A 55,233-nucleotide genomic window follows, 5' to 3' on the forward strand; every position below is an offset into this window, starting at 1 on the left:
CGGCGCGAGGAAATGCTCGGTATTCGTCAGCACGGTGGCCTCGCCGCCTTCCCGCGACGTGCCGAGTCGGAATTCGACACCTTCGGTGTTGGCCATTCCAGCACTTCGATATCGGCGGCGCTGGGGATGGCGCTTGCCGCTCGCGCCCAGGGCGAAGATCGCCGGGTCTGCGCGGTGATCGGCGATGGTGCCCTGACCGCCGGCATGGCCTTCGAGGCCCTGGCGCATGCCGGGCATGTCGACGCCAACCTGCTGGTGGTGCTCAACGACAACGAGATGTCGATTTCCGAGAACGTCGGCGGCATGGCCAGCTACCTGGCCAAGATCCTCACCAGCAAGCCCTACACGATGATGCGCGAGAACTCCAAGCGCGTGCTCTCGCATCTACCCGGGGCGCTGGAGCTTGCGCGGCGCACCGAAGAGCACATGAAGGGCATGGTGAGCCCGGCGACGCTGTTCGAGGAGATGGGGTTCAATTACATCGGCCCCATCGATGGCCATGATCTGCCGCAGTTGATCCAGACGCTGCATGGCATGCGTGACCTGGATGGCCCGCAGTTCCTGCATGTCAAGACGCGCAAGGGGCGTGGCTTCGAGCCCGCAGAGGCTGACCCGATCGGCTATCACGCCATCACCAAACTCGAGAAGCCCAGCGTGACACCTGCGGCAGCGCCGCCGCCGCTTAACGATGACCCCGAGCGCCCGAAACCACGCAAGTATTGCAATGTCTTCGGCGACTGGCTATGCGACATGGCCGCCGCCGACGAGCGGCTGCTGGGCATCACGCCGGCGATGCGTGAAGGCTCGGATCTGGTGCGCTTCTCCAAGGAATACCCCGAGCGCTACTTCGATGTGGCGATCGCGGAGCAGCATGCGGTGACACTGTCGGCGGGTATGGCCTGCGAGGGCAGCAAGCCGGTGTTGGCGATCTACTCGACCTTCCTGCAACGCGGCTATGATCAGCTGATTCACGATGTCGCCGTTCAGGAACTGGACGTGACCTTTGCCATCGATCGCGCTGGCCTGGTGGGGGAGGACGGCCCGACGCATCATGGCGCCATGGACCTGTCCTTCCTGCGCTGTGTGCCGGGCATGGTGATCCTGGCCCCCTCTAATGAAGCCGAGTGTCGTGCCATGCTCTCGGCGGCTTATCATCACCCCGGCCCGGCGGCAGTGCGCTATCCCCGCGGCACTGGCCCGGGCGTGGAGATTCCAGCGCACCTCAAGCCCATGGAAATCGGCAAGGCGGAGATGCGCCGTCAGGGGCACGGCATCGCCATTCTGGCCTTTGGCAGTCTCAACGGCGCCGCCGCCGCGGTCTCGGATCGCCTTGATGCGACCCACTTCAACATGCGCTCGGTGAAACCACTGGATCGTGAGGCGGTGCTGGCCGCGGCGCGCTACCACGATCTGTTGGTGACGCTCGAAGAAAATGTGGTGGCGGGTGGCGCCGGTAGTGCCGTCAATGAATTGCTCGCCGAGGCTGGTGAGTCGGTGGCGGTACTCAACCTGGGGCTGCCCGACGCCTTCGTCGAGCATGGCACGCCTGCCGAGTTGCTCACCGACTGTGGCCTAGATGTGGCGGGTATCGAAGCCTCTATCCTGGCCCGCTTGGGCTAGCGTCGCATCGAACGCTTTCAGCGAAACGGTGTTGTTTGATAGCTCCTGCTTGTTTCCCTGCGAGAATGTGCCGGCCAAACCCTTGCTCACGCCGCCCTTACGGGCGGCGTTTTTGTTGAAGCCCCTGGCGACCACGGCGATAGGCAATGCATATCGAGGGTATTGCGACAAGCTTTTAGCCAACTAATTAACTGACTAATAGTATTCTCCCTATAGCAATACAGCGCAAAGGAGATTACCTTGATGAAACGCCAACTGACCCTCGCCGCTCTGATCGCCGCCGTTCTGCCGATGGCCGCTCAAGCCAGCGTCGCTACCGAGAAGGCGCAAGATGTCAATCAGTCTGCCCCTGAGCAGGTTCAGTTCAGCAGCGCTGATCAACAGGTGGCTGACTATCGCCTGAGCAATGACAGTGCCGGCCTGGCTGAAGCACGCCAGTCGCTGCTCGCGCAGAGCGAGCGCCACACCGATTTTTCCGCCAAGGCGCAGGTAGAGGCGCTGAGCCACGCTAAAGCGGCGGCTCATTAAGGCTTCCACATCCCGCTAGCGTCTGTCCTTCGCTAGGCAGTGACTTTTTTATCCCTTGCTTTCGCCCCCACTCCGGTGGGGGTTTTTTTGTCTGTTTGATCATCATGTGACGTTGGAGCGTGTCGCCGAGTCGCTGTCGAGTGGCTTTCACTTGCCAAGAATGTGACGAGGGGGCTAAAGGCTCTGGTTTGCGTTGGCGCCGGTAGGCGCGGCATCGATCATGCGGGAGGCAGCGATAGGCAGAGTGGATCAATAGTATTGCGACAAACTTTTAGCATGTTAATTAACGTGCTAATATAATTCTTATCACAGCAATACAGCTCAACGGAGATTCGCTCTATGAAACGCCAACTCACCCTCGCCGCTCTCGTCGCCTTCATTCTGCCGATGGCCGCTCAAGCCAATGTCGCCAACGAGAAAGCTCTGGAGGTCAATCAGGCTGCGCCTGAGCAGGTGCAGTCCAGCGCCGCCAACCAGCCGGTTGCCGACTTCCGTGTCAACGACGCCAGTGCCAGCCTTGCCAAGGCAAGCCATTCGCTGATCGCTCAGCAGGAGCGCCACACTGATTTTTCTGCCAAGGCACAGGCCGAGTCGCTAGAGCATGCACAGGCTGCAGCCCACTAAACCCTGTAAGGCCTCGATCAACGGCATGTCTTGCCCCTTGCCTGACCCCACTTCGGTGGGGTTTTTTTTGCGATGAATAACGCTGTTAGGGTCTGCGCTTCCAGGCGACTTGCCTGTGGAATCGATGGGTGAAGGGCCGCTAATGTGCAACGGTTGCGGCCTCTTGGCATGGCCGCGATGAAAGGGGGTCTCTCGTGGCCGCGCCCTTCGCACTGATAGACTGGCTGTACGGCATGCCTTGGCAAGCCGACCACTTAACCTTGCTGTATCCACCCACGCCGGCGCGAGGCACCGGCCCTAGGACGAGAGAATCATGGTAATAGCGATAGTGATTGGTGCACTGCTGGGCTATCTGATCGGCGACCTGGTCGGTCTGCTCATCGGTGGCGGGCTTGGTTACTGGCTGATCCGGCGACTCAGGAAGGCCGTAATCGGCAAGCTGGCCGGCGCGCAGTCGCAGTTCCTCGAATCGACCTTTGCGGTGATGGGCTGCATGTGCAAGGCCGATGGTCAGGTCACCGAAGATGAGCTCGAGGCGTCGCGGCAATTGTGGGAGCGGTTGCGGTTGACCGAAGCCCAGCGGGCCAAGGCGCGTGAAGACTTCACCCGCGGCAAGCGCGATGACTTTGATCTGGAAGCCGAGCTTGCCAAGGTGCGCGGCGTGGTGGGCAGTCAGCGTGCTCTCATGCAGGTGTTTATGCAGGTTCAGCTGGCGGCCATCGCGGCCGATGGCACCTTGCACCCTGCCGAGCATGACATGCTGCTGCGTGTAGCCCGTGGGCTTGGGTGCTCGGAAGCCGAGATCGAACAGATCGAGGCCATGCTGCGCGGTGGTGGTGCAGGTGCTGACGGTGCACCGGAAGGGCTCTCTCTCGAAGACGCCTATCGCGTGCTGGGCGTCGAAGAAGACGCTAGCGACGCCGAGATCAAGAAGGCCTATCGCCGCCTGATGAGCCAGAACCATCCCGATAAGCTGGCGGGCAAGGGGCTTCCCGAGAGCATGCGTGAGATGGCCAAAGAGCGCACAAGCGAGATCAGCAACGCCTATGAGCGCATCAAGAAGGCGCGCGACGCGGCGGCCTGACCTCGCCCGGCAAAATGCCCAATGATGTAAGCTGGCGCCATTTGTGGATCAATAAATGATTCGCAAATGGCGCTTTTTTTGTCTGTCGGTTACGCCCTGGTCTTGTCGGCAATGAGCGATCTTTCTGCTTTCGATTTGAGGTTATTAAAACTTAAAGATCATTGGGTTATCTCACCACGAGAAGAGGTTGGGGTGGTTTGGTGATGGAAAGATGGTCAGTGACGTTATTTGTTTCTTATTTCATATCAATAAATGATTCATAATATGGAAAAGTGCGCCTCTTGTTGAGCGTTCGACCTTAAAAATCTCAAGGAGAATAAGGTGTTATGTGGATATGGCAGCAGCCGGAGTGGCCTCGAGGCCGTCTCGATACAAGACCGCTGATGGGGACGCTGAACGCGACCCTGGCAACGGTGGCGCCATTGGTAAGCCAGGGCGGTGGCCTGAAGACCGATCAGCGGCTGCGGTTGGAGGCGACATTGCTTGGCGAAGAGATTGGGGCCAGTGCTCGGCTTTCCGGCATCAGTCTTGAGCGTGGGGCGATTCGCACCGCCCTGCATCAGGCGCTGGGACTTGCCGACGAGGGGGAAGTGCGGCCGGTGCCGCCGGTGGTGGAAACCTTCGTCGATGTGACGCTGGAGGCGGTCCGTACTGCCTTCCTGCCCCTCGGTGAGGCGCAACTGCTGGAATGGCATCGACGCCTGGCACCCCAGCTGCCGCGAAGCGCTGGCCTGGTGGTCGGCGAGTGGCGCGATGCCCCTTTCGAGGAAGTCAGCGGCCGTTATGGTCTCAAGCGCCTGCGCTACAGGGCGCCTGGGGATGATCGCGCTGCCGTGTCAGCCGAACTCGAGACGTTCTTTGCGCGTCTCGAGGAGGAGGAGCCGGGGCTCGATGGGGTCGGTCATCTGCAGGCGCTGAAGCTGCATGCGCACTGGTTGGCGCTGTCACCCCTGGCGCTGGGTAATGGCCTGATCGGTCGGCTGCTGCTCGCACGCTGGCTGACGCGTGCCGAGGGCATCATGGCGTTGCAGGCCGAAGGTGAGCTCTCCGCACTGCCCGACCTCGAGATGCTTGAGGCTTATGCCTGGCGCCGTCAGGCACTGGCGCCGGTGCTGGTCGATGCACAGGGGGAATGGCAGGCGTTGCGTGAGACCTGCTTTGGTCGTCCCGCTGCGCCGCGCTCGTCTCTGGATGCTGGCCTGCCGAGCAGGGAGCCCGAGGTGCCCCCCGGTGATCTGGCGCCCTGGATGCGCTGGTGGTTGCTTCGGCTGCGCGAGGGCGCGCGTCTCGGCCAGGCTCACTTCTCTCGGGTGCGCCGGGCCGAGCGGCTGTGGCTCGAGCACGCCCGTACGCCCCTCAATGCACGCCAGCGTGAGCTGGTACTGACCCTGCTCGAGCGCGACGACGACGCCGGCGTGGCACGCTCGGACTACCGCGACTTGGTGGCGACCTCTGACCCGACAGCGGCCCGCGATCTGGCGGATCTGACGGCCAAGGGAGTGCTTAAGAGTACCGGCGTGGGGCGTGGTACACGCTACCGGCTGGCGGCGCTGGGTGGCTCTGGGCTGGGTGGCTCTGGGCTGGGTGGCTCTGGATAGCACCAGTCCGCCAGACGGCCCGCCCAAGAGTAATAAGACCGTTTGTGAAGCGAGGCTAGACGGCAGCGAAAGGCAGTACGCCGGTATAGACAGCAGCGTAATGGCAGCCGCTGCCGGCCAGCACGAAGCCATGCCAGATGGCGTGATTGTAGGGAATGGCCTCGATCACGAAGACGATCACGCCGAGGGAGTAAATCACCCCGCCACTGATCAGCAGCACGAGGCTGGTCGGCGAGAGCGTGGCGACGAACTCGCCGGCTGCCAGTGCGGCGAGCCAGCCCATGGCCAGGTACATGATCACCCGCAGCGCAGAGAAGCGCTGAGGCCAGAGGATTTTCAGGGCGATGCCGCTAAGGGCCAGGGTCCAGACCGCGGCCAGCATCGGCCAGCCTGGTCCGTCACGCAGGTTGACCAGCAGGAAGGGCGTATAGGTGCCGGCGATCAGCGCATAGATGGCACAGTGATCGGCAATCTGCAGCGCCTGCTTGAGCCTTGGGTGGCGGCTGCCGTGATAGAGCGTCGAGGCGGTATAGAGGCCGACCAGGGTGATGCCGTAGAGGCTGACACCGACCAGTTTCCATGGGTCGACGTCCTGAGCGATGCTCGCGGCAACGATCAGGGCGGTCATCCCGGCGACGCTGAGCACGGCACCGATGCCGTGGCTCACGCTGTGCAGGATTTCCTCAAGCAGGGTATAGCCTTGGGTGCATTCGCGTGGGGGTGAAGAAGGGGGTATCGCTACCATACTGTCTCTCCCGCGGTGACGGTTGAGCCTGAGAGGGTCGCTTTGCTTGACGGGGCATGGGGGCTATCTAGCTCATTGGCTCCCTCAGGACTTGCGTTCGATGTCCACGTCGTCCGCTTGGGTAAAGTCGCCCAGTGCCATCATGTGTCCCAGCTTGCCGGCCTTGGTGGACAGGTATTGCTCATTATGCGGGTTTAGACCTGTCGTGATCGGTAAGCGTTCACTTACCTCGACGCCATCGCGGGTCAAGGCCTCGACCTTGCGCGGATTATTGGTCATCAGCCTGAGCGAGGCGACACCCAAGTGATCGAGCATCGGCACGCACAGGCCGTAGCGGCGCATGTCGGCGCCGAAGCCCAGGCGTTCGTTGGCCTCTACGGTATCGGCGCCTTCGTCCTGCAGGTGATAGGCACGGATCTTGTTGAGTAGGCCAATACCGCGGCCTTCCTGGCGCAGATAGAGCAGCACCCCGCGACCCTCGGCGGCGATCCGCTTGAGCGCTTCCTGCAGCTGATAGCCGCAGTCGCAGCGCATTGAGAACAGCGCATCGCCGGTCAGACATTCGGAGTGCACGCGGCCGAGCACCGGCGTGCCGTCGGCGATGTCGCCGAGCGTCAGGGCGATATGATCCTTGCCGGTAGCTTCGTCTTCGAAGCCATGCATGGTGAAGGTGGCCCAGGGGGTAGGCAGCCGGGAGGCGGCGATGAATCGAATCGTCACGAAAAAAACCTCGATAAAACTGGGCGGCGCTAGGCACGCGATGACTCAAGTCTACCAGCATCGCCGCGCACGCTCACGGGTCGCACGCGCACACATAATATGATGTCGCTGTGAGCTGATCGCTACGCTCCCTGGGCCGGCGTGGCCGTAAATCGAGGCATCACGTCGCAGGGCTGGCCCCTCAGGGCTCGGCATCCGTTACAATGTCGGCAAATTTCCCTTTGGATGACGTCGCATGCAACTCGAGAACGATCGTATCCTGCGCGCCCTGGCGCGTGAGCCCGTGGACCGCACCCCCGTATGGATGATGCGTCAGGCCGGCCGCTACCTGCCGGAATATCGCGAGCTGCGTGGCCAGGCGGGCAGCTTCATGGACCTGTGCCGGGACACCGACCGGGCCTGCGAGGTAACGCTGCAGCCGCTGGAGCGCTTCCCGTTGGATGCCGCCATCCTGTTCTCGGACATCCTGACTATTCCCGATGCCATGGGGCTGGGGCTGTACTTCGAGACCGGCGAAGGCCCGAAGTTCAGAAAGCCAGTACGCACACCGGCTGAGGTTGCCGCCCTCGAGGCGCCGGACGCCGAGCGGGATCTTGATTACGTGATGAACGCGGTAAGCGCCATTCGCCGCGAGCTTAACGGCCGCGTGCCGCTGATCGGCTTCTCGGGTAGCCCCTGGACTCTCGCCACCTATATGGTCGAGGGTTCCTCGAGCAAGGACTTCCGCCATGTGAAGACCATGCTCTATGACACACCGGATACCATGCATCAGCTACTCGACGTGCTGGCACGCTCGGTCACCGACTACCTCAATGCCCAGATCCGTGCCGGTGCCCAGGTAGTGCAGATCTTCGATACCTGGGGCGGCAGCCTGTCGACGCCGGCCTATCTCGAGTTCTCGCTGCGCTACATGGAGCAGATCGTGGCTGGCCTGATTCGCAGCCACGAAGGCCGCCGGGTGCCGGTGATCCTATTCACCAAGAACGGCGGCCAGTGGCTCGAGCACATCGCCGCCAGCGGCGCCGATGCGCTGGGTCTCGACTGGAGCACCGAGCTTTCCGATGCGCGCAGCCGGGTCGGTCATCGGGTCGCCCTGCAGGGCAACCTGGATCCTAACGTGCTGTTCGCCAAGCCCAGCGCGATCCGCGCCGAAGTGGCGCGGGTGCTCGACAGCTACGGCAGTGGCCCGGGGCATATCTTCAACCTCGGCCACGGCATCAGCCAGTTCACCGACCCTGATCACGTCAGCGCCTTCATGGAGGCCCTGCACGAACTGAGCCCGGCCTATCACTCGGCGCCCTGATGTCATGCGTTGGTTGATTCGCCTGCAGGAGTGCCGGCGCCTCTGGGCGGGAGTCGCCGTGCTCGCGGCGCTGGCGATTGCCCTGGGCAGCCTGGCCCCGAGTGCCGAGATGCCCGACAGCCTTCCCTGGGACAAGGCGAATCACTTCATCGGCTATGGCGGCCTGGCGGCCCTGGTAGGGCTTGCCGGGATGGCCGGTGGGGCTGCCTTCATCGCGGTGGTGGCCTACGGGGTCGCCATCGAGTTGGCACAGCTGGCGGTGCCGGGGCGCATGGGCGGTGACCCCTTCGACATGCTGGCCAATACCCTGGGCGCGTTGTTCGGCCTGGCCGTGCTGGCGCTTGTGCGTCGGTTGATGCGACGCGACAGCGCCTGATGCGTCATCGCCAAGGCGCCTCCATTTCACGCTGTTTACTTTTCCGTTCCGTGAGAATCCATGATGACCCAATCACTCGACACTAGCTGGTTCACCGAAGTCTTCGATAGCCAGGGCAGTGCCTTCTCGCTGAAGGTCAGCGAGAAGCTCCTGGATGTCACCAGTGCTTACCAGCACCTTGAGGTCTATGCCACCGAGACCTACGGCAACCTGATGGTGCTCGATGGCTGCGTGATGCTCAGCGAGCGTGACAACTTCCTCTACCACGAGATGATCGCGCACCCGGCGTTATTTGCGCACGCCGCGCCCAAGCGTGTGGTGATCATCGGCGGTGGCGATTGTGGCACCCTGCGTGAGGTGCTCAAGCACCCCGGGGTCGAGCATGTCACTCAGATCGATATCGATGAGGAAGTGACCCGGGCCGCCGAGCGTTTCTTCCCGGCGCTGACCGCATCCAATGGCGACCCCCGCGCCGAGCTCAAGTTCGCGGACGGCGTCAAATGGGTCGATGAGGCCGATGACGCCAGTGTCGATGTGGTGATCATCGACTCCACCGATCCGGTGGGCCCGGCCGAAGGACTGTTCAAGGTCGATTTCCTGGCGCGCTGTCATCGCCTGCTCGCCGAGGGCGGCGTGATGGTTCAGCAGAGCGAGTCGCCGCTCTATCACAGCGGCAGCATCATTCGTGAGCTGCGCCGTGACATGCGCGCCGCCGGTTTCGAGAGCGTGGCGACGCTGCCGTTCCCGCAGCCGGTCTATCCCTCGGGCTGGTGGAGCGTGACCCTGGCCGGCAAGGGCACGGACGTGGGCCGTTTTCGCGAGGACGATGCGGCCACCGGCGACATGGCCTGCGACTACTACACCGCCGATGCCCATCGTGGGGCTCTAGTGCTGCCGCCCTTCATGCGTCGCGCCTTCGAAGACTAAGCAACATTTCTCCCCGGCACTCGCCTTAAGCGGTGCCGGGGTCTCGTCCTTCCCGGCATCGCCCGTGCGTCGCCTGACGGTCAAGCGATGCCTCTTTCCCCGAGCCTGGGTCGTCGTTCTAGTGCCCCAATCGCTCGCGACCCTTTGTCGTTGCCGTCATCTCGATTCTGGTAACCGGTCCGCCTTCGCACTTTTTCTCTTTCTCGGCCTTTGCTGAAGCGTCTTTTGGAGTGCTTGCGGCGCTTGTCGAGCTCGCTTCAAGGCCTCCTCCAATGCTCGCGAGAAGCCGTATTGAGACACTTTTTGTCACTGGGCGATGCTTTCATCGGCAGGAATACTGAGCCTTTTGCAAGGCAATAAAAATGCCCCTATAAATCTAAACGCCTGTTTTAAATCTGCTATTACGCTTGGCGTTGCTTTCGCTGTGAAGAGTCGCGGGCAGTTGCGTTGAAGTAAGGTTGTCTCCCGTTTAACGGCCTTGAAAGCGGCTTTGCTAATGTCGAGCGACGTGCCACGAGCACGATAACAACAACTCACCCAATCCAAGGGATTACGATATGTTGCACAACAACAAAAAGACCCTGCTGTGTTCCGCGACCGCCCTGGTCGCCACCCTGTTGGCGGCGGGCTCTGCCCAGGCCGGCGAGACGATGGACGCCGTCAAAGAGCGCGGTCAGGTGGTCTGCGGTGTCAGCACCGGCCTGCCGGGGTTCTCTTCACCCGACGACCAGGGCAATTGGGAAGGTATCGACGTGGATGTCTGCCATGGCGTGGCGGCGGCAGTATTCGGCGATGCATCCAAGGTGCAGTTCGTGCCGTTGAACGCCAAGGAGCGCTTCACTGCACTGCAGTCTGGCGAGATCGACGTGCTGTCGCGTAACACCACCTGGACCGCGACCCGCGATACCACCCTGGGCCTCAACTTCACCGGCGTTAGCTTCTATGACGGTCAGGGCTTCCTGGTCAAGGAATCGCTGGGTGTCGACAGCGCCATGCAGCTTGATGGTGCGGCCTTCTGCGTACAGTCCGGTACCACCACCGAGCTCAACCTGGCTGACTACTTCCAGGCCAACGACATGAGCTTCGAGCCAGTGGTCTTCGATACCTCCGACCAGACCGTTGGCGGTTTCGAGGCGGGGCGCTGTGATGTGCTGACGTCTGATACCTCTCAGCTCAACGCCCTGCGCATCAAGCTGTCTGACCCTGATGGTGCCAAGGTACTGCCGCAAGTGATCTCCAAGGAGCCGCTGGGTCCCGTCGTTCGCCAGGGTGATGATCAGTGGTTCAACGCCGTGAAGTGGACACTGTTCGCCATGATCAACGCCGAAGAAATGGGCATCACCAGCGAAAATGCCGATGAGATGAAGGAATCCGATAAGCCCGGCATCAAGCGCTTCATGGGTGACGAAGGCAACTTCGGCGAGGCCATGGGCCTGCCAGCCGACTGGGCCTATAACATCGTCAGCCAGGTGGGTAACTACGGTGAGGTCTTCGATCGCAACGTTGGGGCGGGCTCTCCGCTGAACATCGAGCGTGGTATCAACGCACTGTGGACCGACGGCGGTGTTCAGTACGCACCGCCGATTCGCTAAGACTCTCCACAGAACCCCGCCCCTTCAGGGGTGGGGTTCGTTGTTGTGATATTGCTAGTGGAGAGGATCTTCCATGACGACTCCTTCCTCGCCCCCTCCGCGTGGGAAGACGCCTTTCTGGCGTGATCCCGCCAAGCGGGCGCTGATGTTTCAGGCGTTGATGCTGGCCGCTCTGTTCGCGGCGATCGGCTTCATCGTCAGTAATACCCTCGATAACCTGGATGCTCGCGGAATCACCACCGGTTTCGGCTTCCTCGATGACACGGCCGGCTTCGGCATCGTCCAGAGCCTGATCGACTACTCGCCTCAGAGCACTTACGGTCGTACCTTTCTCGTTGGGTTGATGAACACCTTGCTGGTGTCGGCCCTGGGTGTCCTCGCGGCCACGGTGATCGGCTTCCTGATGGGCATCGCGCGGTTATCGCCCAACTGGCTGATCGCACGACTGGCCGGTGCCTATGTCGAAATATTCCGCAATATTCCGCTGCTGCTGCAGATATTCTTCTGGTACTTCGCCGTGCTGCGTACCTTGCCGTCTCCTCGGCAGAGCATGAGCCTCGGTGAAGCCGTATTCCTCAATATTCGCGGTTTGGTCGTCCCAGCGCCGGTGAGCGAATCGGGCCTCGTCTGGACACTGGTGGCGCTGGTCGTTGCCGTCATTGCGGCCATCGTGCTGGTGCGCTGGAACCGTCGCCGCCAGGAAGCGACGGGCGATCGGTTGCCCGCAGGCTGGATCAGCGCCGGGATGATCGTGGGCATGCCGCTGCTGGTGTTCGTCGCCAGCGGCATGCCGCTGACCTGGGATATCCCCAAGCTTGGGGGCTTCAACTTCTCGGGCGGCATCACCGTGCTGCCGGAACTGCTGGCGTTGTGGCTAGCGCTGTCGATCTACACCGGTTCCTTCATCGCTGAAATCGTGCGCTCAGGCATTCAGGCGGTCTCCAGCGGTCAGACCGAGGCTGCTCGGGCCCTGTCGTTATCCGGGGGCATGACCCTGCGGCTAGTAGTAATTCCTCAGGCAATGCGCGTGATCATTCCACCGCTGACCAGTCAGTATCTCAACCTGATCAAGAACTCCTCGCTTGCCACTGCTATCGGCTATCCGGACCTGGTGTCCGTCTTCGCCGGCACCACACTCAATCAGACCGGGCAGGCCATCGAGGTGATCATGATGACCATGGCGGTCTATTTGATCCTGAGTCTTTTGGTGTCGATGTTCATGAACTGGTTCAACGCGCGCATGGCGCTGGTGGAGCGATAAGTGGACAAATTGACCGTAAACACGACACCGGTGGATGCTCGCCCGGCGCCCAAACGCAGCGTGGGCCCGGTTGCCTGGCTGCGCAGCAATCTTTTTCAAGGACCTATCAACAGCGTGCTCTCACTGCTGGCGATCTGGGCGCTGATTGCAGGGCTTACCCCAGTGATTCAGTGGGCCATTATCGATGCTGACTGGATCGGCACCAGTCGCGAAGCCTGCGGTTCTGGTGGCGCTTGCTGGGTATTCATCTCGGCCCGCTTCGAGCAGTTCATCTATGGCTTCTACCCAAGCGAGCTTCGCTGGCGAGTCAACGTCACCTTCGTGCTGTTTGCGGTGATGATTGCCTGGCTGGCGCTGCCGCGTCTACCGGCCAAGAAGCTGGCGGCGGTGATGACGCTGGTGGTCTTCCCGATCGTTGCTTTTTACCTGCTGCACGGCGGGTCTTTTGGCATGCCGGCGGTACCGACTCATCGCTGGGGCGGCTTGATGCTGACCCTGGTGCTGGCGGTCGTCGGTATCGTCGCGGCATTGCCGATCGGTGTCGTGCTGGCGCTGGGGCGGCAGTCGAAGATGCCGATCGTGAAGAGCATCTCGGTGGTGTTCATCGAGTTCTGGCGCGGCGTGCCCTTGATCACCGTGCTTTTCATGGCCTCGGTAATGCTGCCGCTGTTCGTGCCCACCGAGGTGGATATGGACAAGCTGGTACGGGCACTGATCGGTATCACCTTTTTCCAGAGTGCCTACATGGCAGAGGTGGTGCGCGGTGGCCTGCAGGCGATTCCCAAGGGGCAGGAAGAAGCCGCTGCGGCGCTGGGCATGGGCTACTGGAAGCGCATGGGGCTGATCGTGTTGCCCCAGGCGTTGAAGATGATGATTCCCGGGATCGTTAACACCTTCATCGCCCTGTTCAAGGACACCTCACTGGTGCTGATCATTGGTCTGTTCGACCTGCTGGCAATCGTGCAGGCGGCGCTTTCCGATTCGGATTGGCTGGGTTTCTCGATCGAGGGCTATGTCTTTGTGGCGCTGGTGTTCTGGGTATTCTGCTTCAGCATGTCTCGCTACAGCCAGCACCTGGAGCGCAAGCTGCACACAGGCCACTAGGCGCGCGAAGGCGCTGCCGGCGGTCGCTCGCCAGACGGGCGGCCGCTTACAAGAACAAGGACATCGGTATGACACTACAAACGGCCAAGACCAACGATACCCCCATGGTCGAGATGCACGGTCTGAACAAGTGGTACGGCGACTTCCATGTGCTGCGTGACATCGACTTTACCGTCCAGCGAGGGGAGCGCATCGTCATTTGCGGGCCCTCGGGCTCCGGCAAGTCGACCCTGATCCGTTGCATCAATCATCTGGAGGAACACCAGCAGGGAGAGATCGTCGTCAACGGCATCCCCATGACGCAGGACATCAAGCGCATCGAGCAGATTCGTCACCACGTCGGGATGGTGTTTCAGCACTTTAATCTGTTCCCGCATCTTACGGTGCTTGAGAATTGCAGCCTGGCGCCGATCTGGGTGCAGAAGAAACCGCGCCGTGAAGCCGAAGCGCTGGCCATGCAGTATCTTGAACGGGTGCGAATTGCCGAGCAGGCACATAAGTTTCCGGGTCAGCTCTCCGGCGGTCAGCAGCAGCGTGTGGCAATCGCCCGTTCGTTGTGCATGCATCCGGAGGTGATGCTTTTTGATGAGCCGACCTCTGCACTGGATCCCGAGATGATCAAGGAAGTGCTCGACGTGATGGTCGAACTCGCCGAGGAAGGCATGACCATGCTCTGCGTGACTCACGAGATGGGCTTCGCCAAGACCGTTGCTGACCGGGTGATCTTCATGGATCAGGGCCAGATCATCGAGGAGAACGCCCCAGAGCCATTCTTCAATAATCCGCAGTCAGAGCGGACCCAGCTGTTCCTGAGTCAGATTCTCGGCCACTAGGCTGGGGCAAGAGACAATGGCCATGACCAAGACGCCCCCGCCGGGATGCCGGCGGGGGCGTCTGCGTAGGAGCCATCGGGAATGACCGGTGCGCTCAGAAGCGCGGCTCACCTCGCGGCGCCTCCTCTCCGGCTGGGGAGGTCGCGGCCAGGTCCAGCTGCGGCTCGCGGGGCATCGACCAGGCTGGCGCGGCGGCCTGCGGCGGTGCAGCAGCGAGCGGGTGCTCGGCGGGCGCCACTGTCGTGGGGTTGGCGTGCTCAGGGGCAGCGGGATCGACCTTGCGCGCCTCGCCCACCCAGCTGTCGTCTTCATCGTGGATCGCTGGTCGCCGCCGGGTAGAGCGAGTGAAAGGCAACTGTTGCTGTTTGATCATGGACTGCATGTGGTGGGGCATCATCAGCAGTTCGAACAGCATTCGTACCAGCAGGCAGCCGGAAAGGGTCACGCCGACGCCCAGCAAAAGCGTCGGCCACTGGCCTGACAATGACGTGAGGGCGAGTGGCGCCAGCGCCTCCCGCGTCCAGAGTCCTCCGCCCACCAGCATCCCAAGCTGAACCAAGAGGTGAAGCGAGACCAGCAGAGTACGGGGCAAGGGGCGGCGCATCAGCAACAGGTTGCGCATCGAGAACGTCTCCAATGACGAGTTGAGGCAGGTCGTCGTCTTGATGTCCGGACTGCCTTCCTGAGGGGGCGGCGATTCTAGCATAGCGCCAAGCGCGCGCATCCTGTCTCCACTGGGCGACGACATGCAGTTGACGCCCCCAAGCGCACTTGCCAACCTCAATAGGACGTTTGTGCTGTGGGATTCGTTTCATTCTAGTGAGGAATTGCGATGACAACTTATATTCTGGTGGCCGACGCTGCACGCGCGCGTATCTTCACCCGGGATGCCTTGAGGCTGGTCGAGCATGACAGCCTCTTGCATGCCGAGGGGCGCCTCCACGAGGGGGACCTGGTCACTGACAATGGTGGAGAGGTGCATGAGTCATCGACGATGGCCACGAGGTCCTCAGGTGGCGAGAATGTGGCCACCCAGCACGAAACGGAGCGTTTCGCCAAGGAAGTGGCCGAGCGCCTTTACCGCTCTCGGGTCGAGAATGACCTTGAGAAGCTGATTCTGGTGGCACCGCCGCGCTTTCTCGGTCAGCTGCGCGACAAGCTCGATGGCCCGACAGCCAACTTGGTGATTCATAGTCTGGCCAAGGACTTATCGAAGGCCAGCCTTGAGACCATTCAGCAAGCGGTTAGCGATTTGCGCTAAGCGATACCGGTAATTCAGGGCAATGCACTATCGGCGGCTCAAGAAGTGGGCGCCCACGCCGATAGATAGCCGATGTAACTATTCGCTATTTCAGGTGTTTGCAATCAAATAACACCATGTATTGCTACTTTAAGGGCGCCCCTCCATGTTTTCTTCGTTGCGCAAGCGCATCCTGATCATCACCCTGGCGATCATCGCCATGGCCTTGGTGATCAATGCGGCCGTCAGCTATCTGACCGTCAAGTCCCACGATCAAGAGCAGGTCGCCAATCAACTGGCCTCCATTGCCAGTGGTAACGCCCTGGCGATCGAGGAGTGGATTGCCGCGCGCACCAGCATGGTCGAGGCGGCTCGTGAGCCGGTAAAGGGCGATGATCCGGTACCGGCGTTGATTCAGCTCGCCAAGTCCGGCGGCTTCCTATCGACCTATCTCGGCAAGCCGGATGGCTCTCTGATCAGTTCGGATGGCTGGGTGCCTCCGGATGATTACGATCCGCGGCAGCGTGACTGGTACCGCTCGGCGACCGAGCAGGACAAGACCATCGTTTCCTTGCCCTACGTGGACGCCAGCAGCGGTCGTATGGTGGTGAGCTTCGCCACTCCGGTCGAACGTGGCGGACGTCTCCATGGCGTGATCGGTGGTGATGTGGTGATCGACAAGCTGATCACTCAGGTCAACGATATCCAGCCGACGCCGTCCAGCTTCGCCTTCCTCAGTACGGGCGGCGAAACACTGATCGCCCACCCCAACGCCGAGTTGACCCTCAAGCCGCTGACCCGTCTCAGCGAGGAGCTGACGCCGTCTGCTATCTCGCGCCTTGGCAGTACCAAAGACGGCTGGGAGACGATTGCCATCGGTGATGCCGGCAAGCGGCTGTCAGTGACCCCTATCCCCGGCAGTGACTGGGAACTGGGAGTGGCGATGGACGAATACGAGGCGACCGCCGGCCTGCGTGCCATCCTCGAGTCCTCCTTGATCACCCTGGTGAGCATTATCGTCATCACGGCCCTGCTGCTGGGTCTGTGGCTCAAACGCACCCTGGCAGGTCTCGAGCGGGCGCGGGATGCCCTGGAGGATATCGCCAGCGGCGAGGGCGACCTGACCCGGCGCCTGCCTGAGCAGGGCCGAGACGAGGTGGCGCAGATGGCCGCCGCCTTCAATCGTTTCGTCGGCAAGATGGAGGCGGTGATGGTCACGATCCGCCAAAGCAGCGAATCGGTGCGTATCGCCGCGACGGAGATTTCCACAGGTGGTCAGGACCTGTCTCGCCGCACCGAGAATGCTGCCTCGAGCCTGCAAGAGACCTCGGCTTCGGTGGAGCAGATCACCAGTACCGTCGCACATACTGCCGAGTCCTCTCGTCAGGCGAGCGGCCTTGCCGAGTCTGCCTCCGAGGTCGCCCGCCGTGGCGGAGAGGCGGTTGGCCAGGTGGTCGATACGATGCAGGGTATTCGCGATTCGTCGGCGCAGATCAATGAGATCGTCAATGTGATGGACGGCATCTCTTTCCAGACCAATCTGCTGGCACTGAACGCCTCGGTGGAGGCGGCACGGGCCGGTGAACAGGGGCGTGGCTTTGCGGTCGTGGCCGGGGAGGTGCGCCAGCTGGCGAGCCGCTCGGCAGAGGCCGCCAAGCAGATCAAGGGCCTGATCGAGACCTCCAGTGCTCGCACCGAAGAGGGCGCGGCCCAGGTGCGCGCCGCCGGCGAGACCATGGAAGAGATCGTACAGAGTGTCACCCGAGTCACCGACGTGCTGGGTGAAATCACCGCCGCGACCGGTGAGCAGAGCGAGGGTATCGGTCAGGTCAATGTGGCCGTGTCCGAGCTGGACCGCATGACCCAGCAGAACGCTGCCCTGGTCGAGGAGTCGACCACTGCCGCCGAGCAACTGAAGGATCAGGCGGACCGGCTCACCGAGGCGGTGGCTGGCTTCACGCTGAGCGAGTCTGCCCTTGACGCCGGGCGAGGCGCGTTGCCGCCACTCGGCGATGCCGGGATGGACGCCAAGCGTCGTCCCAGCCTCGAATTCGCCTGACCCTCTAGTGCGAGTCCTTCCCTCTAAGATGGGAAGTCGCGCACTCGTTTCATGAAAAGCCCCGCCGCTCCGGCCCACCATGGTCGGGGCGGTGGGGCTTTCTGGTTCGCTACGTTGCTGGCGTGCTCAGCCGAGTCGGCTCCTTTTCCGTGTGGGCCGAATGTCGACGATGCCTCAAGTCGTGTTCCTCGACGCCGATAACCTATCCATGGAAGCCACGGCCAGGTGTACCTAGCTCCTCGTCGCCTTTGGTTAGCGAGTCGTGCTTCGTGTTGTTACGACGGTCATTACTTCAGTCATAACAACAATCGTTACTACGGCTGCGTAGCCTGGTGGTGCCTCGGCATCTTTTATCAACGCCCTGGACAGCTACCTGAGCGTCGCACCCTGTTACCCATTCCCCTGAAGAGAATAATATCAATGCGTTTCAAGTCCTTACGCTCCTTCGTCACCTTATTGGTGGGGGGCTGTATCCTAATCGTGGTCGCCGCGCTGGTGAGCTATGCGATGATCGCCAACTCCCGTTCCCAGGCCCTCGTCGAGGACCGCACCAGCGAACTACTACGCGATAACGCTCGCGAGCGGCTGATGGCATTGGCCGAGGCCCAGAGTCAGGATATCCAGCGCCGGCTTGAACGGGCCCTGCTGCTGGCCGAACAGCTTGCTGATACCAATGCCCTGATGGGCCAGCGCGACGCAGAGGGTCAGGCGAAATTGGTGCTTGGGCGTCATGAGCTGTCCAATCTGACTCGCGACCTGGTGGCCCAGAATCCCGATCTGCTGGATGCCTTCATCGGCTGGGAGCCCAATGCGTTTGGTTCTGATGCGGTATTCGAAGGCAAGACCGACGAGGGCTACGACGGCAGTGGCCGTTTCATGCCCTGGTGGTATCGCAGTGGCGAGGGCCAGATCGAGGTATTGCCGCTGGGCGGTAGCATGGAGAGTGAGGAGCGCAACGCCGAGGGCATTCGTGCGGGTGAGTATTATCTTTGCCCGAAGGAAACCAAACGTGCCTGTATCATCGACCCGCATTACTACGACTATGGCGACGAGCGCTACCTGGTAACCTCCTTTAACGCGCCTATCCTCGTTGACGGCGATTATCGCGGTGTTGCCGGTGTCGATCTCGACGTGGAGTTCCTTCAGGGCCTGCTGGACGAGGCCAATGCCGGACTTTACTCAGGTGCCGGTGAGATGACCTTGGTGGGATCCCGTGGGGTGTTGGCAGGTGCCACGGCCAACGCCAAGACCGATGGGCTGGGCAAGCTTGCCGATGAGGTGCTCGGTGATGACATGAACCAGCGGCTCGAGGCGGCCCGCGAGGCCGGCGAGGCGATCTTCGCTTTTGATGAGGTGCAAGAGCGCTTCGAGGTGACCTGGCCCTTCACTATCGGTGGCACCGATGAAACCTGGGTGTTGTCGATGCGTCTTCCCGAGCAGGCGGTCATGGCGGGACTCATCGACCTGCGTGGCCAGCTTGCCGATCAACGCGAAGCGGACCTGCTCGGCATGCTCCTGATGGGCCTGGTCATTGCCGTGCTCGGTCTACTGGCAAGCTACCTGGTCGGGGGGAGCATCGCTCGACCGCTTCGCCAGCTCGCCGAGCGCATGGGTGACATCGCCTCCGGCGAAGGTGACCTGACCGCCCGCCTGCCGGTCCGGGGGCGCAACGAGACGGCCGAATTGGCGACCCAGTTCAATGCGTTTGTCGAAAAGATGAACAATGTGCTGCTCGACGTGCGGGACAGCAGCGAGTCGGTGCGCATTGCCGCCACCGAGATCGCCGATGGCGGTCAGGATCTCTCACGGCGGACCGAGAACGCCGCCTCTAGCCTGCAAGAAACCTCGGCCTCGATGGAAGAGATCACCAGCACGGTTGCGCATACCGCCGAGTCCTCACGGCAGGCCAATACGTTAGCCGCATCGGCATCTGATGTCGCGCGCCGCGGCGGTCAGGCGGTCGGCCAGGTGGTCGACACCATGCAGGGCATTCGCGATTCGTCGGCGCAGATCAGCGAGATCGTCAATGTCATGGATGGCATCGCCTTCCAGACCAATCTGTTGGCGCTGAACGCCTCGGTGGAGGCGGCGCGGGCCGGGGAGCAGGGTCGTGGCTTCGCCGTAGTGGCCGGTGAGGTGCGCCAGCTGGCCTCGCGCAGTGCCGAGGCCGCCAAGCAGATCAAGGGCCTGATCGAGACCTCCAGCGCCCGCACCGAAGAGGGCGCGGCCCAGGTGCGCGCCGCCGGCGAGACCATGGAAGAGATCGTGCAGAGTGTTACCCGGGTTACCGACGTGCTGGGCGAGATCACTGCTGCTACCGGCGAGCAGAGCGATGGCATTGGCCAGGTCAATGTGGCCGTGTCCGAACTGGATCGCATGACGCAGCAGAACGCCGCCCTGGTTGAGGAATCGACGACCGCTGCCGAGCAGCTGAAGGATCAGGCGGATCGGTTGAGCGAAGTAGTGGCCGGCTTCACCTTGCGTGATAACAGCGAGCGGCCGGCGTTGGCATCGACGCCAGCTCCGGCTCCGGCGTCGCCCAGGCGCCTGGAGCACGCCTGATCGGCGTCTGCTTCAGGGCGTGAGCGGCAGGGGAATCTCATCGCTACGCTGGATGCCGGCGGTCATCTGCCGGCATAGCTTGAGGTATTCCCGTATGCCGGTCGTCAGGTACTTGTGCCGGTGCCAGATGAAGGAGAACTGACGGCGCAGGTCCAGGTCCGGGGTGGCCAGTGGCACGAGGCTACCCCGGCGGAAGGCGTCGCGCACGGCCAGGCGCGATACGCAGCCGATGCCTAGGCCGGATTCGACCGCCCGCTTGATGCCCTCGGTGTGCTCCAGTTCCAGCAGAATGTTGAAGCGCCCGCGTCGATGACGGGCGGCGTGTTCAAGCGTCAGGCGAGTACCCGACCCCGGTTCCCGCATGATCCAGTCTTCGCGCAGCAGGCGGCTCATGTCCAGCGCGCTGCTTCCCGCCAGATGATGATGGGGCGCGCAGAACACCACCAGTTCGTCCTCTACCCAGGGCTGCATGACCAGCGACTCGTGCTGGCAGTCGCCCTCGATCAACCCCAGATCCAGCTCATGATGGGCCACCCGCTCGGTGATACTGCGGGTGTTGCCCACCTGTAAGCGTACCCGGCTATCAGGATGTGCCTTGAGGAAGTCGCTGATCAAGAGGGTGGCCAGATAGTTGCCGATGGTAAGCGTCGCGCCGACATCCAGCGAACCGATGCCGCGCTGGCCGCGTAGCAGCTCCTCGATCTCTTCACCGCGGTCGAGCAGCGCCACCGCCTTGGGCAGCAGCTGGAAGCCCAGAGCGTTGAGTTTCAGCCGCTTGCCGACCCGGTCCAGCAGCTGACAGTCGAATTGGCGCTCGAGCTCTGAAAGGGCGGTGCTGGCCGCCGATTGCGACAGCGCCAGCTCCCGAGCGGCCTGGGAGACACTCTCATGCTGAGCGACGGCGACGAAGACTTCTAGCTGGCGCAGGGTATAGCGCATGATCACACTCCGAAGGTTTGTATCGATATTATAGATAAGTGTTATCCATACAAACCATTTAACAGATAGATCGTCGGTGCTTAGAATCCACCTATTGATCTTATCGGCGACGTTATTTCTTTCGGGAATATGCGCCTTGAACAGTTAAGGAGTCGGTCGTGAGCAAGTTTGCCCTGGAAGAAGTCTTAAGCGTCCATCACTGGAACGATACCCTGTTCAGCTTCAAGACCACCCGCGAACGCAGCCTGCGCTTCAAGAACGGCCAATTCGTAATGATCGGTCTCGAAGTAGAAGGCAAGCCGCTGATGCGTGCCTACTCGATCGCCAGCCCCAACTACGAGGATCACCTCGAGTTCTTCAGCATCAAGGTGCCCGACGGCCCGCTGACATCGCGCCTGCAGCACCTTGAGGTCGGCGATCAGATCATGGTCAGCCGTAAGCCCACCGGCACCCTGGTCACCGACGACCTGCTGCCGGGCCGCAATCTCTATCTGCTCTCCACCGGCACCGGCCTTGCGCCCTTCATGAGCCTGATTCAGGACCCGGAGGCCTACGAGCGCTTCGAGAAGATCGTGCTGATCCACGGTGTGCGCTCTGTCAGCGAACTGGCCTACGCCGACTTCATCACCAAGGAACTGCCGGCGCACGAATATCTGGGTGAGGAAATCGCCGAGAAACTGGTCTATTACCCGACAGTGACCCGCGAGGAGTTCCACACTCAAGGGCGCCTGACCGACCATATTCGTAGCGGCAAGCTCGCCGAGGATACTGGCCTGCCACCGCTCGACCCCAAGCAGGATCGCGCCATGATCTGCGGCAGCCCGGCGATGCTTGATGAGTCCAGCGCCCTGCTCGACGATCTGGGCTTCAAGATCTCGCCGCGCCTGGGCGAGCCCGGCGACTACGTGATCGAGCGCGCCTTCGTCGAGAAATAAGCCTTAGCAACAAGGCCGATAAGACGTGGGCAGTGCGTAACTCGCAAGAAGCCCGCTAGGCTCGAAGCCCCATTGGCGTCTCGAGCCTAGATCGTAAAAAACCCCGTCCGGTCAGCCCGGCGGGGTTTTTGCTGTCAGGACGACAAGGCCGAAGCCTATTGCGTTAGACGGCGTCCTTGTCGGTTTCGCCGGTGCGGATGCGACGGTGCGGCGTTCCGCTTACCTGCTCCAGCGGGGAGACGAAGATCTTGCCATCGCCGATCTTGCTGCCTGTATGAGCGCGACCTGGGCTTGAGCCGCCGGTAACTCTTCCCGCGTTAGACGGCGTCCTTGTCGGTTTCGCCGGTGCGGATGCGAATTACCTGCTCTAGCGGGGAGACGAAGATCTTGCCATCGCCGATCTTGCCGGTGTTGGCGACCTGAGTAATGGAATCAATCACCTGCTCGGCCATGGCGTCTTCCACTGCCACTTCGAGTTTCACCTTGGGCAGGAAGTCGACCACATACTCGGCGCCACGGTAGAGCTCGGTATGCCCCTTCTGGCGGCCGAAGCCCTTCACCTCGGTGACGGTGATGCCCTGCACGCCAATCTCGGAAAGCGATTCCCGTACGTCGTCGAGCTTGAACGGCTTGATGATGGCGGTCACCAGCTTCATGGTCATTCTCCTTGTGTTCGTTGGTCGGGGCGACGCGATTCCTGGACCGGAGTGACGCGACATCATATCCCGCAAGTATTCCCCTAAGCATACACCGCACCGAGCGGGAATAAAAAAGGCCCCCGTTAGGGGGCCAGGGGAGCACGCCAGCTCACTCGGTATATCGCCTCATTTTTTGGCGACGTTGAATTCGGGGTAGGCTTCCAGGCCACACTCTGCAAGGTCGACGCCTTCGTATTCTTCTTCTTCGCTGACCCGCACGCCCATGATGGCCTTGAGGATCAGCCACACCACCAGGCTTGCCAGGAAGACCCAGGCGAAGATGCCGGCGATGCCGATGATCTGAGCGTCAAAGGAAGCACCGTCATTGGAGAGCGGCACGGCCAGGACGCCCCAGATGCCGACTACACCATGCACCGAGATGGCACCGACCGGGTCATCGAGCTTCAGCTTGTCGAGGCTGACGATGGCCAGCACCACGATCAGGCCACCGATGGCGCCGATGAGAGTAGCGCCCAGTGCCGAGGGAGACAGGGGATCGGCCGTGATGGCGACCAGCCCAGCCAGTGCACCGTTCAGCGCCATGGTCAGGTCCGCCTTGCGGAACCACAGCTTGGCCAGGATCAGTGCGGCGATCACGCCGCCGGCCGCCGCAGCGTTGGTGTTGACGAACACCTGAGCCACATTGTTGGCCGACGTGGCGTCAGACAGTTTCAGTTCCGAGCCACCGTTGAAGCCGAACCAGCCCATCCACAGGATGAAGGTACCCAGGGTAGCCAGCGGCATGTTGGCGCCGGGGATGGCGTAGATGCTGCCATCCTTGCCGTACTTGCCCTTACGCGGGCCCAGCACGAGCACTCCCGCGAGTGCTGCGGCTGCACCGGCCAGGTGCACGATGCCGGAACCGGCATAGTCGGAATAACCGACCTCGGCAAGCCAGCCACCACCCCAGGTCCAGTAGCCGGACACCGGGTAGATAAAGCCGGTCATGACCACCGCAAAGGCCAGGAAGGCCCACAGTTTCATGCGCTCGGCCACGGCACCGGAGACGATGGACATGGCCGTTGCCACGAACACGACCTGGAAGAAGAAGTCAGAACGCATCGAGTAGTAGGGCGCGTCGTCACCGCCGCCGGTGATGGCGTCCATGGTGTTTTCGCCGCCGATCAGGAAACCCAGGTTCGGCAGGATGCCGCCACCGTTGCCGGAATACATGATGTAGTAACCGATCACCAAGTACATGGTGCAGGCAATCGCAAACAGCGCGACGTTCTTGGTCAGGATCTCGGCGGTGTTCTTGGAACGGACCAGGCCAGCTTCAAGCATCGCAAAGCCAGCGGCCATCCACATCACCAGCACGCCGCAGATGAGGAAGTAGAAGGTATCGAGCGCGTAAGTCAGCTCTGAAAGTTCGGTCATGGGGTACTCTCCTGGGCCAGCGTGCCCTAGTGTCATTGTTACGCTGACGGTGGTACTCGCGTTATGGGTTAGTTTGTTGCAAGGAGCCCTGCGTCGGGTTCTGGACGAATCAGACGGCGTCGGCACCGCGTTCGCCGGTACGGATGCGGATGACATCCTCCAGCGGGGTGACAAACAGCTTGCCGTCTCCGATCTTGCCGCTGTTGGCCGCGTTGCGGATGGCCTCGAGAACGCTTTCGAGCCGTGAATCGTCGACGGCGATCTCGACTTTCACCTTGGGCAGGAAGTCGACCACATACTCCGCGCCGCGATAGAGCTCGGTGTGGCCCTTCTGGCGGCCGAAGCCTTTGACTTCGGTAACCGTGATGCCCTGAACGCCGTTGTCGGCCAGCGCCTCACGAACATCGTCTAGCTTGAACGGCTTGATGATGGCAGTGATGAGTTTCATTCCGTGTCTCCCACTGAAAGGGGTTGTCGGTGGCGTGCTTGTTTTGGTGGTGCTTGAGGATTGTTAAGCGCATAGCATGCCAATGAATATAAAATCCCTTTAAATCATAAGGATGTTGAGGGTTTTTCTGGCCTTTGCAAGATGGTTTTGCAGCGCAGCATGGATTGCTGCACTAATCTGGTGCTTACGCATCGCGACGATGCGCCGAGAGGGTGCGCTGAGAGATGATGCTTACAGAGACGCACAGGGCATGCGCGATTGCCATGCCTTGCGTATCCTGTAACCAGTGATCGATATTGACCGTAAGGAGTGCGACCCATGGTGACGAACGACCGTATCAGCCGTCTGGCCCAGCAGCTCGGTGAGCGCCTGCAGGGTGCCTCCCACGCGCCCGAGGAGCTGCAGCGCAACGTGCAGCAGGTGGTCAAAGGGGCTTTCGACCGCATGGAGCTGGTGACCCGCGAGGACTTCGACATCCTAATGGACGTGCTGCAACGCACCCGTTCGCGCGTCGAGTCGCTGGAGAAGCAGGTCGCGGCCCTTGAAGCCGCCATCGATCAAGATGCCCCAGCGTCTGTCGAAACGCCTTTAGCCGCCGAAGCCGCGGACGTTGCTCCGCAAGCGCTGGATGAGTCGCCGGCGGACGAAGAAACCTCGAGTGTCGATCAAGCGGCTGAGCCCTCCGCCGATAAGAAGGCACCTGGTCAGCACTGAATTAGCGCTGCCTTTGCACGTGTCAGCGACAGGGGACCGTGTCCTGCGCTAGTGTCTAGGTGACGACACTGAGCTACGCAAGGAACGCGTATGACACTGGCGATCATCTCGAGCCGAGCAAGCCTCGGCCTCGAAGCCCCGGAAGTGCAGGTTGAAGTGCATCTGGCCAACGGCCTGCCGGGCCTGACCCTGGTGGGCCTGCCGGAGACCGCGGTCAAGGAAAGCCGTGAACGGGTGCGCAGCGCCCTGGTCAATTCCAACCTCGAATTTCCCAACACCCGCCGCATCACCCTGAATCTGGCTCCTGCCGACCTGCCCAAGGAAGGCGGGCGCTTCGATTTGCCGATTGCGCTGGGCATCCTGGTGGCCTCGGGCCAGGTGCCCGCCGAGTCCCTCAACGATCTGGAATGTGTTGGCGAGTTGGCTCTGGATGGCCGACTGCGCCCGGTGCCCGGTGTGTTGCCGGTGGCTTCTGCCGGCGGGCATAACCTCCTAATGTCATGCTTGTGGGGTCCAACCGCATCGTTATTTGCTATTAGGGACTGTCATTCGGCTATGTGAGTGCTACCTTATTTGATATGATTTAAACTTTATGAAAAATATTTCTTATTGTCAGGGGCGCTGATGAGCAACTATAAGTCTGGCGGGCGGAGTGTTGCTGCATGGTGTAAGCTACGGGAGAGTAGTAATAATAATCATGGAAGCAAGATGCAGCTTCACTTTAATTATTGGAGAGTTGGGTCTTCAATCCCACAGCACCCAGATGAAAGAGGTATAGGATATGATTTAAAGAGATATGCCTCTGCAGCCTACAAGAAAATTAGGCCTAAGCGCCATGCGGAAAAGTCAGACTTTCTTGATATTGGGGTTATGGTAACCCCCTTTGATGACTTAAAAGATGTAGAAGGTATATGCATATATCTTCCGGTGCCTCTCGACGCTGAGGATATTAAAGACCTTGGGCCTCTTTTTAAAAATACCAATGTCGCTACGGGTATCTTTAATGAACGGCTAGAAGTTCGCCAAGAATCGAGTAGGCGAGTTGAGCTTGGTAACCAAGAAGGCCAGTTCTGCAGAGTTCATAATTTTTCAACTTCTAATAATGGTTGTATTGATGATCAATATCTAAAAGTTGAGCCTTACAAAGGTGGCACAAAGCTCACCATTACCAGTGCGGCAATTCAAGCAGCTCATCGAGAAATAAATAAACAGAAGTGGATTTATTTCAGGTTTCGTGTCTTTATAAATAATTCTGGAAGGAATAGTTTTGTAAAAACCATTAGGCCAGAAGATAAGTTTATTCTTAGCGGATTTCATGCAACAGAGTATGTTGATTTTCGGCTTAACGAGGCAAGGAATCTTCCACCTGAAGTAGAAGAGCTTATGGAAGATGCTGAAGAAACGGGGGTTGTGCCTATTGTTCGGATTGACTTTCTCTTGGTTCTCCGTGTCGGTGCGGATCTAGATGGAGGGCATACAAACTATCATAAGTCTCGACTTCTTGAGCGGGAATTGTGGCTAGACTATGTGCCCGATGGTGGAAGTGATGCACTTCAAGAAGGTATGGTCATATATCATTGGCGAGAAAAGAAAGATAGTGGAAGTGAGGTCGGCTTTCAACCATCAAAGCCTAAGCGGCCCTTGCGAAAATCGCGAAGAAGTAGTCCCGAAGATAGCACTGCGCAAGAAGTGCTATCGAAAAGAGATGCCGGGATTAAAGAGTTTAATGCTTTTGTTAAGCTAAATATACGTGTGAGCAACTGGAAGACGGTTGCGCTATCTTTGTCGATAATTGTCATTTTAGGTGCTGCCGGTAGCTATTTTGGAAGCTTGATAACCAGTTATTTAAGCAGTTCTGTCGACCACCAGGATGTTTACTTATTTACTATAATGCCTAAGTAAGGTGGAAGTAAAGTATCTCTCGACAAGGGTTGGCTTATGTGGTATAATAAGATATGTTTATAGTCTAATTTATATCCCTTTGAGGCGTTAAGTTAACAAATGAAATTTAGTAGTCTATTGATTGAAAGAACTTAATATTGAGTACATGGAACACAAGCCTAGGAGTAGAGTCTTGTCCAACCAGTAAGACCATAGGAGTCTGGATGGTTGGCAGTACAGGGGGGAGAAGGCATGGAAAATATATTAATGGCATGTGAGCAAAATGAATGGAATAAAGCGGGAATCGTAGGTTATCCGTTTGATCTTCAGTCTAAAGAGGTTGAAGTTCTTAGCTTTATTTTGCCTCTTTCTCATGACTATCCTTGTATTGAGTCATGGTATATAGAGAAAGTAGTTCCTGGTTTACGAAACGGGACAAGAAAGATTGAAAGAGTTGAGCGAAATGGGAAGTTGGTAGCGCTTGGTATTGCTAAGCATGAGGAGGGAGAGAAAAAGATTTGTACCGTACGTGTGTTGCCCGAGTATTTTGGGCGAGGCATGGGCGTGCGAGTTTTTGAATCTTTGATGTCTTGGCTTGGCACAGACTTACCGCACGCCACCGTCAGTGAAGATAAGCTGCCGGCTTTTGATAAGTTGTTCACAAAAATGGGGTACAATCTGACGTCTACAGAAAGCGGATTGTACCGGGAAGGGAAAGTTGAGTATAAATTTAATGAGACGATAAGTTTTCCCCCTAGGCTTTCATGACCCCTCTCCTTTCAGTGTGGGGTCATAAAGTCCAGAGCCTCTGAGAGGCTCCTAGATGAAGCCTCTTCAATTACTTGAAGGGGCTTATTTCTTTCGGTTGAGATTTTTTTAGCATATTCTACGACGCTATTTTGTTCTTCCGCTATCTCCACAGGACTGGAGACAGACCTTTTTCGGCTATTGTCGTTAATTTTTCTAAAGTAAATTTTTTCGGGGTTGTCAGTAACAATAATAATTCCGTCTGGAGACAATATGTTTATTGCCTCCTCTGGTATTTTTTTTCCGCCAATTATTAAGTGTCCATCAAGAAGAAAAACCTCTTTTCTGCTTTTTATAAATTCTTCCCGGATTTTTTTCGCAAGTCCTGCTTGGTCTTGATCTTCTCCGTCAACTAGTTCGGCAAACTTGCTGGCTTGTACATGCGAGGTAGAGTTGTTGTTCTTTGCATATTTACTGCAAAGAGTTGACTTTCCTACACCTGAAACGCCTGCGACTAGAATTAATTTTTTTCTCATTCCGCTTCCTCCAGTAAAGGAGTCTCTTTTTCTTTTATCCATCGCCAAGATACTGGTGGTGTGAAATTGTACTTATCTCTTAAATAATCTAGTTTTAGCGGTTGTGTTCGTTGCGGGGAAGACATGAAGATGGCGTTTCCAGATTTTTTATTTGAAAAGTATTCGGAAAAATCATTCTTTGAAACGAAGGAGAGCTCCATGGTCTCATTCCAAAGATTTGTGATATTATCATGTTTAACCTTTTCAATCTTTACCTTTCCGATGATGGCGCTCTTGGGGGAAGAAGCATATATCAATGCAGTTTCTATATCACTGTGTTGGGGTGTGAAGGATTTTCTCAGTTCTACGGTCTTATCGCCACCTAGGATCTTTTCAGCCCAACGTGGTTTTATGCTAATAATGATGGATTTTTTATGTGACATTTTTATCTCAGCCGCTTGGGTGATGCCAAGCCTAAGCTTACGGGGTAAGCGGTGAATAGGCAATGGTAAGGGCAGTCCTGATGTGTGGTATCCGCGCAGCTCAATCGGCCATGATGCCCGATGTAGAGCCATCTACAGGGTGTTGGTTTGTTCTTGGTGGCAGGTGAGCGTTGGGGAGTGAATATGCGCATGGTAAGTCTTTTATAACATCAGCTGTTTTTAATATCGATTGGTTTACTATCGATATTGATGATATCAAATATATTTTTTTACCTGCCGTCTTTTGAAGCCCTCCTTCGAGTTAGTGTCAATTACTGCCCCTTTAGGGAAGTAGAGGGCGCATCAGACATTTCCACTCTCTTAGAGGGGGGCCAAGCCCACCCACGGAGAAGAGTACCTTAAGTTGATTGCGTCCATGCAGGGCTCCCTACTAACCGATGACTCGTAGGAGCCTCTATGCATCGAGCTAGTGGTCAGCACATGCCGTCACCATCCATGACATCACACACCACACACCACCTATCCAATCACGCATCAATGGAACTACTCACCGGCCAACTGTCGGGCTTTGCTTTTTGTGTGCCCGGTTGGAAGCACCATGGTAATGGGCTGGTGTGAGGCTCAGCCGGTTGAATGATCCCACTTATGAGGAAAAAACGGTCACGTATAACGCCATCGTAACTGTCCGCTACAATAACGGAATAGCCTGTTCGACCCAAAGCATCTTCATCCCAGAGGAAGGTGAAGTGGTTGATGTAGATATTAGCACTGGTGAGGTCCTCTACAAGCGCCTAGTGCCTCTTGAGGATCACACTCCATACCGTCAACGTCATCTCTACGAGTGCCGCCCGCGCCTAGGCGCCTTGTTGGCCTTGAGGGACTGTAAACGATGGATGAACCGCCGGTGGACGAAGACGCCCCGAGTGCCGACAAAGCGGCTGAGCCTTCCGCCGATAAGAAGGCACCTGGTCAGCACTGAATTAGCGCTGCCTTTGCACGTGTCAGCGACAGGGGGCCGTGTCCTGCGCTAGTGTCTAGGTGACGACACTGAGCTACGCAAGGAACGCGTATGACACTGGCGATCATCTCGAGCCGAGCAAGCCTCGGCCTCGAAGCCCCGGAAGTGCAGGTTGAAGTGCATCTGGCCAACGGCCTGCCGGGCCTGACCCTGGTGGGCCTGCCGGAGACCGCGGTCAAGGAAAGCCGTGAACGGGTGCGCAGTGCCTTGGTCAATTCCAACCTCGAGTTTCCCAACACCCGCCGCATCACCCTGAATCTGGCGCCCGCCGACCTGCCCAAGGAGGGCGGGCGCTTCGATTTGCCGATTGCGCTGGGCATCCTGGTGGCCTCCGGCCAGGTGCCCGCCGAGTCCCTCCACGATCTGGAATGTGTGGGCGAGCTGGCTCTGGACGGTCGCCTGCGCCCGGTGCCCGGTGTGCTACCGGTGGCGCTGGCCACCCGGGCTCGAGGCCGTAAACTCATTGTGCCGAGCGCCAACGCCGACGAGGCGGCACTTGCCGGCGGTCTTGAAGTACTGCCCGCCGATCATCTGCTCGAGGTGGTGGCGCATCTGGTGAAGCAGACAGCGCTGACGCCTCATCGCCTGTCGACGCCCCTGCCGCCGGCGGTGATTAGCGCCGACCTCTCCGAGGTGCGTGGCCAGCACCAGGCGCGCCGTGCTCTCGAGGTGGCTGCTGCCGGCGGGCATAATCTCCTGTTCGCTGGGCCTCCCGGCACTGGCAAGACGATGCTTGCCAGCCGGCTGCCGGGCATCCTGCCGGCGCTTTCCGAGGATGAGGCACTGGAAGTGGCGTCGATCCGCTCGGTATGTGGCCTTGGCCTTCGCGATCAGTGGGGGCAGCGGCCCTTTCGCGCGCCTCATCACACGGCAAGTGCCGTGGCGCTGGTGGGGGGTGGTTCCCGGCCGCGTCCCGGTGAGATTTCGCTTGCCCATCACGGTGTCTTGTTTCTGGATGAGCTGCCGGAATTTTCCCGCCATGTGCTCGAGGTGATGCGCGAGCCGATGGAATCCGGGCAGATTCATATCGCCAGGGCCAGCCAGCAGCGTACCTACCCGGCGGGATTCCAGCTGGTGGCGGCCATGAACCCGTGCCCCTGTGGCTACCTCGGTGACCCGCGCCGGGCTTGTCACTGTACTGCCACGCAGATTCAGCGCTATCAGGGGCGACTGTCCGGCCCGCTACTCGATCGTATCGACCTACAGGTCGAGGTCCCGGCGCTGGCCCCGGAGCAGCTGACCTCACAGGAGACCGGTGAGGATTCGGCCACGGTACGAGAGCGGGTGATGGCTGCCCGCGCCCGCCAGGCCGAGCGGGGCGCGCTCAATACCCATCTGCCGGGTCGCGAGCTTGAGGCCGCCTGCGCCCTTGAGGCCGCCGATCGGGCCTGGCTTGCGACCGTGCTCGAGCGGCTGTCGCTCTCGGCGCGGGCCTATCACCGGGTGCTACGGGTGGCACTGACGCTCGCCGATCTGGCCGGCGAGCCCCGCCCCGGCCGCGCCGAACTGATGGAGGCGATCGGCTTTCGCCAACTCGACCGGTTGTTGAAACGGGGGTAACGCATGGCGGAGCTCCGGGCCCAAGCCCCGTGGCGCATGGCGTCTCAGGCTTGGGCCAGCGCTTTTTCCAGTGCGGCCAGGCGGCCGGGCAGCAGGGCATCCTCGACGGCACTGATGCGCAGGATATGACCAAGGGCCGGATGCGGCGGGCGATGAATCAGACTGCCGGCGGCCAGCAGATCACCATGTGCCTTTGCGGCAAGCTCGGCGTCGGGCAGGCGCACGGCGATGAAGTTGGTGGCGCTGGGTAGCACGTCGGCGCCGAGTCCGCGCAGATGGGTGGCCAGGCGTTCACGCCGGCCAATCACCGCCTCGATATGCTCGCGTGTCTCGTCCGGGTGGTCGAGCAGCGTCTCGGCGGCGGCTTCGGCAAGCGACGACACCGCATAGTGGATGCGTACCTTCATCAGCATCTCATGAGATTCAGTATCGACCAGGGCATAGCCAATGCGCAGCCCGGCGAGGCCGTGAGCCTTGGAGAAGGTGCGCACGCGAATCACACCGGGCAGCACGGCATGGCTCGGCGCATCGGGGCGGAAGTCGTGATAGGCCTCGTCGAGCAGCAGGGTGCAGCTATCAGGCAAGGCGTCACGCAGCGCGGCGATCGCTGCGTCGTTGTGCACATGCCCGCCCGGGTTGTCGGGGTTGGCCAGATAGACTAACCGTGCCTCTTCGCGATTGGCGGCCTCGGCCAGGGCCCCAAGATCCGGGGCCAGCAGCCCCGGTGCTTGCTGGTAGTGGGTCTCGACGATTCGGCAGCCCTGACCGGCGGCGAAGTAGCTAAACGTCGGGTAGCTGCCGGCGCTGGTTACCACCGTGGTGCCGGCGGGGGCCACGGCGCGCAGCGAAAGGGCCAGCAGGCTATCGGCACCGGCATCCACCAGCAGATGCTCAAGCTCAACATTGAGCGCCGCGGCGAGTCGCGTGCGCACGCCCATGGCTTCGGCGTCGCCATAGCCGCGAGCGAGATCGCTGAGTGCCGCGCCGAAGCGCGCCTCAAGCGCCCGGTGGGGCATGTCCAGGCCCTCGTTGGACCCCAGGCGGTGGGGAATCTCGCGGCCCAGGCGGCGCTCCAGCGCCTTGATGCCAGGGAAGGGGTTGTCGGGGCCATCGCGGTAAAGGTGATCGGCAAAGCGTGGCATGGGGGCTCTCCTTGCAAGCGATAGGACGATTGTCGCGCCCGGCGATGGATCGACTCAACTGTGATGCGCAGCAAGCCAGCACCGTGGGGGAGTCGTGTTTGGCGGCTGCGCCTAGAGGGCGTCGGTGTCGAAGGCGCCGCTCACCACTCGCTGCCACAGGATCTCTTCATTGCCGGGGCGACGCAGCGACAGGGTCAGTCGGTAGGGCAGCAGGTCGCGATCCGACAGGGTCAACATGGCACCATCGGTTTCGAGCCGGCTCTTCATCAGCCAGAGATTGCCGTTGTCGGGGGAGCGCGAGGCCATCTCCGGCACCCAGTCGAGTACCTGCGGGCCCTGTGGAGACGCCAGTAGCGCCCGCGTCAGGCTCTCGCCGAAGCGCTCCGGGGTAATGCCGAGATTGTCATCGACCTGCGGTTTTTCCAGCAGCATCACGATGTCCTGCTCAGCGCTGGTGGTGGTCTGGGACCAGGCCGGCTGGTTCAGTACCAGGGCAGCGGCGCGATCACTCAGCCCCAGCAGCGCCTGGCGCAAGGTGTCGGGGGCTTCAGGGGTGCTGGCGCAGCCGGCAAGCATCACAAGCATGATTAACAGCGCCAGGCATGTCGGATGCGAGGCGACGGCGAGGTGCCCACTTCGGCAGTTTTTGGGCTGCTGGCGGCATGTCGCATCGTTCATGATAAGGGTTCCTGCGTCACGGCAGGGCGCGTTTCAAACTGGGCCAGGAAACGCTCGAGTTCGGCAAACATGCTCTCTCGGATGGCTTCGGCTTCGTTGACCAGATGGTGACGGGCCTCGGGGTGACGATGGACGATGGCGCGCGGAAACTTGCCGCGCAGGACCTCGAGATTCCACTGCCAGTCGACGGTCAGGTCCTGCTCGCCCTGCAGGATCAGCACCGGTAGCTCACTCGGGGGCAGTGCCAGCAGGCGAGGCATCCAGCGGCGCATGGCATTGATCCAGCTTACCGGCAGTCGACTGGGCTGCAGCGGGTCGCTTTCCTTGAGGAAGGTCGTGAAGTCGCTGTCGGTGGAGTTGGGATTGAAGCGCCGCGGCAGGCTGCGCAGGAAAGGGCCGGCGAGCAAGTGTAGCCAGCTCGATTGTGACCAGCCGAAGGGGCGGACCAGCGGCGCCAGAAGGGCGAGGCCTGCCCAGGGGCTTTCCGGTCCCTGACGCAGCGCATCGGTGGCAAGAATGGCCGCGCCGGTGCTCTGGCCAATGCCCACCCAGGGGCCAGGCGCCAGGCCGCGTAGGTGAAGGTGATCCTGCAGCGCGCGCAGGCAGTGACCGTAATCGTCGAAGTCCTCGATGGTCGCTCGCGGGCCACTCGACAGGCCATGACCGGGCAGGTCCCAGAGCACGACCCGCCAGCCGCGCTCAAGCAGCAGCGCCAGCAGGTGGCGGTAAAGGCCGAGATGATCGAAATAGCCGTGAACGACGAAGGCCGTGCCCTTAGGCTCAGGAGGGCTCCAGACCTGCGCCCAGAGACGGAAGTTGCCGGCTTCGATAAAGCCCACATGCAGGCCGACCCTGTCGGCAAGCAGCGGTGATAGCTGATAATGCTCGAGATAACGGCCGAGAGTCCCGGCATGGGGGCCGCCGGAGTGCTCCATCGGCCCTAGCGCCTGCAGTGATGCAAAGTCGGTCATCAGTCTCTCCCTAGTGCTCACATGCTAGCGCTCACGAAGGGGACAAGCCATATTTGTAAACGATGGTTCTCATCATTTGGTCGAGGAATTGACGACGCCTGGTGCAAGATGGGATAGAATCGAGCCATAAGCATTATGGAATTAATTTCCAAAAATACTCTTGCCGACGAAGAGGGCCTTCGCCGCGGCGAGGCTGGCCGCCTGGTCAGTGTGCATCAGGAGATATCAATGGTTGAACGAGTTACCCGCCACCGCCTGCAGGTGGCCCGCGAGTTAGACAGTTTCATTACCGACCAGGCGTTGCCGGGCAGTGGTATCGAGGCCGAAGCGTTTTGGTCTGGCGTCGACGCCCTCTTGGCGGATCTGACGCCACGCAACCAGGAACTGCTCGCCGAGCGCGAACGCTTGCAGCAGGCACTCGACGCCTGGCACCGGGAACATCCTGGTCCGGTGCGCGACATGTCCGCCTACCGCGCCTTTCTCAAGGAAATCGGCTACCTGGTCGAGGCACCGAAGACTGTTACCACCACCACGGCCAATACCGACCGCGAGATCGCGGTGCAGGCGGGCCCTCAGCTGGTAGTGCCGGTCAGCAACGCGCGTTATGCCCTGAACGCCGCCAATGCTCGCTGGGGGAGCCTTTATGATGCGCTCTACGGCACCGATGTGATCAGCGAGGAAGACGGCGCCGAGAAGGGCACCAGTTACAACCCCAAGCGTGGAGCCAAGGTGGTGGCCTATGCGCGCGGCGTGCTCGACCGTGCCGCGCCACTGGCGACCGGCTCGCATCGCGATGCCGTCGGCTATTTCCTGCGCGACGGCCATCTGCTGGTGCGCCTCGACGGCGGTCGCGAGACCGGCCTCAAGGACCCGGGCAAGCTGGTCGGTTATCAGGGCGAGGCGAGCGCGCCCAGCGCTATCCTGATGGCCAACCACGGCCTGCATCTGGAGCTTGCCTTCGACAGCAGTCATCCGATTGGCAAGACCGATCCGGCCGGCGTCAAGGACCTGGTCGTCGAGGCTGCCCTGAGCACCATCATGGATTGTGAGGACTCCGTGGCCGCGGTGGATGCCGACGACAAGGTCGGCGTCTATCGCAATTGGCTGGGCCTGATGCGCGGCGATCTTGAAGAGAAGCTCGACAAGGGCGGCAAGACCGTCACCCGTCGCCTCAATGCCGATCGTGACTATCTGGCGCCTGACGGCAGCTCGCTGCGCCTGCATGGTCGCTCGCTGATGCTGGTGCGCAACGTCGGCCACCTGATGACTACCCCGGCGATCCTCGACGCCGAGGGCAACGAAGTGCCGGAAGGCATCCTCGATGCCGTGGTGACCGGCCTGCTTTCGCTGCACGACTTGAAGAAGGCCGACGGCGAGGCGCGTAACTCGCGCAGCGGCTCGGTCTATATCGTCAAGCCGAAGATGCATGGCCCGACTGAAGTCGCCTTTGCAAGCGAGCTGTTCTCGCGGGTCGAGGACATGCTGGGCATGGCACGGGATACGCTGAAGATGGGCATCATGGATGAGGAGCGCCGCACCTCGGTGAACCTCAAGGCCTGCATCCACGAGGCCGCCTCCAGGGTCGCGTTCATCAACACCGGCTTTTTGGATCGTACCGGCGATGAGATGCATACGGCCATGGAAGCCGGGCCGATGATTCGCAAGGGCGACATGAAGGGCAGCGACTGGATTGGCGCCTACGAGACCAACAACGTCCAGGTCGGCCTGGCCTGCGGTTTACGCGGTCGCGCCCAGATCGGCAAGGGCATGTGGGCGATGCCGGATCGGATGGCGGCCATGCTCGAGCAGAAAGTGGGTCACCCCAAGGCCGGTGCCAATACCGCCTGGGTGCCATCCCCTACCGCTGCCGTGCTGCACGCGCTGCATTATCATCAGGTTGATGTGAACGCCGTTCAGCATGAGCTGGAAGACAAGGGGGAGACCGATCTTCTGGACGATCTGTTGACCGTGCCGGTCACGGAGACGCCCGACTGGTCCGACGAGGATATTCAGCAGGAGCTCGACAACAACTGCCAGGGTATCCTGGGGTACGTGGTGCGCTGGGTCGAACACGGCACCGGTTGCTCCAAGGTGCCGGATATCCACAACATCGGCCTGATGGAAGATCGCGCCACCTTGCGCATCTCCAGTCAGCATATTGCCAACTGGCTGCACCATGGAGTGGTAAGCGCCGAGCGCGTCCAGGAGACGCTTGAGCGCATGGCCCGTGTGGTCGACGAGCAGAATGCCGGCGACGCCGACTACACGGCGATGAGCGCCGAATTTGCCGCGTCCAGTGCCTTTCAGGCCGCCTGTGATCTGGTCTTCAAGGGCCGGGTGCAGCCCGCCGGCTACACCGAGCCATTGCTGCACCACTGGCGTGCCGTGCACAAGGCCAAGGTCGCGCACTGACGTCGATGTCGGCTGGCCCTCAAGCCCTGAACCAAGGCGCAGTCATGGCCGGGTCAGGGCTTGTCAGTGGAGTGCAGCTTGATCGATAGCCTCAAGGCCCCGGAACTCAGCTTTCGGGGCCTTTTTCGTGGTTGCCTGGTTAGGCTCGAGCGGGTATCCATGAGGGCTCTCGCCATGCTGGGCGCGCCGCCTGCCGATGGGCTATCTTGGGCCCAACCTCGTATATGCTAAGAATGCCTCACAGGAACGTCTCACAGGAACATCTTGCTGCAGGGAGCCCGCCATGACCGTGATGACCGCCGCCGCCATCGAAGAATTTCTCGATGACGCCTTTCCCCACCGACAGGGCACCATCGAAGGCGTCGATGAGATGCGTGCCACCATGAGCCTTGCCATCGAGGATGAACACTTGCGCCCCGGGGCCAGTGTCTCAGGCCCGAGCATCATGGGGCTTGCCGATGTTTGCCTGTATGTGGCGATACTGGCTCAGATCGGGCCCGAGGCGATGGCGGTGACTACCGATTTCAACTGCCACTTCCTGCGCCGTGCCCGGGGCGATCGCGATCTGATCGCCAACGCCCGCCTCTTGAAGCTCGGGCGGCGATTGGCCGTCGGCGAGGTCGAACTCTACTCCGCCGGTGACGAGCAGCCGGTGGCTCTCGTGACGGCGACCTATGCGTTACCCGATAGCGACTAGGCGTCCTGACCCGTCGCCAACGCTCGTTGTTACTGGCTGCGTCGCACTCCTAGGCTCGCCAGGCGCTATAGACCAGTGCCAGCCAGCCAACAATCAGGCAGAGCCCACCGAGCGGGGTGATCATGCCAAGCAGCGATATGCCACTGAGCGCCAGGGCATACAGCGAGCCCGAAAAGAGCAACGTGCCCAGCGCCCACAGCCGGAGGACTGCCAGTTGCCCGGCGCGAGGCAGGCTCGATCGCCACGCCAGCACGCCGAGTATCGCCAGGGTGTGCCAGGCCTGGTAGCGCACGCCTGTCTCGAAGGCCGCCAGCAGCCTGGGCGCTAGTGCGTCGCCCAGGGCATGCGCGCCGAAGGCCCCGGCCATCACGGTCAGCGCACCGCTGCCGGCCGCCGTCATCCACCATCCTCTGTCTTGCATGCCGCTCTCCTGTTGAGTGGGGCCCGCGGGGCTCGATCATGCTCGCCGCAGGCGGTGCGATGCGCTAATTACCGTACCCCGGGCGCCGCGAACAGGCTACAATATGCCCCCTTTTCCAGCCTGTCGGGAGGATGCCATGCAGATACAGCTCAATGGCGATACCAAGCAGCTCGCGGGCGAGACGACCGTCGGCGAACTGGTCGTTGCCCTGGACCTTGCTGGGCGACGCATCGCCGTCGAGGTCAACGAAGAGATCGTGCCCCGCAGCCAGCACGATGCCATCCGGCTTGCCGAAGGCGACCGCGTCGAGATCGTGCATGCCATCGGCGGCGGCTAGGGAAAGGAGATAGCGCCTTCGCCGCCGCGTGCCACACCGAGGAGATAAGATGTCTGAACGTATCGAGGATCAACCGCTGACGATCGCCGGCCGCGAGTTTACCTCGCGCCTGCTGGTCGGTACCGGCAAGTATCGTGACTTCGACGAGGCGTCCCGCGCGATCGCGGCCAGTGCCGCCGAGATCGTCACCTTCGCGGTGCGACGCACCAACCTGGGGCAGGACGCCGACGAGCCCAATCTGCTCGACGTGATTCCGCCCAGCCGCTATACCCTGCTGCCCAACACGGCAGGCTGCTACACGGCACGTGACGCGGTACGCACCTGCAAGCTCGCCCGCGAACTGCTCGACGGCCACAAGCTGGTCAAGCTCGAGGTGCTCGGCGACGACGGCACGCTCTATCCCAATGTGGTCGAGACGTTGAAGGCCGCCGAGGAACTGCTGGCCGATGGCTTCGATGTCATGGTCTATACCAGCGATGACCCTATCGTTGCCCGGGAGCTCGAGCGCATGGGCTGCTGTGCGATCATGCCCCTGGGCTCGTTGATCGGTTCCGGCCATGGCATCCAGAATCCTCACAACCTGCGCCTGATCGTCGAGCAGAGCCAGGTGCCCGTGCTGGTGGATGCCGGTATCGGCACGGCGTCGGACGCGGCGCTGGCCATGGAGCTTGGCTGTGATGCCGTGCTGATGAACTCGGCGATTGCCCATGCCCGCGATCCTGAAGGCATGGCCAATGCCATGCGCAAGGCCGTGGAAGCCGGACGTGAGGCCTTCCTGGCGGGTCGCATGCCGCGCCGCCAGAGTGCCGAGCCGTCCTCGCCCTTCGCCGGGCGTATCAACGGTTGATCGCCGCCTTGCATTGATGACTGCCTTTTATTGACCACCGGATAGCCGATTGCCGCCGATGAACGATGACCGCACCCCGACGCCTGACACCGCCTCTGCCGTAAAGGCGGATGACGCCGATTCTGCCTCTGACGCGACGTCTGAGGCACCACCTGGGTCACTGGACGACCAGGCGCCGCAAGCGCCGGCTGAGCAAGCGGGCGCCACTGACGACGAGGCCGCGCCGCTGCATCGCCGTGGCATCAAGAGCTATGTGCTGCGGGCCGGGCGCATGACCCAGGCGCAGACCCGCGGCCTCGAGGAGGTCTGGCCGCGGCTGGGCCTGACGCTTGACGATGGCCCCCAGGAGCCCGCGAGCCTGTTCGGGCGTCAGGCGCCCCTGGTGGTGGAGATCGGCTTTGGTATGGGCGGCTCGCTGATTGAGCAGGCCGAGACCCACCCCGAGACCGACTTCATCGGCATCGAGGTGCACGCACCGGGTGTGGGCAAGTTGCTGGATGAGGCCGACAAGCGCGGGCTCACCAACCTCCGTGTTTACCGCGAGGATGCGCTTAGAGTGCTTGATGAGTGCCTTCCCGATGCAAGCCTTGATCGCCTGCAGTTGTTCTTCCCCGACCCCTGGCCGAAGAAGAAACATCACAAGCGCCGCATCGTTCAGCCGGCCTTCGTCGAGCTGGTGCGTCGCTGTCTGAAGCCCGGCGGCACGCTGCACATGGCGACCGACTGGGAAGCGTATGCCGAGTGGATGGCGGAGGTGATGACAACCGCGCCGGGTTATCGCAACACCGCCCCCGCCGAGAGCGCGCCCTACGTATCGCGCCCCGATTTCCGGCCGCTGACCAAGTTCGAGGCACGCGGCGAACGGCTGGGCCACGGCGTATGGGACCTGATCTTCGCCCGCGACGCCTGAGCATCGCCTAGCGGGTGAGCGCCCGTATGGAGTATTTCCTGGTCAGTGTTCTCACTCGCCAGGCAAGCCTCTTGCTGAGCGTGTGGCCGCGTTCCGGCGCGTTTGCCAGCGCCAGACCTGAGGGCGATCAGTACGCCGATGGTGGCCACTGCCATGCCCAGTGCGCCGAGTTGCCCTGGCAGTTCGTCAAAGAGTAGGGCGGTGAAGCCCATGGTCACCGCGGGCGTCAGATAGATCAGCGTCGATAGCCGCGCCACCCCCAGACGACCCAGTCCCACCACGAAGAAGCCGTAGCCGCCGAAGGTGGCGAGCCCTATCAGCCAGGCCATCACCGAGAGTGTCTCGGCATCCAGCGCCGGTGGCGCCACGGAGCCGCCACTGGCAAGCGCCGCGGCGAAGAAGACCAGCGTGGCCGCCGCCAACTGCGCGCTCAGGCGAGCCATCAGCGGCAGTTTAACGGCCGGTGCCGAGGTCATGACGCTGCCAAGCGTCACCGCAGCTACCGCCACGACCGGCAAGGCATAGGCCCAGACCGGGGCGCCGCCCACTCCTTGAACGTCATCCAGCACGCAGAGACCAGCCCCCAGGGTCGCCACGCCCATGCCGACCCAGCGACCGCGGCCATTGGCCTCGCCGAGCCACCAGGCGGCAAGCCCGGCGGCCGCCAGCGGCTGCAGGGCGCCCACCAGCGAGGCCACGCCGGCACTGACGCCTTGTTCCACGGCGACCAGCATGGCCAACAGATAAAGTCCCACGGTCAGGCTGCCGATGGCCGCCTCACGGCCCAGCGCCCGCCACGCGAGCTGTTCCCGCAGCTTTTGCGGCCCTGCCTGTGCAGCCCAGATCAGGGTTGCGATGAGGGTTGCCAGGGCGAACCGCCAGGCGTAAAGCGACAGCACCGGCGTGTCGATGGCCACGGCAAGGCGGCTGCCAACGAAACCGCTGCTCCAGCACAGCACGAAGCCCGCCGCGATAGATAGCGTCCCCAATGGCAGGCGGTGGGGGAGTCCTGGTAGCGATGTGTGAAGTTGCATGATCTCTCCTAGCGCATTCTCACATTCCTGACAGCCGGTGGGTGTCGGCGAGGATGGCGTGGCTATTCTCATGCGACTAGAGTGTTCAGGGAATCGACAAAAATTGCAGTGAGCCTTCAATATGTCTGAAGTCATGTCCGCCACCCTGGACCTGGAGTCGTTACGCAGTTTCCTGACGGTGGCGCAGCTCGGCACCTTGGCCGCCGCCGCGGAGCAACGCCATCGGACTGTCAGCGCAATTAGCATGCAAATCAAGAGGTTGGAAGAGCGACTGGCGACACGCCTGCTGGTCCGCAGCGCCCGAGGCATGACGCTGACGCCAGCCGGCGAGGCGCTGATGCGAGAGGCACGCGCTCTGCTTGGCCAGCATGATCGTATGCTGGCGCGTTTTACCGGCCGGGGGCTGTCCGGAAAGGTGCGTTTCGGCATGCCGGAAGACTTTGCAAGCGAGCTGGTGGGTCAGATTCTGCCCGAGTTCATGGCCCAGCACCCGGATGTGCTCTTGGAGGCGGTGACCGCCACCAGCGGTGAGTTGGCAAGACGGCTCGAGCGTGGCGAGCTGACCCTGGCGTTGCTTCTCGACAGGCAGCATCGGCTGGAGGGGGGTAAACCGCTATGGCGTACCTCACCGGTATGGGCCGCTGCTCGGGAGTATGCGCTCGACCCGACCCAGCCCCTGCCACTGGGACTGCATCCGGTGGACTGCCCGTATCGGGCGATCGGCATCGAGGCCTTGGAAGCCGAGGATCTCTCCTGGTATGCCGTCTTCACCAGCACCAGCGTTCACGCCCTGGAAACGGCCGTGGAGGCAGGGCTCTCCATCAGTGTGCTCGACCGTGAGCGGCTGACGCCCGGCATGCGTGAACTGGGGCCGGCGGATGGCTTGCCGGCGCTGACCGGTGGCGAGGTACAGTTGCATATTGGCAAGCGCATGTCGGCCGCCTCGAAGCCCGCCGTGGACGCCCTGGCCGAGCTACTGCACGAGCGGCTCTATTCGCGTGGTCTGTGGCGTGAGCGCGGGGCCCCCAGGTGAGATGGCGTTCCACGCGACTCGATGAAGGCGCAACCTGAGTGAAAAGGGGAACTGGATAATGGCGCCCAGGCGAGTGAGAAGGAAGGCTTGACGGAGGACAAGACGATGGCTGCCGAGGCCGGGCACAATGGATCGGTCGTCATGGCGGCAGCCAGACAAAAAAAGCCGCCCGGGAGGGCGGCATAAGACCGTGACTAGCTTGATGAGGAGAAACCATGACAGGGAACCTGACATTCTCTGCATGGTAAGTGGCGCTTGGCGAGCGCCACAATTCAAAGATAACCATTCTCATTTGCATGGTCAATAGAAACGAGAATATTTTTCAACAAGCCTTGGGCCAGGTCTCGCATCCGGGGGCGCCCAATGCTGGCCCAAGGTGTCATCAGGAGGTGTTCGTGACCCGCGTTGCCATGTTCAGTGCACAGCCCTACGATCGGCGCTTCTTTAGCGAAGCAGCCGTCGGCCATGATATCGAGCTTGCGTTTCACGAGGTGACGCTGACGCCTGATAGCGCCGTACTCGCTCATGGCGCCGATGGTGTCTGTGCCTTCGTCAATGATCGTCTGGATGCCGAGGTGCTCGAGGCGTTGGCGTCGCTCGGCGTTCGCTTCATTGCCTTGCGCTGTGCCGGCTTCAACAATGTGGACCTGGTGGCTGCCGAGCGGCTGGGCCTGGCCGTGGCGCGGGTGCCGGCCTATTCCCCCGAGGCGGTGGCGGAGCATGCGCTGGCGCTGCTGCTGACCCTCAACCGTCGCACCCATCGTGCCTTCAATCGGGTCCGCGAGGGTAACTTCATGCTGGAGGGATTGCTTGGCATGACGCTCGCCGGCAAGACGGTAGGCTTGATAGGCACCGGGCGCATTGGCCTTGCCACGGCGCGCATCTTTCAAGGTTTCGGCTGTCGGTTGCTTGGCGAGGACCGCTATCCCAGCGAGGCATTCGAGGCGCTGGATGGCGAGTATGTATCGCGGGAGACACTGCTGGCCGAGAGCGATGTGATCAGCCTGCACTGCCCGCTCAATGACGACACCCGTTATCTGATCAATGAACAGGCGCTGTCGCGTCTCAAGCCCGGGGCGATTCTGATCAACACCTCGCGGGGCGGGCTGATCGATACCCAGGCCGCCATCGCGGCACTCAAGACGCGTCGTCTTGGCGGCCTGGCCATTGATGTGTACGAGCAGGAGACGTCGCTTTTCTTCCGCGATCACTCGAGTGACATCATCGATGACGATATTTTCCAGCGGCTGACCACCTTCCCCAATGTGTTGATCACCGGCCATCAGGGGTTCTTTACCGCCGAGGCACTCAGTGAGATCGCCGAGGTCACGATTGCCAATATCGACGCGCTGGGTCGCGGTGCGCCCTGCGCCAATCAGGTCACGCAGGAAGGGTGACGCCGGAAGATGCGGGCAACGGCGATAGCTTACCTGCGCTGCGTGGGCGGAAAAGAAAAATGCTCGACTGATTTATCCGGCGACGACCCCGCCAAGCCATAGCGGCAGGGTCACCATCGCCAGTAGCGTCTGGGCGGTAATCAGGGCCGCCATCAGTTCGGCATCGCCGCCGAGTTGGCGGGCGAGGATATACGCCGAGGTGGCGGTGGGCAGCGCGGCGAAAAGCAGCGCTACATCGCGACTGATGGGGGGCAGGTCGAGTAGCAGGGCGAGGCCCAGTACCAGCGCCGGCATCAGCGCCAGCTTGATGGCTGTCGCGGCCCAGACCCCGGCCGATAGCCGCATCAACGCCTGAGGGCGCAAGGCAACGCCCACCGCCACTAGGCCCAGTGGCAGGGCAGCCCGTCCCAGCAGGCTGATCGCCGCCTCGCTCCAGCCGGGCAGCCCGATGCCGGTAAGGTTGAGCGTGATACCGGCGAGGCAGGCGAGTATCAGCGGGTTGCGGCCCAGGGCGGCGAAGCTCTTGCCAAGGCTCGAGGGGCCCAGCGTGCCGGCGGCGACGAAGGCGGCCACGCAAAGCACGTTGACCACCGGCACCATCAATGCCACCGCCACGGCGGCGACCGTCGCCCCGGCGCTTCCGTGCAGGGCCGCGGCACCGGCCACACCGACATAGGTATTGAAGCGCAGCGCGCCCTGGAAGGCCGAGGTAAAGGCTGGTCGACTCAGCGCGAGCCAGCCTCTGCTGAGCCACAGCAGTAGCGCGAACACCAGCATCGCGCCCAGCAGGGTCATCGCCAGGCGCACCACCGGCACCGAACCGACCTCGGCGGTGGCGAGCGTCGCCACCAGCATGGCGGGAAACAGCAGGTGATAGATAACCCCTTCCAGGCGCTGCCAGAAGTCACCGCCGGGCCATCGTGCTACACCCAGCAGTGCCCCGGTCAGAATCAGCAGGAAGAGCGGCCCGAGTGCCTGTTCGACGCTACTCATGATGTCTCCTCATCCTTGGGGTTGGCCTGCTAACTTCCTGCTAAAGGCGCTGCCTGTAAATGCTGATAAGCTTACCGTTTTCGTCATGCCTTTGGAGTGCCACTTTCGCTGCCATGAATACGCCACCTCATGCACAGGATGATGATGCGCCGCGCTCTCCCCTGCTCAACCTGTTGATCATGGTTACCCTCGCCACCGTGGTGGTGGCCTGCTGGTATCTGCTGGATTATTACCTGCGAGATAGTCAGGACGACGTGACCTGGTATCCACCGTCGGGTGACTGTGAGCTTCGCGACGAGCCCTGTGAGGCCAGTCTGGGGCTGGGTGCTCAGATGGTCTTCGGTGTCGGTAGCGATCTGTCGCCGACGATGACCCTCCCTCTCACCGTAGCGTTGCAAGGTGTCGAGGCTAATGCGGTCACGGTGGAATTTGTAGGACGCAACATGCCCATGGGGCTGCATCGCTTCCCGCTGAAGAAGGTAGGGCCGGGGACCTTCGTGGGTGAAGGGCAGATTGACCGGTGTTCCGAAGCGGTAATGCCGTGGCGCGCGCAGGTGGTGGTCGAGACTGACAAGGCACGCCGAGGCAGCTGGTTTGATTTCGAAGTCGTCAGGAGGCACTGAAGGCGCGCAGGGCAATACGCTGTCGCTTTTTCATACCGCCTTGGCGAAGGGGGACCAAGGCGGTTATTGGTTGCCCTGCTGTCGGGGCATTTATCGCGCCCATCCTTTGCCTGGCTATCTCAAGGGTTTGTTTCACTGGGCTATTTCACGGGCTATCTCGCAGAGCTATATCGAGAAGCTGTCACACTCGTAGGCCCAATACCCTATGTCATGGAGCATCAGGCTTGCCGACCAGCGCTCGGACCATGTTGACCAATCCCGTCAATTGCTCGCCGGCCCGGCTGTCGTGCTGAGGCTCCAGCTGCCACAGGCTTTCCTCGTAGCCCCACCAGTCCCAGCAGCCCTGGGGATTGGCCAGGCTGGCCGTGACCTGAGGGTAAAGTATCACCAGATCATTGGCTTCGGCCCAGTGGTTCAGGCCCGAGTGGCGAACGAAGGCCTCGTCGATGGCCTCGGCGCTCATGTTGCAGCCGTGCAGGGCGACCACCAGTCCGCACGCATTGCCACTCTCGCAGGCCTTGGGCACATACAGGTAGCCTTGTTCGGCCAGGTCGTCATCGAAGGCTGTCTGGTCGAAGCTCAGTAGGCGCTCTGCTGATGGCGTGGCCGCTGCTGCGCTTACGTCGCTTGCTGCCTCGGCTGGGTTATATAGCCAGCTGACCGCCTCGCCGGCACCATCGACACCACAGTCAAGCAGATGGGGTGAGCCGCCATCGCGGCAGCCGGCAAGTTCAGGCGCTGGCGCGCTTGCCGGGCTGTCGGCATCTACCGGCCAGCCGTGACCGGCCTCGGACTGGCGGACAACCTTCAGCTGAGCCTCGGGTGCTTTGAGCCAGTCGCGGTACTGCGCGGCGAGTCGCGCACCCAGGGCAGGTACCACGGTGTCATCCTCGTCGCCATGCCATAGATAGACACGCTGGTCGGCCAGGGCCGAGGCGCTGCCGACCAGGTTATCGTCGCGATAGTCCGTCAGGCGAGCCCCGAGTGCGGCGCGGTCGGGAAGCCCCTTGCGGATGCTCATGCACTGGCCGAGCGCTCGGCTAAGCTCGCCTTGTGCACAGCCCCAGGGGCCAGCAGCAAACACCGCGAGGCCGCGAAAGAGCTCGGGGTAGGCGACGGCAAGCTGTGTGGCCATATAGCCACCGGAGGAGACGCCCATCACACTGACGGCGCTAGGGTCGAGGGTAAGGTCAGGAAGCGGGGCAGGGGAGTCTTCTGCAGCCAGCGCTGGGCCCGCTAGGCCCAGCGCCAGACCGGCAATGCAATGTGCCGTCTTCATCGCTGCATCAGGAGCCGTCGGCTTGGTCGGCATCTGGGTTGATGTCGAGCAGCTCGACCTTGAAGGTCAGGGTTTCATTGGGACCGATGGGGCCTTGGCCGCTGCTGCCGTAGGCGAGATCAGCCGGGATGTAGACCATCCAGGTGTCGCCCGTGCTCATCATCTTCAGGGCTTCCTGCCACCCCGGGATGACCTGGCCGACCTGGAAGCTTACCGGTTCACCGCGCTTGTAGGAGCTGTCGAAAACGGTGCCATCGAGCAACTTGCCTTCGTAATGCACCTTGACGGTGTCACCTGCGCTCGGCGTAGCGCCGTCACCGGCTTCCATAACCTTGTACTGCAGGCCTGAGTCGGTCGTTTTTACGCCTTCTTTCTCGGCATTGTCGGCAAGGAACTGCTGGCCGGCTTCGAGGTTGTCGCTCGCTTCGGCCTGAGCGGCTTCCTGGCGTTCGGCCATGGCTTGCTGCTGGAACTGTTGCAGCGTCTTTGCCATGGCCTCTTCGCTCATGGCGAGGTCGTCGCCTGCATAGACATCTTCGAGGGCCTGGGTGAAGGACTCGAGATCGAGATCCTCAACGTCTTGCACCAGGCTCTGGCCAAGGGTCACACCCAGGCTGTAGCCAAGCTTGGCTTCGTCGGTCTCGGGGGCAGCCAGAGCATAAGGGGCGCCTGCGGTAAGCAGGGCGCCAAGCGTGGCAGCTTTAACCAATGTCTTCATGAAGGGTCCTTGCAGTCTTTAGAATGAATGCGCAACCCCTCGGACTCTAACAAGCCTGCTCGGGTTCCGCACCCAGTCGAATGCTCATGCAATGGCATTGATGACGCGAGGTCAGACCACCAGGGTCGGACAGCGGGCCTGACTGGCGACCCGCTGAGAGACGCTGCCAAGGAAAGAGGCACTCTTCTCGCCACCGGTGCCCTGTGAGCCGATCACGATCAGGTCGATATGGCGCTTCTTGGCGAAGCGCACGATGGTGCTGGACGGGCGGCCACCCTTGACGAAGGCGCGGACCTCGCCCACACCCATCTCGATAGCGCGTCGCTTGGCATCCGTGGCGATCTCGGAGGCGTACTCCTTGAGCGCATCGTCAGGCAGGTCCAGTTTGGCCGGACGCACCATCGAAAGTGATGCCTCGAGTAGGCTGTGATGCTTGAACACGCAAAGTATATAGAGTTCGGCCCCGGTGAGCTTGGCAAGCTCCACCGCCTTGACCAGCGCCTCTAATGCGCCCCTCGAGCCGTCTACTGGTACCAGAATCTTCTCGAACATGGCGTTATTCCCCCGTCAGGGTCAGTCGGCGAAGGCGATATCGCGCAGGAACAGGGCGATCTGCGGGAACATGATCAGCAAGGCCGCCGCCAGGATCAGGATGAAAATGAACGGGGGCGTCCCCTTGATCACATCCAGATAAGGCCGCTTGAAGATGGCAATGGCCGTAAAGATATCGCAGCCGAAGGGCGGCGTTGCCGATCCTATCGCCACTTGCAGGGTGATCAAGATGCCGACCAGCACCGGATCAAGTCCTGTGCTCTCGATCGCTGGAGCGAAGATCGGCGTCAGTACCAAGATCACCACGATGGGGTCGACGAACATGCAGGCGACGAAGAAGGCCACGCAGATCGCGATCAGTACCCCGGTGGGGCCAGCCTCATTGATGCCGACCGACTCGAGAATCGCCTGAGGAATCTGAGCAAAGGAAATAATCCACGAGAAGCCATTCCCAACCCCGACCAGGATAAACACCACGGCGGTAATCAGGCCGGTGGACTTGGCGATGGTGTAGATGTCGTACATCTTCAGCGAGCGGAAGACCACGAACTCAAGCAGGATGGCATAGAGCACACAGGCGGCAGCCGCTTCGGTAGGACTGAAGATACCACCATAGATGCCGCCGACGATGATCACCGGGAAGCCGAGCGGCCAAAGCGCTTGCTGAACGGCGGTCAGGCGCTCACGCCAGGTGGAGCGTGGCTCGGTGGGAACCCCCTTGATCACCGCGTAAAGCACGCAGTAAAGCGAGAACATCGTAAGAATCATCAGTCCGGGACCGATACCGGCAATGAACAGCTCACCAATCGAGGTGCCGGAGATAACGCCGTAGATGATCATGCCGATGCTTGGCGGGATCAAAAAAGCAATGTCGCTGGCATTGATGATCAGTGCCAGGGTAAAGGAATCCGAGTACCCGGCCTTGAGCATCTTGGGCCGCAGTGGCGAGCCGACCGCGACCACCGTTGCCTGGGTCGACCCTGAGACGGCGCCAAAAAGGGTACAGGATGCAGCGGTACTGACGGCAAGTCCGCCCTTGATATGGCCGATGAAGGACATGACCATCGCGATCAGCCGGTTCGCCGACTGCCCCCGGGTCATGATGTCGGCGGCCAAGATGAACATCGGCACGGCGATCAGCGAGGCCGGACGGATGCCCGCCAGCATTTGCTGGATGAAGGTCTCCATCTGCCCGAAGCCGTTGAACATCATGAAAAAGCCAATGATGGCCGCCGTAATCAGCGGAATCATCATCGGAAAGCCCAGCAACAGCAGGGCTATCATGGTCGATACCATTATTGTTGTCATCGCGCGCTCCTGCGAGTTAGCCCTGGGTCAGACTTCCGTTTCCGTATCTTTGTAACTGTCCACCACCGACGTCGATAGGTAGACATCGCGTGTGCGGAAATTCTTGATGCCGGTCAGGAGGTACTGGATGCCGGTGATCAAAAATCCGATCGGTACCCAGATGTAGATAATGAATATCGGAAAGCCAAGGGCAGGCAGGATGCGCCCCTTGCTGTACAGATCGATAATGTAGAGCACCGAATAATAGAGCAGGAAAAACATCACCAGGGAGGTGAAGAAAGCGATACTGATCATCAGTACCCTGCGCCCGCCTACCGGCAAGGCATCATAGATCGCCGACATGCGGATGTGTCGGCCATGGCGCGCTGCATAGCCGATACCGGCGAAAGTGATCATGATGATTAGGATGCGGTTGATTTCGCCGGAGAAGAAAATACTTTCACCGAACACGAAGCGGCCGACCACGTTGGTCATGGTATTGAGCGCCATCAGCAGGACGCCGAGGGCCAGAATCACGGCCTCGAGCCGGCTGATGGCGGTATCAATGATGCCTAGGACTCCTGGAAGCCCGGAGGTATAGGCTCTTTCTTCCTCGTCGGACATGCGCACACTCCTTTAAGGGTTTCCCTGAATCTAGGCCCCACGTTCTCAGGCTACAAGAAACCCGCTACCCGATAGCGGCTCGATCTCAACGCTGGGTGTACGTTGGGGAGGCAGAAACAAAAAGGAGGCAGCCGTGGCCGCCTCCTTGGCGTGAAATGCGTGCCGTTATTCCTCGGTCACGGCTTTGAGATCGGCATTGAACTGCTCAAGCAGCTCCTTGCCACGATCGCCGGTCATTTCGACGAAGGCTTCTTCGACCTGCGGAGCGCGCTCCTTGAAAGCCGCGATCTCTTCGTCGGTAAGGCGTGTCACGGTCACATCGTCAGACGCTTCTTGAATCTTCGCAAGCGATTCCTCGGCAAGCCCCTGGATGTGCTCAATGGTTGTGTCATAGGCGGCATCGGTGGCATTTTGCACCAGCGTCTGGTCTTCCTCGGAGAGCCCCTCATAGAAGTCCTGATTGGCCATCATGGCGGTGGTAAACCAGCCGTGGCGGGTGAAGATCAGGTTCGGAGAAACCTCATACAGGCCACCAGACTCTATCCAGAAGATCGGATTTTCCTGGCCATTGATCTGGCCGGTCTGCAGGGCTCCGTAGACCTCGCCCCACGGCAACGGCGTCGGCGTGGCGCCGAAGGCGTTGTAGGTCTCGGCGAGCAGCGGGTTGGTCATCACGCGGATTTTCTTGTTGTCGAAGCCTTCCGGCGTGCTGATCGGCTCGTCGGCGGTGACCACCATCTCGCCTTCCGGGTACATCTGCAGTAGCTCGAGGCCCTGTTCGGCGTAGAGCTTGGGGAACATCTCGTTGATGGCCTTGCTCTCGTCGAAGAACTCGAGCACTTCAGCCATGTCAGTCGGCATCAGATAGGGGATGAAGAAGATCTGTGCTTCAGGGATCAGGGAGCCGGTGAAGCCGGGCGACTGGTTAACGAACTGCAAGATGCCGTTCTGGGTCTGCTCCATGATGTCATCGGACTCACCGAGCTCACCGAAACGATAGATTTGCAGGGAGTGGTCGGAATTGGCCTCGATGTAATCCTTGAAGGCCACAGCGAAGACGTCCTGAACATCGCCTTCATATTCTTCGTGGGCATAGCGCCAGTTGTCAGCGAAGGACGCGGTGGACAGCCCCATCATCAGGGCACCCACACTGGCGGTAGTCAGTAGTTTTTGTACCTTCATTATTGTCATCCCCTTAGCCATGTTTGGCATTGGATTGGCCCGTTGGACCGACCGTAGTGTTCTTCCGTAAAACGGCGAATTTAATAAGGTCTTCCTACTTCAACACTAGTCTGACGGGCCAGGGGGGTCAAGACGCGCCTGCAGGATAGACAGGGCTCGAAGGTCGGAAAACGTCGGTGTCGTAAGCCAGGCGCAGAGGCGTCTGGCAAGACCAGGGTCTCGGTCATTTAAAGGACGAATACCCTGCCCGCTGCTGGCCATGGTCTGTAGTTGCCAAAGCGCTTCGCGCTCGGCGAGCAGTTCTGCCTGCTTGATCGTTTCCCGTAGCTCGGCGATGGCCGGGTTGGCGAGTGCTTGCTCCTTGAGCGCCCGGCGCTGGCGCCTCAAGGGAGAAGTGATCTGCTCTTGCCAGGCGCTCACCTCGGCCCATAGCGGATGAGTGGCGTCGGCGAGCGCTTCCTCGGGCGTCAGCCCATGGGTATCGAGCCAGCAGGCCCACAGCAGGGCATTGACGTCCAGGCCCGCGCCATCCTGTAGCTGCAGGCAGGCCGCCTCGATGCCGGGACGAGCGTAGAAGGTCAGCGCGAAGTCCCATAGCGTTAGTTGCCAGGGCGGCGTGGTGTCGTCGTTATCAATTGGGGCCCGCAAGTGGCGGCGCAATTCGGTAGAATCCATGCTCATCGTGTCGTCGCCGCCTGAGGGAGAAACCGGAGGGTGGGACGCGAACTTTTTGCTACTCCGGAGTCAGGCATGATTGCACTGCGTCAACTCAGTCTGCAACGCGGGACCCAGACGCTGGTCGAAGATGCCGACCTGACCCTGCACGACGGCCACAAGGCCGGGATCGTGGGCGCCAACGGCGCTGGCAAGTCGAGTCTGTTCAAGTTGCTGCTCGGCGAGCTGGCCCCCGATAAGGGGCAGCTCGAGATGTCCGGCGGCCAGCGCATCGCCCATATGGATCAGGAAATCGAAGCACTGGATGGCGCCATCGTCGATTACGTGCTCGATGGCGACCAGGAGCTGCGGGCTACCGAGCGCGCCCTGGCTGATGCCCAGGCCAGTGGAAATGTGCATCGCGAGGCCGAGCTGCATGGCGCCATCGAGGCGCTGGACGGTTACAGCGCCCGGGCACGAGCGTCGCAGCTGCTGGTCGGCCTCGGTTTCGATCAGGGCGATCTTGATCGGCCGATGTCGGATTTCTCGGGGGGCTGGCGCATGCGCGTGAACCTGGCGCGCACCCTGTTCATGCCCTCTGATCTGCTGCTGCTCGATGAGCCAACCAACCACCTGGACCTGGATGCGCTGTTGTGGCTTGAGCAGTGGCTTGGCCGCTATCCCGGGACGCTGCTGCTGATTTCTCACGATCGGGACTTCCTGGATGCGGTCTGCGATCACATCGTGCATTTCTATCAGCAGCGGCTGACCCTGTATCGCGGCAATTATTCGACCTTCGAGCGCACGCGTGCCGAAAAGCTTGCCCAACAGCAGGCCGAGGCCGTCAAGCTGCAGGCCCGTCGGGAAGAGATAGAGCGCTTCGTGGCGCGCTTTCGCGCCCAGGCCACCAAGGCCCGTCAGGCCCAGAGCCGCCTTAAGATGCTCGAGCGCATGGGCACGGTGGCGCAGGTGCATGTGGATTCGCCCTTCCACTTCACCTTGCCCTCTGCCGACAAGACCTCACACCCCTTGCTGGTGCTCGATGAGGCGAGGCTCGGCTATCACGGCGAAGATGGCGAGCGGGTACAGCTCGACCACGTCAAGCTGACCTTGTTGCCCGGGCAGCGCATCGGCCTCTTGGGGCCCAATGGCGCCGGCAAGTCGACCCTGATCAAGTCGCTGACCGGGGAACTTGAGGTGCTCGCCGGCAAGCGCGTTGCCGGCGAACACCTCGCCATCGGCTATTTCGCCCAGCATCAGCTCGAGAGCCTGGATGTGGGAGCGACGCCCTTCCTGCACGTACAGCGGCTGTCGCCGACGGCCAGTGACCAGGAGATTCGCAACTTCCTCGGTGGCTTCGGTTTTCGTGGCGATGACATCTTCGCCAAGGTCGGCAGCTTTTCCGGCGGTGAGAAAGCGCGCCTGGCGCTATCGCTGGTGGCCTGGCAGAAGCCCAACCTGCTGCTGCTCGATGAGCCCACCAACCACCTGGATCTCGAGATGCGCGAGGCGCTGACCGAGGCCCTGGCGGGCTTCGAGGGCACGGTGATCATCGTCTCGCACGATCGTCACCTGCTGCGGGCGACCGTCGATGAGTTCTGGCGCGTGGCGGACCATCGCGTAACGCCCTTCGATGGTGATCTCGATGATTACCGGGCCTGGCTCAAGCAGCGACTCGAGGAGGACCGCCGTGAGGCGCGGGTCGAAAAGGCCGAGGAAAGCGCTGCCAGGGCCGTCTCGAGCGGTGTGGTCAAGGATGATCGCAAGACGCAGCGCCGTGCCGCGGCGGAGCTGCGTGAAAAGCTGCGCCCGCTCAAGCGTGAATGTGACAAGGCCGAGAAGGAACTCAACAAGGTCGTTGAGGCCCTCAAGGCGCTCGAGGACGAACTGGCCGATGCCGAGCTCTATACCGACCCGGCGCGCAAGGACGAGCTGGCGAAAAAGCTTGCCCGTCAGGCCGAGCTCACCAGCCAGCAGGAGCGTCTCGAGGAAACCTGGATGGAGGCCGCAGAAGCCATGGAGTTACAGGAACAGGCATTGCTGGCCGATGACTGAGCGAATGCTCGGGGCTTATTGGCGGGCCTCATCCGGAGGGTTTTTCATGGGGTGTTTCAAGACAGGCGGGCTCTTGCTGCTGACGCTGTGGTTTGCCGGCTGCCAGCCCTCAACCTTGACCCTGGATAACTATCAGCGCCTGTCGCCTGGCATGACCCGCGAGGAAGTCGAGGCGGTTATCGGCGAACCGAGCGAGTGTGCCGGGGCGATGATGGTCGACCAGTGTCGCTGGGGAGACGAGGCGCGCTATATCCAGGGGCAGTTTCTCAATGGCAAGGCGGTGGCCTTCCAGTACCAGGGGCTTCGCTAGCGCTGCCGGCGCTGAATGGAGGCGTCGTCAGAGGGAAAGGCTCGAGACACTCGAGCCTAGCGCTCCAGCAGGTTTAGCTCTCCAGCAGAAAGGTCACCGGGCCGTCGTTGATGAGTTCGACCTGCATATCGGCGCCAAACTCTCCGCAGGCGACCTTGGGCCAGCGTGCCTTTGCCGCCTCGACCAGGTAGTGATAGAGGCGCTCGCCTTCGGCGGGGGGGGCGGCGCTTGAGAAACTCGGCCGTAGTCCCTTGCGCGTATCGGCGGCCAGGGTGAACTGGGATACCAGCATCAGCCCGCCTTCGACCTGCTGAAGGTTGAGGTTCATCTTGCCGTCGGCGTCGCCGAAGACACGGTAGTGCAAAAGCTTGTGCAGCAACTTGTCGGCCCGTGCCTCATCGTCATCGCGCTCCACGCCAACCAGCACGGCAAGGCCCTGATCAATGCTGCCTGTCTCGCGGCCGGCCACGCTGACACGGGCCTGGCTGACGCGCTGAATCAAGGCTCTCATGGCGGTTCCCCCTCCTTGCTGAATTTTGAGGGGGCAGCCTAGCATGGCGCCGGTTCAACGCCCCAGCAGGGCATCGCGGAAGTCATCACCGAGTGGCTCATCACCGAGCCAGATGCTGAACAGGGCATTGGCCAATGCCAGGTCATTGGCGTCGAAGAGCGTCTCGTCATTGAGCGCCAGGCGCAGGGTCTCGCCATCCCAACTGAGGGTATAGCGATCGCCCGGGACCACGTCGCGGTACTGACGTCCGAAAGCCTCGACATCTTGGCGAAGCTGCTGATAGGCCTCGTTACCCAGGTTGTCGCGCAGCGTGTCCTCCGTGACTTTTGCGAAGTCCTCGGCCTCGATGGCGTGGAAGTAGTGAAGCTCAAGGCGGCGTGGCACATCTGACTGCGGTGCTGGTTCAGGTGATCCGCTGGCCTGGTAGTAAGCGCCAGCGTAGGCATCCCACATCAGGTAGCGAAACAGGCCGCTGCCGATCAGCCGGTACGACTGCCCCTGTTCCTCGAGTTGGGTGGGGAAGGTAGCGTCTTCGACGACGACCTGTTCCTGGGCGAAGGCGGTGGGTGCCAGGGTCAGCAGCCAGGCGAACAGCGGGGCAAACCGCAACAGCGACAGAAGCGAGCGCATGCGTTTTTCTCCGTAAGTTAAGGTCACCTTACGGACAACGAGGGCGATGGAAAGGTTCGTGGCGGTTATCCTTGGCGGCTATTCCTCGTGTCTATTCCTGGCCGACTATTACTGATGACGATTCCTAATAACTCTAAGTGGCCGGCGGCTTCATGCCTCGCGGCAGGTGTCACCAGGCGCGACAGACCATGACATCGCAATGGGGTTCGGCCAGCAGTTTGTCGCTGAGTTGCCCCCTTGCCTGCCAATCACCGCGGCTTCCCATGGCCAAAAGGTCCGGAGGCTGACGGCGCAGGCGATTCATCAACACCTCCTCCGGGTTGCCCTGTTCGAGTTCCAGCTCCAGCTCAGGCACGTCATCAAGCGTGGCCATCAGGGTTTCGATCTCGGCTTCCAGCTGGCGACGCAGCTGGCGGACACGGGTATCGCGCCACTGTGCATAGCTCGGCGTTGAGCCAAGCTCCCGTTCACCTGGCAGTTCCCAA

General features: G+C 61.1%; 55 protein-coding genes and 1 pseudogene (2 of these 56 cut by a window edge). 31 read left to right on the plus strand and 25 right to left on the minus strand.

Going from position 1 to position 55,233, the window contains the following annotated elements; all coding sequences use genetic code 11:
* The 5 genes from dxs to ETC27_RS09700 form a co-directional block, all read left to right on the plus strand.
* A protein-coding gene (gene dxs / locus ETC27_RS09680) for a 1-deoxy-D-xylulose-5-phosphate synthase (protein ID WP_136254790.1) crosses the window boundary here: on the plus strand, positions 1-1,620 show its 3' portion. It extends 288 nt beyond the left edge of the window; 1,620 of the gene's 1,908 nt are visible here — the last part of the coding sequence; its start codon lies off the left edge, out of view; it ends in the stop codon at positions 1,618-1,620.
* Between the two features lie 243 nt (positions 1,621-1,863).
* On the plus strand, positions 1,864-2,148 hold the full coding sequence (locus ETC27_RS09685; RefSeq protein ID WP_136254791.1) for a hypothetical protein: 285 nt from the start codon (positions 1,864-1,866) through the stop codon (positions 2,146-2,148).
* A gap of 339 nt (positions 2,149-2,487) precedes the next feature.
* Complete coding sequence (locus tag ETC27_RS09690) at positions 2,488-2,772, plus strand: hypothetical protein (protein WP_136254792.1); 285 nt, start codon at positions 2,488-2,490, stop codon at positions 2,770-2,772.
* Between the two features lie 313 nt (positions 2,773-3,085).
* Positions 3,086-3,856: a co-chaperone DjlA gene (djlA, locus tag ETC27_RS09695; protein WP_136254793.1), complete on the plus strand. Its 771-nt coding sequence runs from the start codon at positions 3,086-3,088 to the stop codon at positions 3,854-3,856.
* A 326-nt stretch (positions 3,857-4,182) separates the two neighbouring features.
* Positions 4,183-5,454 carry a Fic family protein gene (locus tag ETC27_RS09700; protein WP_136254794.1) on the plus strand — a complete coding sequence of 424 codons (1,272 nt, stop codon included), beginning with the start codon at positions 4,183-4,185 and terminating at the stop codon, positions 5,452-5,454.
* Between the two features lie 55 nt (positions 5,455-5,509).
* Here ETC27_RS09700 and trhA read toward each other — a convergent pair whose 3' ends face one another.
* Both trhA and ribA read right to left on the minus strand, forming a co-directional pair.
* Positions 5,510-6,199 (minus strand): PAQR family membrane homeostasis protein TrhA, encoded by a 690-nt coding sequence (gene trhA, locus ETC27_RS09705; RefSeq protein WP_136254795.1) that lies wholly within the window; start codon positions 6,197-6,199, stop codon positions 5,510-5,512.
* 84 nt (positions 6,200-6,283) lie between these two features.
* A complete protein-coding gene (gene ribA, locus ETC27_RS09710) occupies positions 6,284-6,919 on the minus strand; it encodes a GTP cyclohydrolase II (RefSeq protein WP_136254796.1) in 636 nt (211 codons plus the stop codon).
* Between the two features lie 235 nt (positions 6,920-7,154).
* On the opposite strand from ribA, the gene hemE reads away from it, so the two are divergent.
* The 7 genes from hemE to ETC27_RS09745 all read left to right on the plus strand — a co-directional run bounded on the left by hemE (position 7,155) and on the right by ETC27_RS09745 (position 14,315).
* The gene (hemE, locus tag ETC27_RS09715) at positions 7,155-8,222 is read left to right on the plus strand and encodes a uroporphyrinogen decarboxylase (protein WP_136254797.1); all 1,068 of its coding nucleotides are present in this window, start codon (positions 7,155-7,157) and stop codon (positions 8,220-8,222) included.
* Positions 8,223-8,226: 4 nt separating this feature from the next.
* The gene (locus ETC27_RS09720) at positions 8,227-8,598 is read left to right on the plus strand and encodes a VanZ family protein (RefSeq protein WP_136254798.1); all 372 of its coding nucleotides are present in this window, start codon (positions 8,227-8,229) and stop codon (positions 8,596-8,598) included.
* Between the two features lie 63 nt (positions 8,599-8,661).
* Positions 8,662-9,525, plus strand: coding sequence for a polyamine aminopropyltransferase (gene speE / locus ETC27_RS09725; protein WP_136254926.1), 864 nt, complete (start codon positions 8,662-8,664; stop codon positions 9,523-9,525).
* 557 nt (positions 9,526-10,082) lie between these two features.
* Complete coding sequence (locus ETC27_RS09730; protein ID WP_136254799.1) at positions 10,083-11,117, plus strand: amino acid ABC transporter substrate-binding protein; 1,035 nt, start codon at positions 10,083-10,085, stop codon at positions 11,115-11,117.
* A 73-nt stretch (positions 11,118-11,190) separates the two neighbouring features.
* Positions 11,191-12,378, plus strand: coding sequence for an amino acid ABC transporter permease (locus ETC27_RS09735; protein ID WP_136254800.1), 1,188 nt, complete (start codon positions 11,191-11,193; stop codon positions 12,376-12,378).
* Between the two features lie 9 nt (positions 12,379-12,387).
* Complete coding sequence (locus ETC27_RS09740) at positions 12,388-13,482, plus strand: amino acid ABC transporter permease (protein ID WP_136254927.1); 1,095 nt, start codon at positions 12,388-12,390, stop codon at positions 13,480-13,482.
* Between the two features lie 104 nt (positions 13,483-13,586).
* Entirely contained in the window at positions 13,587-14,315 is a 729-nt protein-coding gene (locus tag ETC27_RS09745; protein ID WP_136254928.1) for an amino acid ABC transporter ATP-binding protein, read from the plus strand.
* Positions 14,316-14,409: 94 nt separating this feature from the next.
* Here ETC27_RS09745 and ETC27_RS09750 read toward each other — a convergent pair whose 3' ends face one another.
* Positions 14,410-15,039, minus strand: coding sequence for a hypothetical protein (locus tag ETC27_RS09750; protein ID WP_136254801.1), 630 nt, complete (start codon positions 15,037-15,039; stop codon positions 14,410-14,412).
* A gap of 108 nt (positions 15,040-15,147) precedes the next feature.
* On the opposite strand from ETC27_RS09750, the gene ETC27_RS09755 reads away from it, so the two are divergent.
* From ETC27_RS09755 to ETC27_RS09765, 3 genes are all read left to right on the plus strand, one after another.
* A complete protein-coding gene (locus ETC27_RS09755) occupies positions 15,148-15,576 on the plus strand; it encodes a host attachment protein (protein ID WP_136254802.1) in 429 nt (142 codons plus the stop codon).
* 145 nt (positions 15,577-15,721) lie between these two features.
* On the plus strand, positions 15,722-17,614 hold the full coding sequence (locus tag ETC27_RS09760; protein ID WP_136254803.1) for a methyl-accepting chemotaxis protein: 1,893 nt from the start codon (positions 15,722-15,724) through the stop codon (positions 17,612-17,614).
* A gap of 420 nt (positions 17,615-18,034) precedes the next feature.
* The gene (locus ETC27_RS09765) at positions 18,035-20,176 is read left to right on the plus strand and encodes a methyl-accepting chemotaxis protein (protein ID WP_136254804.1); all 2,142 of its coding nucleotides are present in this window, start codon (positions 18,035-18,037) and stop codon (positions 20,174-20,176) included.
* A 12-nt stretch (positions 20,177-20,188) separates the two neighbouring features.
* Here ETC27_RS09765 and ETC27_RS09770 read toward each other — a convergent pair whose 3' ends face one another.
* Positions 20,189-21,115, minus strand: a complete 927-nt coding sequence (locus tag ETC27_RS09770) for a LysR family transcriptional regulator (protein ID WP_136254805.1) — start codon at positions 21,113-21,115, stop codon at positions 20,189-20,191.
* 158 nt (positions 21,116-21,273) lie between these two features.
* Between ETC27_RS09770 and ETC27_RS09775 the strand changes: the two genes are divergently transcribed.
* Positions 21,274-22,050 (plus strand): ferredoxin--NADP reductase, encoded by a 777-nt coding sequence (locus tag ETC27_RS09775; protein ID WP_136254806.1) that lies wholly within the window; start codon positions 21,274-21,276, stop codon positions 22,048-22,050.
* Between the two features lie 317 nt (positions 22,051-22,367).
* Here ETC27_RS09775 and glnK read toward each other — a convergent pair whose 3' ends face one another.
* The 3 genes from glnK to ETC27_RS09795 form a co-directional block, all read right to left on the minus strand.
* On the minus strand, positions 22,368-22,706 hold the full coding sequence (glnK, locus tag ETC27_RS09785) for a P-II family nitrogen regulator (protein WP_136254807.1): 339 nt from the start codon (positions 22,704-22,706) through the stop codon (positions 22,368-22,370).
* A 168-nt stretch (positions 22,707-22,874) separates the two neighbouring features.
* Entirely contained in the window at positions 22,875-24,125 is a 1,251-nt protein-coding gene (locus tag ETC27_RS09790) for an ammonium transporter (protein ID WP_136254808.1), read from the minus strand.
* A 109-nt stretch (positions 24,126-24,234) separates the two neighbouring features.
* Complete coding sequence (locus tag ETC27_RS09795; RefSeq protein WP_092526622.1) at positions 24,235-24,573, minus strand: P-II family nitrogen regulator; 339 nt, start codon at positions 24,571-24,573, stop codon at positions 24,235-24,237.
* Between the two features lie 318 nt (positions 24,574-24,891).
* On the opposite strand from ETC27_RS09795, the gene ETC27_RS09800 reads away from it, so the two are divergent.
* The 4 genes and pseudogenes from ETC27_RS09800 to ETC27_RS09815 all read left to right on the plus strand — a co-directional run bounded on the left by ETC27_RS09800 (position 24,892) and on the right by ETC27_RS09815 (position 27,936).
* Positions 24,892-25,287: an accessory factor UbiK family protein gene (locus ETC27_RS09800; protein ID WP_136254809.1), complete on the plus strand. Its 396-nt coding sequence runs from the start codon at positions 24,892-24,894 to the stop codon at positions 25,285-25,287.
* Positions 25,288-25,377: 90 nt separating this feature from the next.
* A pseudogene (locus tag ETC27_RS09805) lies at positions 25,378-25,764 on the plus strand (magnesium chelatase domain-containing protein); the annotation flags it as partial.
* Positions 25,765-25,911: 147 nt separating this feature from the next.
* Complete coding sequence (locus ETC27_RS09810) at positions 25,912-27,189, plus strand: hypothetical protein (RefSeq protein ID WP_136254810.1); 1,278 nt, start codon at positions 25,912-25,914, stop codon at positions 27,187-27,189.
* A 231-nt stretch (positions 27,190-27,420) separates the two neighbouring features.
* Positions 27,421-27,936 (plus strand): GNAT family protein, encoded by a 516-nt coding sequence (locus ETC27_RS09815; protein WP_136254811.1) that lies wholly within the window; start codon positions 27,421-27,423, stop codon positions 27,934-27,936.
* Between the two features lie 11 nt (positions 27,937-27,947).
* Here ETC27_RS09815 and ETC27_RS09820 read toward each other — a convergent pair whose 3' ends face one another.
* Positions 27,948-28,451, minus strand: coding sequence for an AAA family ATPase (locus tag ETC27_RS09820; protein WP_168709046.1), 504 nt, complete (start codon positions 28,449-28,451; stop codon positions 27,948-27,950).
* Positions 28,448-28,936, minus strand: coding sequence for an ASCH domain-containing protein (locus ETC27_RS09825; protein WP_168709047.1), 489 nt, complete (start codon positions 28,934-28,936; stop codon positions 28,448-28,450). The genes ETC27_RS09820 and ETC27_RS09825 overlap by 4 nt, the downstream gene beginning before the upstream one ends.
* A 1,006-nt stretch (positions 28,937-29,942) precedes the next feature.
* Between ETC27_RS09825 and ETC27_RS09830 the strand changes: the two genes are divergently transcribed.
* Positions 29,943-31,451 carry a YifB family Mg chelatase-like AAA ATPase gene (locus ETC27_RS09830; RefSeq protein WP_136254814.1) on the plus strand — a complete coding sequence of 503 codons (1,509 nt, stop codon included), beginning with the start codon at positions 29,943-29,945 and terminating at the stop codon, positions 31,449-31,451.
* Positions 31,452-31,495: 44 nt separating this feature from the next.
* Here ETC27_RS09830 and ETC27_RS09835 read toward each other — a convergent pair whose 3' ends face one another.
* From ETC27_RS09835 to ETC27_RS09845, 3 genes are all read right to left on the minus strand, one after another.
* Complete coding sequence (locus tag ETC27_RS09835) at positions 31,496-32,593, minus strand: aminotransferase class I/II-fold pyridoxal phosphate-dependent enzyme (protein ID WP_136254815.1); 1,098 nt, start codon at positions 32,591-32,593, stop codon at positions 31,496-31,498.
* Positions 32,594-32,704: 111 nt separating this feature from the next.
* Complete coding sequence (locus tag ETC27_RS09840; protein ID WP_240724870.1) at positions 32,705-33,271, minus strand: hypothetical protein; 567 nt, start codon at positions 33,269-33,271, stop codon at positions 32,705-32,707.
* On the minus strand, positions 33,268-34,242 hold the full coding sequence (locus ETC27_RS09845; RefSeq protein WP_136254816.1) for an alpha/beta hydrolase: 975 nt from the start codon (positions 34,240-34,242) through the stop codon (positions 33,268-33,270). Before ETC27_RS09845 ends, ETC27_RS09840 begins: the two co-directional genes overlap by 4 nt.
* Positions 34,243-34,470: 228 nt before the next feature.
* Between ETC27_RS09845 and ETC27_RS09850 the strand changes: the two genes are divergently transcribed.
* Positions 34,471-36,654, plus strand: coding sequence for a malate synthase G (locus ETC27_RS09850; protein WP_136254817.1), 2,184 nt, complete (start codon positions 34,471-34,473; stop codon positions 36,652-36,654).
* A 283-nt stretch (positions 36,655-36,937) separates the two neighbouring features.
* The gene (locus tag ETC27_RS09855; RefSeq protein ID WP_136254818.1) at positions 36,938-37,351 is read left to right on the plus strand and encodes a PaaI family thioesterase; all 414 of its coding nucleotides are present in this window, start codon (positions 36,938-36,940) and stop codon (positions 37,349-37,351) included.
* Positions 37,352-37,400: 49 nt separating this feature from the next.
* Here ETC27_RS09855 and ETC27_RS09860 read toward each other — a convergent pair whose 3' ends face one another.
* Positions 37,401-37,772, minus strand: coding sequence for a DUF423 domain-containing protein (locus ETC27_RS09860; protein ID WP_136254819.1), 372 nt, complete (start codon positions 37,770-37,772; stop codon positions 37,401-37,403).
* A gap of 136 nt (positions 37,773-37,908) precedes the next feature.
* Here ETC27_RS09860 and thiS point away from each other — a divergent pair, with 136 nt between their 5' ends.
* Genes thiS through trmB form a run of 3 tightly spaced genes read left to right on the plus strand, consistent with a single transcriptional unit; the run spans position 37,909 to position 39,866 of the window.
* Positions 37,909-38,109 (plus strand): sulfur carrier protein ThiS, encoded by a 201-nt coding sequence (gene thiS, locus ETC27_RS09865; protein WP_136254820.1) that lies wholly within the window; start codon positions 37,909-37,911, stop codon positions 38,107-38,109.
* Between the two features lie 49 nt (positions 38,110-38,158).
* Positions 38,159-38,956 (plus strand): thiazole synthase, encoded by a 798-nt coding sequence (locus tag ETC27_RS09870; RefSeq protein ID WP_136254821.1) that lies wholly within the window; start codon positions 38,159-38,161, stop codon positions 38,954-38,956.
* A 58-nt stretch (positions 38,957-39,014) separates the two neighbouring features.
* On the plus strand, positions 39,015-39,866 hold the full coding sequence (gene trmB / locus ETC27_RS09875; protein WP_136254822.1) for a tRNA (guanosine(46)-N7)-methyltransferase TrmB: 852 nt from the start codon (positions 39,015-39,017) through the stop codon (positions 39,864-39,866).
* Here trmB and ETC27_RS09880 read toward each other — a convergent pair.
* Positions 39,764-40,900 carry a DMT family transporter gene (locus ETC27_RS09880; RefSeq protein ID WP_240724871.1) on the minus strand — a complete coding sequence of 379 codons (1,137 nt, stop codon included), beginning with the start codon at positions 40,898-40,900 and terminating at the stop codon, positions 39,764-39,766. The genes trmB and ETC27_RS09880 overlap by 103 nt on opposite strands.
* A gap of 121 nt (positions 40,901-41,021) precedes the next feature.
* On the opposite strand from ETC27_RS09880, the gene ETC27_RS09885 reads away from it, so the two are divergent.
* Positions 41,022-41,933, plus strand: a complete 912-nt coding sequence (locus tag ETC27_RS09885; RefSeq protein WP_136254824.1) for a LysR family transcriptional regulator — start codon at positions 41,022-41,024, stop codon at positions 41,931-41,933.
* A gap of 395 nt (positions 41,934-42,328) precedes the next feature.
* Complete coding sequence (locus tag ETC27_RS09890) at positions 42,329-43,330, plus strand: 2-hydroxyacid dehydrogenase (protein ID WP_276605696.1); 1,002 nt, start codon at positions 42,329-42,331, stop codon at positions 43,328-43,330.
* Positions 43,331-43,402: 72 nt separating this feature from the next.
* On the opposite strand, the gene ETC27_RS09895 is transcribed toward ETC27_RS09890, so the two are convergent.
* Complete coding sequence (locus ETC27_RS09895) at positions 43,403-44,323, minus strand: AEC family transporter (protein ID WP_136254825.1); 921 nt, start codon at positions 44,321-44,323, stop codon at positions 43,403-43,405.
* A gap of 113 nt (positions 44,324-44,436) precedes the next feature.
* On the opposite strand from ETC27_RS09895, the gene ETC27_RS09900 reads away from it, so the two are divergent.
* Positions 44,437-44,946 (plus strand): hypothetical protein, encoded by a 510-nt coding sequence (locus ETC27_RS09900; RefSeq protein ID WP_136254826.1) that lies wholly within the window; start codon positions 44,437-44,439, stop codon positions 44,944-44,946.
* Between the two features lie 208 nt (positions 44,947-45,154).
* Here ETC27_RS09900 and ETC27_RS09905 read toward each other — a convergent pair whose 3' ends face one another.
* The 7 genes from ETC27_RS09905 to ETC27_RS09935 form a co-directional block, all read right to left on the minus strand.
* The gene (locus ETC27_RS09905) at positions 45,155-46,225 is read right to left on the minus strand and encodes an extracellular catalytic domain type 2 short-chain-length polyhydroxyalkanoate depolymerase (RefSeq protein WP_136254827.1); all 1,071 of its coding nucleotides are present in this window, start codon (positions 46,223-46,225) and stop codon (positions 45,155-45,157) included.
* A gap of 7 nt (positions 46,226-46,232) precedes the next feature.
* Entirely contained in the window at positions 46,233-46,943 is a 711-nt protein-coding gene (gene bamJ, locus ETC27_RS09910; protein ID WP_136254828.1) for a BamJ family beta-barrel-assembly machinery protein, read from the minus strand.
* Between the two features lie 111 nt (positions 46,944-47,054).
* The gene (locus ETC27_RS09915; protein WP_136254829.1) at positions 47,055-47,495 is read right to left on the minus strand and encodes a universal stress protein; all 441 of its coding nucleotides are present in this window, start codon (positions 47,493-47,495) and stop codon (positions 47,055-47,057) included.
* A gap of 21 nt (positions 47,496-47,516) precedes the next feature.
* Entirely contained in the window at positions 47,517-48,803 is a 1,287-nt protein-coding gene (locus tag ETC27_RS09920; protein WP_136254830.1) for a TRAP transporter large permease, read from the minus strand.
* A 27-nt stretch (positions 48,804-48,830) separates the two neighbouring features.
* Positions 48,831-49,406 (minus strand): TRAP transporter small permease, encoded by a 576-nt coding sequence (locus tag ETC27_RS09925; protein WP_136254831.1) that lies wholly within the window; start codon positions 49,404-49,406, stop codon positions 48,831-48,833.
* 165 nt (positions 49,407-49,571) lie between these two features.
* The gene (locus tag ETC27_RS09930; RefSeq protein ID WP_136254832.1) at positions 49,572-50,588 is read right to left on the minus strand and encodes a TRAP transporter substrate-binding protein; all 1,017 of its coding nucleotides are present in this window, start codon (positions 50,586-50,588) and stop codon (positions 49,572-49,574) included.
* 105 nt (positions 50,589-50,693) lie between these two features.
* A complete protein-coding gene (locus tag ETC27_RS09935) occupies positions 50,694-51,269 on the minus strand; it encodes a TIGR02444 family protein (protein ID WP_136254833.1) in 576 nt (191 codons plus the stop codon).
* Positions 51,270-51,338: 69 nt separating this feature from the next.
* Between ETC27_RS09935 and ETC27_RS09940 the strand changes: the two genes are divergently transcribed.
* Both ETC27_RS09940 and bamE read left to right on the plus strand, forming a co-directional pair.
* A complete protein-coding gene (locus ETC27_RS09940; RefSeq protein ID WP_136254834.1) occupies positions 51,339-53,297 on the plus strand; it encodes an ABC-F family ATP-binding cassette domain-containing protein in 1,959 nt (652 codons plus the stop codon).
* 46 nt (positions 53,298-53,343) lie between these two features.
* Complete coding sequence (gene bamE / locus ETC27_RS09945) at positions 53,344-53,607, plus strand: outer membrane protein assembly factor BamE domain-containing protein (RefSeq protein WP_136254835.1); 264 nt, start codon at positions 53,344-53,346, stop codon at positions 53,605-53,607.
* Positions 53,608-53,680: 73 nt separating this feature from the next.
* On the opposite strand, the gene dtd is transcribed toward bamE, so the two are convergent.
* The 3 genes from dtd to ETC27_RS09960 all read right to left on the minus strand — a co-directional run.
* Positions 53,681-54,118 (minus strand): D-aminoacyl-tRNA deacylase, encoded by a 438-nt coding sequence (gene dtd, locus ETC27_RS09950; protein ID WP_136254836.1) that lies wholly within the window; start codon positions 54,116-54,118, stop codon positions 53,681-53,683.
* 54 nt (positions 54,119-54,172) lie between these two features.
* Positions 54,173-54,748: a chalcone isomerase family protein gene (locus tag ETC27_RS09955; RefSeq protein WP_136254837.1), complete on the minus strand. Its 576-nt coding sequence runs from the start codon at positions 54,746-54,748 to the stop codon at positions 54,173-54,175.
* 169 nt (positions 54,749-54,917) lie between these two features.
* On the minus strand, positions 54,918-55,233 hold the final stretch of the coding sequence (locus tag ETC27_RS09960; protein ID WP_136254838.1) for a universal stress protein. It continues 530 nt past the right edge of the window; only the last 316 of its 846 coding nucleotides appear in the window; its start codon lies beyond the right edge, outside the window — the gene reads right to left on this strand; the stop codon is at positions 54,918-54,920.

Source organism: Onishia niordana, from assembly GCF_004798965.1.
In the GTDB taxonomy this organism is placed as follows: domain Bacteria; phylum Pseudomonadota; class Gammaproteobacteria; order Pseudomonadales; family Halomonadaceae; genus Onishia; species Onishia niordana.

What these genes read in the sequence shown, in the direction of transcription:
- ETC27_RS09685 (WP_136254791.1), top strand. Translation starts at nt 1,864, where the DNA reads ATGAAACGCCAACTGACCCTCGCCGCTCTGATCGCCGCCGTTCTGCCG.
- ETC27_RS09690 (WP_136254792.1), top strand. Translation starts at nt 2,488, where the DNA reads ATGAAACGCCAACTCACCCTCGCCGCTCTCGTCGCCTTCATTCTGCCG.
- djlA (WP_136254793.1), top strand. Translation starts at nt 3,086, where the DNA reads ATGGTAATAGCGATAGTGATTGGTGCACTGCTGGGCTATCTGATCGGC.
- ETC27_RS09700 (WP_136254794.1), top strand. Translation starts at nt 4,183, where the DNA reads ATGTGGATATGGCAGCAGCCGGAGTGGCCTCGAGGCCGTCTCGATACA.
- trhA (WP_136254795.1), bottom strand. Translation starts at nt 6,199, where the DNA reads ATGGTAGCGATACCCCCTTCTTCACCCCCACGCGAATGCACCCAAGGC.
- hemE (WP_136254797.1), top strand. Translation starts at nt 7,155, where the DNA reads ATGCAACTCGAGAACGATCGTATCCTGCGCGCCCTGGCGCGTGAGCCC.
- ETC27_RS09720 (WP_136254798.1), top strand. Translation starts at nt 8,227, where the DNA reads ATGCGTTGGTTGATTCGCCTGCAGGAGTGCCGGCGCCTCTGGGCGGGA.
- speE (WP_136254926.1), top strand. Translation starts at nt 8,662, where the DNA reads ATGACCCAATCACTCGACACTAGCTGGTTCACCGAAGTCTTCGATAGC.
- ETC27_RS09730 (WP_136254799.1), top strand. Translation starts at nt 10,083, where the DNA reads ATGTTGCACAACAACAAAAAGACCCTGCTGTGTTCCGCGACCGCCCTG.
- ETC27_RS09735 (WP_136254800.1), top strand. Translation starts at nt 11,191, where the DNA reads ATGACGACTCCTTCCTCGCCCCCTCCGCGTGGGAAGACGCCTTTCTGG.
- ETC27_RS09745 (WP_136254928.1), top strand. Translation starts at nt 13,587, where the DNA reads ATGGTCGAGATGCACGGTCTGAACAAGTGGTACGGCGACTTCCATGTG.
- ETC27_RS09750 (WP_136254801.1), bottom strand. Translation starts at nt 15,039, where the DNA reads ATGCGCGCGCTTGGCGCTATGCTAGAATCGCCGCCCCCTCAGGAAGGC.
- ETC27_RS09755 (WP_136254802.1), top strand. Translation starts at nt 15,148, where the DNA reads ATGACAACTTATATTCTGGTGGCCGACGCTGCACGCGCGCGTATCTTC.
- ETC27_RS09760 (WP_136254803.1), top strand. Translation starts at nt 15,722, where the DNA reads ATGTTTTCTTCGTTGCGCAAGCGCATCCTGATCATCACCCTGGCGATC.
- ETC27_RS09765 (WP_136254804.1), top strand. Translation starts at nt 18,035, where the DNA reads ATGCGTTTCAAGTCCTTACGCTCCTTCGTCACCTTATTGGTGGGGGGC.
- ETC27_RS09770 (WP_136254805.1), bottom strand. Translation starts at nt 21,115, where the DNA reads ATGCGCTATACCCTGCGCCAGCTAGAAGTCTTCGTCGCCGTCGCTCAG.
- glnK (WP_136254807.1), bottom strand. Translation starts at nt 22,706, where the DNA reads ATGAAGCTGGTGACCGCCATCATCAAGCCGTTCAAGCTCGACGACGTA.
- ETC27_RS09790 (WP_136254808.1), bottom strand. Translation starts at nt 24,125, where the DNA reads ATGACCGAACTTTCAGAGCTGACTTACGCGCTCGATACCTTCTACTTC.
- ETC27_RS09795 (WP_092526622.1), bottom strand. Translation starts at nt 24,573, where the DNA reads ATGAAACTCATCACTGCCATCATCAAGCCGTTCAAGCTAGACGATGTT.
- ETC27_RS09800 (WP_136254809.1), top strand. Translation starts at nt 24,892, where the DNA reads ATGGTGACGAACGACCGTATCAGCCGTCTGGCCCAGCAGCTCGGTGAG.
- ETC27_RS09810 (WP_136254810.1), top strand. Translation starts at nt 25,912, where the DNA reads ATGAGCAACTATAAGTCTGGCGGGCGGAGTGTTGCTGCATGGTGTAAG.
- ETC27_RS09815 (WP_136254811.1), top strand. Translation starts at nt 27,421, where the DNA reads ATGGAAAATATATTAATGGCATGTGAGCAAAATGAATGGAATAAAGCG.
- ETC27_RS09820 (WP_168709046.1), bottom strand. Translation starts at nt 28,451, where the DNA reads ATGAGAAAAAAATTAATTCTAGTCGCAGGCGTTTCAGGTGTAGGAAAG.
- ETC27_RS09830 (WP_136254814.1), top strand. Translation starts at nt 29,943, where the DNA reads ATGACACTGGCGATCATCTCGAGCCGAGCAAGCCTCGGCCTCGAAGCC.
- ETC27_RS09835 (WP_136254815.1), bottom strand. Translation starts at nt 32,593, where the DNA reads ATGCCACGCTTTGCCGATCACCTTTACCGCGATGGCCCCGACAACCCC.
- ETC27_RS09840 (WP_240724870.1), bottom strand. Translation starts at nt 33,271, where the DNA reads ATGAACGATGCGACATGCCGCCAGCAGCCCAAAAACTGCCGAAGTGGG.
- ETC27_RS09845 (WP_136254816.1), bottom strand. Translation starts at nt 34,242, where the DNA reads ATGACCGACTTTGCATCACTGCAGGCGCTAGGGCCGATGGAGCACTCC.
- ETC27_RS09850 (WP_136254817.1), top strand. Translation starts at nt 34,471, where the DNA reads ATGGTTGAACGAGTTACCCGCCACCGCCTGCAGGTGGCCCGCGAGTTA.
- ETC27_RS09855 (WP_136254818.1), top strand. Translation starts at nt 36,938, where the DNA reads ATGACCGTGATGACCGCCGCCGCCATCGAAGAATTTCTCGATGACGCC.
- ETC27_RS09860 (WP_136254819.1), bottom strand. Translation starts at nt 37,772, where the DNA reads ATGCAAGACAGAGGATGGTGGATGACGGCGGCCGGCAGCGGTGCGCTG.
- thiS (WP_136254820.1), top strand. Translation starts at nt 37,909, where the DNA reads ATGCAGATACAGCTCAATGGCGATACCAAGCAGCTCGCGGGCGAGACG.
- ETC27_RS09870 (WP_136254821.1), top strand. Translation starts at nt 38,159, where the DNA reads ATGTCTGAACGTATCGAGGATCAACCGCTGACGATCGCCGGCCGCGAG.
- trmB (WP_136254822.1), top strand. Translation starts at nt 39,015, where the DNA reads ATGAACGATGACCGCACCCCGACGCCTGACACCGCCTCTGCCGTAAAG.
- ETC27_RS09880 (WP_240724871.1), bottom strand. Translation starts at nt 40,900, where the DNA reads ATGCAACTTCACACATCGCTACCAGGACTCCCCCACCGCCTGCCATTG.
- ETC27_RS09885 (WP_136254824.1), top strand. Translation starts at nt 41,022, where the DNA reads ATGTCTGAAGTCATGTCCGCCACCCTGGACCTGGAGTCGTTACGCAGT.
- ETC27_RS09895 (WP_136254825.1), bottom strand. Translation starts at nt 44,323, where the DNA reads ATGAGTAGCGTCGAACAGGCACTCGGGCCGCTCTTCCTGCTGATTCTG.
- ETC27_RS09900 (WP_136254826.1), top strand. Translation starts at nt 44,437, where the DNA reads ATGAATACGCCACCTCATGCACAGGATGATGATGCGCCGCGCTCTCCC.
- ETC27_RS09905 (WP_136254827.1), bottom strand. Translation starts at nt 46,225, where the DNA reads ATGAAGACGGCACATTGCATTGCCGGTCTGGCGCTGGGCCTAGCGGGC.
- bamJ (WP_136254828.1), bottom strand. Translation starts at nt 46,943, where the DNA reads ATGAAGACATTGGTTAAAGCTGCCACGCTTGGCGCCCTGCTTACCGCA.
- ETC27_RS09915 (WP_136254829.1), bottom strand. Translation starts at nt 47,495, where the DNA reads ATGTTCGAGAAGATTCTGGTACCAGTAGACGGCTCGAGGGGCGCATTA.
- ETC27_RS09920 (WP_136254830.1), bottom strand. Translation starts at nt 48,803, where the DNA reads ATGACAACAATAATGGTATCGACCATGATAGCCCTGCTGTTGCTGGGC.
- ETC27_RS09925 (WP_136254831.1), bottom strand. Translation starts at nt 49,406, where the DNA reads ATGTCCGACGAGGAAGAAAGAGCCTATACCTCCGGGCTTCCAGGAGTC.
- ETC27_RS09930 (WP_136254832.1), bottom strand. Translation starts at nt 50,588, where the DNA reads ATGAAGGTACAAAAACTACTGACTACCGCCAGTGTGGGTGCCCTGATG.
- ETC27_RS09935 (WP_136254833.1), bottom strand. Translation starts at nt 51,269, where the DNA reads ATGAGCATGGATTCTACCGAATTGCGCCGCCACTTGCGGGCCCCAATT.
- ETC27_RS09940 (WP_136254834.1), top strand. Translation starts at nt 51,339, where the DNA reads ATGATTGCACTGCGTCAACTCAGTCTGCAACGCGGGACCCAGACGCTG.
- bamE (WP_136254835.1), top strand. Translation starts at nt 53,344, where the DNA reads ATGGGGTGTTTCAAGACAGGCGGGCTCTTGCTGCTGACGCTGTGGTTT.
- dtd (WP_136254836.1), bottom strand. Translation starts at nt 54,118, where the DNA reads ATGAGAGCCTTGATTCAGCGCGTCAGCCAGGCCCGTGTCAGCGTGGCC.
- ETC27_RS09955 (WP_136254837.1), bottom strand. Translation starts at nt 54,748, where the DNA reads ATGCGCTCGCTTCTGTCGCTGTTGCGGTTTGCCCCGCTGTTCGCCTGG.